39 protein-coding genes and 5 pseudogenes (2 of these 44 running past the window's edge) are annotated in these 57,671 nt (G+C 58.2%); 32 read left to right on the top strand and 12 right to left on the bottom strand.

The genetic code is table 11. The annotated features are described in order from the left end of the window. Positions 1–103 carry the 5' portion of a LysR family transcriptional regulator gene (locus tag ACS4RR_RS25670; RefSeq protein ID WP_456190201.1) on the bottom strand. 800 nt of this gene lie to the left of the window's left edge, so the window shows 103 of its 903 coding nt (coding positions 1–103); the start codon lies at positions 101–103; its stop codon lies beyond the left edge, outside the window. Between the two features lie 91 nt (positions 104–194). Here ACS4RR_RS25670 and ACS4RR_RS25665 point away from each other — a divergent pair, with 91 nt between their 5' ends. From ACS4RR_RS25665 to ACS4RR_RS25605, 13 genes are all read left to right on the top strand, one after another. Then, positions 195–1,211, top strand: a complete 1,017-nt coding sequence (locus ACS4RR_RS25665) for an NADP-dependent oxidoreductase (RefSeq protein ID WP_456190200.1) — start codon at positions 195–197, stop codon at positions 1,209–1,211. A 72-nt stretch (positions 1,212–1,283) separates the two neighbouring features. Then, entirely contained in the window at positions 1,284–1,586 is a 303-nt protein-coding gene (locus ACS4RR_RS25660) for a putative quinol monooxygenase (RefSeq protein ID WP_017967210.1), read from the top strand. A gap of 194 nt (positions 1,587–1,780) precedes the next feature. Further along, positions 1,781–2,485, top strand: a complete 705-nt coding sequence (locus ACS4RR_RS25655) for a carbonic anhydrase (protein WP_456190199.1) — start codon at positions 1,781–1,783, stop codon at positions 2,483–2,485. A 4-nt stretch (positions 2,486–2,489) separates the two neighbouring features. Further along, positions 2,490–4,016: a SulP family inorganic anion transporter gene (locus ACS4RR_RS25650; RefSeq protein WP_456190198.1), complete on the top strand. Its 1,527-nt coding sequence runs from the start codon at positions 2,490–2,492 to the stop codon at positions 4,014–4,016. Between the two features lie 169 nt (positions 4,017–4,185). Continuing rightward, positions 4,186–4,440 carry an FAD-dependent oxidoreductase gene (locus ACS4RR_RS25645; RefSeq protein ID WP_017967213.1) on the top strand — a complete coding sequence of 85 codons (255 nt, stop codon included), beginning with the start codon at positions 4,186–4,188 and terminating at the stop codon, positions 4,438–4,440. Between the two features lie 442 nt (positions 4,441–4,882). Beyond that, complete coding sequence (locus ACS4RR_RS25640) at positions 4,883–5,038, top strand: hypothetical protein (protein ID WP_017967214.1); 156 nt, start codon at positions 4,883–4,885, stop codon at positions 5,036–5,038. Continuing rightward, positions 5,035–5,376: a hypothetical protein gene (locus ACS4RR_RS25635; RefSeq protein WP_017967215.1), complete on the top strand. Its 342-nt coding sequence runs from the start codon at positions 5,035–5,037 to the stop codon at positions 5,374–5,376. The genes ACS4RR_RS25640 and ACS4RR_RS25635 overlap by 4 nt, the downstream gene beginning before the upstream one ends. A gap of 734 nt (positions 5,377–6,110) precedes the next feature. Then, on the top strand, positions 6,111–7,565 hold the full coding sequence (locus tag ACS4RR_RS25630; RefSeq protein ID WP_456190364.1) for a UbiA family prenyltransferase: 1,455 nt from the start codon (positions 6,111–6,113) through the stop codon (positions 7,563–7,565). A 10-nt stretch (positions 7,566–7,575) separates the two neighbouring features. Continuing rightward, positions 7,576–8,007, top strand: a complete 432-nt coding sequence (locus ACS4RR_RS25625) for a GtrA family protein (RefSeq protein WP_170282479.1) — start codon at positions 7,576–7,578, stop codon at positions 8,005–8,007. A gap of 7 nt (positions 8,008–8,014) precedes the next feature. Further along, positions 8,015–9,337: an FAD-binding oxidoreductase gene (locus ACS4RR_RS25620; RefSeq protein WP_456190197.1), complete on the top strand. Its 1,323-nt coding sequence runs from the start codon at positions 8,015–8,017 to the stop codon at positions 9,335–9,337. Continuing rightward, positions 9,334–10,083: an SDR family oxidoreductase gene (locus ACS4RR_RS25615; RefSeq protein ID WP_170258897.1), complete on the top strand. Its 750-nt coding sequence runs from the start codon at positions 9,334–9,336 to the stop codon at positions 10,081–10,083. Before ACS4RR_RS25620 ends, ACS4RR_RS25615 begins: the two co-directional genes overlap by 4 nt. A gap of 127 nt (positions 10,084–10,210) precedes the next feature. Continuing rightward, positions 10,211–11,770, top strand: coding sequence for a hypothetical protein (locus tag ACS4RR_RS25610; protein ID WP_456190196.1), 1,560 nt, complete (start codon positions 10,211–10,213; stop codon positions 11,768–11,770). A gap of 17 nt (positions 11,771–11,787) precedes the next feature. Next, positions 11,788–13,344, top strand: coding sequence for a hypothetical protein (locus ACS4RR_RS25605; RefSeq protein WP_456190195.1), 1,557 nt, complete (start codon positions 11,788–11,790; stop codon positions 13,342–13,344). On the opposite strand, the gene ACS4RR_RS25600 is transcribed toward ACS4RR_RS25605, so the two are convergent. Further along, positions 13,326–13,649 (bottom strand): hypothetical protein, encoded by a 324-nt coding sequence (locus tag ACS4RR_RS25600; RefSeq protein WP_456190194.1) that lies wholly within the window; start codon positions 13,647–13,649, stop codon positions 13,326–13,328. The two genes, ACS4RR_RS25605 and ACS4RR_RS25600, sit on opposite strands and share 19 nt — an antisense overlap. Before the next feature lie 154 nt (positions 13,650–13,803). Here ACS4RR_RS25600 and ACS4RR_RS25595 point away from each other — a divergent pair. The 3 genes and pseudogenes from ACS4RR_RS25595 to ACS4RR_RS25585 all read left to right on the top strand — a co-directional run bounded on the left by ACS4RR_RS25595 (position 13,804) and on the right by ACS4RR_RS25585 (position 15,601). Then, positions 13,804–14,783: pseudogene (locus tag ACS4RR_RS25595) on the top strand (NAD-dependent epimerase/dehydratase family protein). Positions 14,784–14,867: 84 nt separating this feature from the next. Further along, positions 14,868–15,096 (top strand): annotated as a pseudogene (locus tag ACS4RR_RS25590) (helix-turn-helix domain-containing protein); the annotation flags it as partial. 238 nt (positions 15,097–15,334) lie between these two features. Continuing rightward, positions 15,335–15,601, top strand: a complete 267-nt coding sequence (locus ACS4RR_RS25585) for a DUF2277 domain-containing protein (RefSeq protein ID WP_260111455.1) — start codon at positions 15,335–15,337, stop codon at positions 15,599–15,601. A 600-nt stretch (positions 15,602–16,201) separates the two neighbouring features. Here ACS4RR_RS25585 and fcl read toward each other — a convergent pair. The 6 genes from fcl to ACS4RR_RS25555 all read right to left on the bottom strand — a co-directional run bounded on the left by fcl (position 16,202) and on the right by ACS4RR_RS25555 (position 23,870). Then, the gene (fcl, locus tag ACS4RR_RS25580) at positions 16,202–17,293 is read right to left on the bottom strand and encodes a GDP-L-fucose synthase (protein WP_260111803.1); all 1,092 of its coding nucleotides are present in this window, start codon (positions 17,291–17,293) and stop codon (positions 16,202–16,204) included. Then, positions 17,286–18,389 (bottom strand): GDP-mannose 4,6-dehydratase, encoded by a 1,104-nt coding sequence (gmd, locus tag ACS4RR_RS25575; RefSeq protein WP_456190193.1) that lies wholly within the window; start codon positions 18,387–18,389, stop codon positions 17,286–17,288. The genes fcl and gmd overlap by 8 nt, the downstream gene beginning before the upstream one ends. 99 nt (positions 18,390–18,488) lie before the next feature. Then, complete coding sequence (locus ACS4RR_RS25570) at positions 18,489–20,690, bottom strand: GumC family protein (protein WP_456190192.1); 2,202 nt, start codon at positions 20,688–20,690, stop codon at positions 18,489–18,491. Then, positions 20,687–21,829 carry a glycosyltransferase family 4 protein gene (locus tag ACS4RR_RS25565; RefSeq protein WP_456190191.1) on the bottom strand — a complete coding sequence of 381 codons (1,143 nt, stop codon included), beginning with the start codon at positions 21,827–21,829 and terminating at the stop codon, positions 20,687–20,689. Before ACS4RR_RS25565 ends, ACS4RR_RS25570 begins: the two co-directional genes overlap by 4 nt. Beyond that, positions 21,823–22,923, bottom strand: a complete 1,101-nt coding sequence (locus ACS4RR_RS25560) for a glycosyltransferase family 4 protein (RefSeq protein ID WP_260111799.1) — start codon at positions 22,921–22,923, stop codon at positions 21,823–21,825. The genes ACS4RR_RS25565 and ACS4RR_RS25560 overlap by 7 nt, the downstream gene beginning before the upstream one ends. Next, positions 22,920–23,870, bottom strand: coding sequence for a glycosyltransferase family 2 protein (locus ACS4RR_RS25555; protein WP_456190190.1), 951 nt, complete (start codon positions 23,868–23,870; stop codon positions 22,920–22,922). The genes ACS4RR_RS25560 and ACS4RR_RS25555 overlap by 4 nt, the downstream gene beginning before the upstream one ends. A gap of 619 nt (positions 23,871–24,489) precedes the next feature. Between ACS4RR_RS25555 and ACS4RR_RS25550 the strand changes: the two genes are divergently transcribed. The 6 genes and pseudogenes from ACS4RR_RS25550 to ACS4RR_RS25525 all read left to right on the top strand — a co-directional run bounded on the left by ACS4RR_RS25550 (position 24,490) and on the right by ACS4RR_RS25525 (position 33,948). Next, positions 24,490–25,809 carry an O-antigen ligase family protein gene (locus ACS4RR_RS25550; RefSeq protein WP_456190189.1) on the top strand — a complete coding sequence of 440 codons (1,320 nt, stop codon included), beginning with the start codon at positions 24,490–24,492 and terminating at the stop codon, positions 25,807–25,809. Beyond that, positions 25,806–27,931: pseudogene (locus tag ACS4RR_RS25545) on the top strand (right-handed parallel beta-helix repeat-containing protein). The gene ACS4RR_RS25550 and the pseudogene ACS4RR_RS25545 overlap by 4 nt, the downstream one beginning before the upstream one ends. A 715-nt stretch (positions 27,932–28,646) precedes the next feature. After that, the gene (locus tag ACS4RR_RS25540; protein ID WP_456190188.1) at positions 28,647–29,513 is read left to right on the top strand and encodes a WecB/TagA/CpsF family glycosyltransferase; all 867 of its coding nucleotides are present in this window, start codon (positions 28,647–28,649) and stop codon (positions 29,511–29,513) included. A 7-nt stretch (positions 29,514–29,520) separates the two neighbouring features. Beyond that, a pseudogene (locus tag ACS4RR_RS25535) lies at positions 29,521–31,013 on the top strand (sugar transferase). Positions 31,014–31,058: 45 nt separating this feature from the next. Next, positions 31,059–32,102, top strand: coding sequence for a UDP-glucuronic acid decarboxylase family protein (locus ACS4RR_RS25530; protein WP_260111793.1), 1,044 nt, complete (start codon positions 31,059–31,061; stop codon positions 32,100–32,102). A gap of 4 nt (positions 32,103–32,106) precedes the next feature. Next, on the top strand, positions 32,107–33,948 hold the full coding sequence (locus ACS4RR_RS25525; protein ID WP_260111792.1) for a glycosyltransferase family protein: 1,842 nt from the start codon (positions 32,107–32,109) through the stop codon (positions 33,946–33,948). Positions 33,949–34,150: 202 nt separating this feature from the next. Here ACS4RR_RS25525 and ACS4RR_RS25520 read toward each other — a convergent pair whose 3' ends face one another. Continuing rightward, positions 34,151–34,930, bottom strand: a complete 780-nt coding sequence (locus ACS4RR_RS25520) for a response regulator transcription factor (RefSeq protein WP_260111791.1) — start codon at positions 34,928–34,930, stop codon at positions 34,151–34,153. A gap of 538 nt (positions 34,931–35,468) precedes the next feature. Between ACS4RR_RS25520 and ACS4RR_RS25515 the strand changes: the two genes are divergently transcribed. Genes ACS4RR_RS25515 through ACS4RR_RS25490 form a run of 6 tightly spaced genes read left to right on the top strand, consistent with a single transcriptional unit; the run spans position 35,469 to position 41,000 of the window. Continuing rightward, positions 35,469–35,975: an acyltransferase gene (locus ACS4RR_RS25515; RefSeq protein ID WP_222252531.1), complete on the top strand. Its 507-nt coding sequence runs from the start codon at positions 35,469–35,471 to the stop codon at positions 35,973–35,975. Beyond that, positions 35,972–37,009, top strand: a complete 1,038-nt coding sequence (locus tag ACS4RR_RS25510; RefSeq protein WP_164575420.1) for a Gfo/Idh/MocA family protein — start codon at positions 35,972–35,974, stop codon at positions 37,007–37,009. The genes ACS4RR_RS25515 and ACS4RR_RS25510 overlap by 4 nt, the downstream gene beginning before the upstream one ends. Continuing rightward, positions 37,006–38,109 (top strand): DegT/DnrJ/EryC1/StrS family aminotransferase, encoded by a 1,104-nt coding sequence (locus tag ACS4RR_RS25505; RefSeq protein ID WP_456190187.1) that lies wholly within the window; start codon positions 37,006–37,008, stop codon positions 38,107–38,109. Before ACS4RR_RS25510 ends, ACS4RR_RS25505 begins: the two co-directional genes overlap by 4 nt. Further along, entirely contained in the window at positions 38,099–38,818 is a 720-nt protein-coding gene (locus ACS4RR_RS25500) for an acyltransferase (protein ID WP_260111790.1), read from the top strand. The genes ACS4RR_RS25505 and ACS4RR_RS25500 overlap by 11 nt, the downstream gene beginning before the upstream one ends. Beyond that, positions 38,815–39,786, top strand: a complete 972-nt coding sequence (locus ACS4RR_RS25495; RefSeq protein ID WP_260111789.1) for an NAD-dependent epimerase/dehydratase family protein — start codon at positions 38,815–38,817, stop codon at positions 39,784–39,786. Before ACS4RR_RS25500 ends, ACS4RR_RS25495 begins: the two co-directional genes overlap by 4 nt. After that, positions 39,783–41,000 (top strand): DegT/DnrJ/EryC1/StrS family aminotransferase, encoded by a 1,218-nt coding sequence (locus tag ACS4RR_RS25490; RefSeq protein ID WP_456190186.1) that lies wholly within the window; start codon positions 39,783–39,785, stop codon positions 40,998–41,000. The genes ACS4RR_RS25495 and ACS4RR_RS25490 overlap by 4 nt, the downstream gene beginning before the upstream one ends. Positions 41,001–41,072: 72 nt before the next feature. On the opposite strand, the gene ACS4RR_RS25485 is transcribed toward ACS4RR_RS25490, so the two are convergent. Together ACS4RR_RS25485 and ACS4RR_RS25480 are read right to left on the bottom strand one after the other, a co-directional pair. Further along, complete coding sequence (locus ACS4RR_RS25485; RefSeq protein ID WP_456190185.1) at positions 41,073–42,566, bottom strand: O-antigen translocase; 1,494 nt, start codon at positions 42,564–42,566, stop codon at positions 41,073–41,075. A 148-nt stretch (positions 42,567–42,714) separates the two neighbouring features. After that, positions 42,715–44,025, bottom strand: coding sequence for a polysaccharide biosynthesis/export family protein (locus tag ACS4RR_RS25480; RefSeq protein ID WP_260111805.1), 1,311 nt, complete (start codon positions 44,023–44,025; stop codon positions 42,715–42,717). 645 nt (positions 44,026–44,670) lie between these two features. Between ACS4RR_RS25480 and ACS4RR_RS25475 the strand changes: the two genes are divergently transcribed. The 3 genes and pseudogenes from ACS4RR_RS25475 (at position 44,671) to ACS4RR_RS25465 (ending at position 54,057) form a co-directional block, all read left to right on the top strand. Then, on the top strand, positions 44,671–51,684 hold the full coding sequence (locus tag ACS4RR_RS25475) for a DUF4082 domain-containing protein (protein WP_456190184.1): 7,014 nt from the start codon (positions 44,671–44,673) through the stop codon (positions 51,682–51,684). A 102-nt stretch (positions 51,685–51,786) separates the two neighbouring features. Beyond that, a complete protein-coding gene (locus ACS4RR_RS25470) occupies positions 51,787–52,971 on the top strand; it encodes a GTP-binding protein (protein ID WP_260111786.1) in 1,185 nt (394 codons plus the stop codon). Positions 52,972–53,145: 174 nt separating this feature from the next. Further along, positions 53,146–54,057: pseudogene (locus tag ACS4RR_RS25465) on the top strand (IS481 family transposase). A gap of 356 nt (positions 54,058–54,413) precedes the next feature. Here ACS4RR_RS25465 and ACS4RR_RS25460 read toward each other — a convergent pair. Beyond that, the gene (locus ACS4RR_RS25460; RefSeq protein WP_260111785.1) at positions 54,414–54,614 is read right to left on the bottom strand and encodes a hypothetical protein; all 201 of its coding nucleotides are present in this window, start codon (positions 54,612–54,614) and stop codon (positions 54,414–54,416) included. A gap of 1 nt (position 54,615) precedes the next feature. On the opposite strand from ACS4RR_RS25460, the gene ACS4RR_RS25455 reads away from it, so the two are divergent. Next, positions 54,616–57,671, top strand: the 5' portion of a protein-coding gene (locus ACS4RR_RS25455) for a DUF4082 domain-containing protein (protein ID WP_456190183.1). It continues 1,882 nt past the right edge of the window; 3,056 of the gene's 4,938 nt are visible here — the first part of the coding sequence; the start codon lies at positions 54,616–54,618; the stop codon falls past the right edge of the window.

The following is a 57,671-nucleotide window of genomic DNA, read 5'->3' as shown; positions in this document are numbered from 1 at the left end:
AGATAGAGAGCGATCGAGCGGCCGCTGTGTAGCTTCCCAGAGACCCTGCTTTCGCGAACGCAATAAGGCCGGCCAGCCTCTCCAAACCCATTTGTTCCTTCATGGCACTATTAAAGCGAACAACACCGCAATTATCAACAGTATGGGGCGGGGCTATCTTCTGATCGAACAGTGAACATTAAAGTGAGGCTATGATGACCGAGGCGATGAAGGCAATTCAGCTGCACGAGTTTGGTGGCCCGGAAGTCTTGCGCTACCAGAATGCGCCGCGACCCACACCGGCAAGGGGTGAGGTCCTGGTTCGCGTTCATGCGGCAAGCCTCAATCCACCGGATCTCTACCTGCGTGACGGGTATCGCGCGCTGCCGCCAGAATGGCAGCCCGATCCAGTGTTTCCTCTGATCCTTGGCACCGATGTGTCGGGTGTCGTCGCGGCAGTTGGCGACGGTGTTTCGGAATTCAAAGTCGGCGATGAGGTCTTTGCGTTGGTGCGTTTCCCGGAAGACGTCATGAAAGGCAGCGGCGCCTATGCTGAGTATGTCCGCGTGTCCGCATCGGAAGTGGCAATCAAGCCGGCGGGCATCGAACACATCCAGGCAGCCGGTGCGCCGATGTCCCTGCTCACCACTTGGCAGTTTCTGGTCGAACTCGGTCACGATGCCCCGAACCCGTTCCAGTCGTTCCCTCATGCGCCCATCCCGCTCGACGGCAAGACCGTTGTGATCAACGGTGCCGGTGGCGGCGTCGGGCATCTGGCGGTTCAGGTCGCGAAGTGGAGAGGGGCGCGCGTGATCGCTGTCGCCTCCGACAAGCACGAGGCGCTTCTGCTCGAGCTGGGCGCTGATCAGTTCATCGACTACACCACGACGTCCGTTGAGGCGGCCGTACAGGATGTGGATCTCGTGATCGACGCTGTCGGCGGCCCTAACATGGAGCGTTTTTTGAGGGTCCTGAAGCGGGGCGGAGCACTGTATCTCGTCAACCCTCTGGGCTTTTCCGGTCATGAGGAAGCGGAAAGGCGCGAGATAACGGTGTCGTCGACACAGGTTCGCTCGAATGGCGCGCAACTGGCCGAGGCCGGTCGATTGCTCGACGACGGCACCATTCGCGTCGTGATCGACAGCGTCTATCCGTTAGCGGAAGCGTCAGATGCGCATCAGCGCGCGTCGCAAGGAAGAATTCAAGGAAAAATTGTGCTCTCGGTTGTTTAACGAACGCAAGTCCCGCCCGTCAAATCCACATCAGTCGGCTGTCGGAGGGCAGCGGCAGCAGAAGGAGGCGTCATGCTCATTATAGCCGGACACATACACGTCGATCCCGCTGACGTGGTGCAATTTCTCGCGGACCTAAAGCAGCTTGCGATTGCCACGCGAAAGCGTCCCGGCAACATTGCTTATGACGCCGCGGTGGACGATCTACAGGCCGGAAGGTTGCTCATATCGGAACGATGGGCAGACCAGACAGCGCTCAGCGCTCATCTCGATGCCGCCGATACCGTCTCGTTTGTTGGCCGGTGGCAGGGCCGCATGCATGGGGATGTCCGCAAGTTCGACGCTTCGAACGAACGCGGGCTAATGGACAGTTAAGCCTCGCTTCTATAGTCACCCTAGCGCGCGACCGGATCACTTCTCATTCAAAAATTGTTGCGGTGCAAAAATGGCAGAGCCTCTTTCATTGGGTTCTCGCCACATCTTATTGTGCGTGTGCGAACAGATCGCTTCTGCAACCCGCCGGATGAGAGATATTCCCTCCGACGTCCGGCCAGAAAGAGGATCCGAATATGGGTGATCTCCTGAAAGGTATCTCCAGTTTTCGCGGCGCCGTGTTCCCGACCCACTCGGCGCTCTACCGCAAACTGGCGCGCGAAGGTCAGCAGCCCCATGCCCTGATGATATCTTGCGCCGACAGCCGCGTGATGCCGGAAACGATAACGCAGTCCGGCCCCGGCGATCTCTTCGTCTGCCGCAATGCAGGCAACATCGTTCCCCCCTTCTCGACCCTCAATGGTGGGGTCTCTTCCGCGATCGAATACGCCATTCTGGCGCTCGGCGTCAGTGACATTGTCGTCTGCGGTCACTCTGATTGCGGAGCGATGAAAGGGCTGTGCCATCCGGAAATGCTTGAGCCGATGCCCAATGTCGCAGCCTGGCTGCGCCACAGCCACGCCGCCTATTCGGTCGTATGCCAAGCCTATCCCGACGACCTTTCCGACGCTGAGCGTGTGCGTGCAGTAGCGATGGAAAATGTTGTCGTACAGATTGACCACCTGAAGACCCATCCATCAGTGGCGGCAAAGCTCGCAACCAACGAAATCACACTCCACGGCTGGTTCTTCGACATCGAGACGGGTGAGGTCCAGGTCTATGACGGAGCGTTGGCAGCATTTACCGAGGTGAGGGAGAGTGAGCCGCTGCCAGTCGCTGTTACGGGGCGTGATCGCCCGCATGTCATGCCGCGCGTCGCGGCTGCGCTCTCCGGAGAATAGTGCCATGACAAACATCGGCTCTGTTTCACGCGACCTCGCTTCGTCTCTCGTGGTTTTCCTTGTTGCTATTCCACTTTGCCTCGGCATTGCGATCGCATCGGGGGTGCCCGCGGCCATGGGGCTGATCTCCGGTATCGTAGGTGGCGTCATTGTCGGCCTGCTCGCGGGGTCGCCTCTACAGGTCTCCGGACCTGCCGCCGGTCTTGCCGTGATCGTCTTCGGCTTCGTCGAACAGCATGGCATTGCCATGCTCGGTCCTGTGCTCCTCGTTGTCGGACTTCTGCAGATCGTGGCGGGTTTCCTGAGAATTGGCTCGTGGTTCAGAGCGATTTCTCCGGCGGTGGTTCATGGCATGCTCGCCGGCATCGGCATTTTGATCATCCTGGGACAGATCCATGTTCTCATGGATGCCAAACCCGCCGCAGGCGGCATAGAGAATGTCACCGCCATCGACGACAGCGTCAGCCGGTTAACGGGCACCAGTGTCACCAACGAGGCCATTGCACTGTTGGCCGGCCTTATCGCTCTCCTTGCGATGGTGTGCTGGGAGAAATTCCGCCCGAAATCACTGTCGCTGGTCCCGGGAGCTCTTGTCGGTGTCGCTGCTGCCACAGTCCTGACGATCGCCCTTGAACTCCCGATAGCTCGCGTGGACGTGCCCGCCTCTCTAGTTGACAGCATCTCGTTTCCGACGGCCGAGAATTTCGCCCAGCTTGTGCAGCCCGGCATTATTTTAGCGACGTTGATGATTGCCGTCATTGCAAGCGCCGAAACGCTTCTTTCCGCGGCCGCCGTCGACCGAATGCACGATGGAGAACGTACCCGCTTCAACAAGGTACTATTCGCCCAAGGCGTCGGTAATGGCCTTTGTGGATTGCTCGGGGCATTGCCGATCACGGGTGTCATTGTTCGATCATCGGCCAATATCCAGGCCGGAGCTCGCACGCGCACCTCGGCGATTTTACATGGACTTTGGATTCTGGCGTTGGTGGCGCTTTTGCCGGGCGTGCTGGGAATGGTGCCATTGACGGCGCTTGCCGCCGTACTCCTCGTCACTGGCTGGAGGCTGATCAGTCTCCACCATGTGCGTCACTTGTTCCAGCACCATGGTTTTGTACCGGTCGGAATCTGGGCAGTGACGGTGGCAATGGTTGTCCTTCAGGATTTGCTGGTTGGCGTGGCGCTCGGCCTTGCGCTGTCGATACTGGAAATTCTCCCCTATCTGCGCCGAAAGCTTGTAATCAGGCATGCTGAGATCGACGACGAAATTCATGTCCGTTTGCGCGGAGCGGTCACCTGCAAAGACGTGCCGGCGCTACTCAGCACGTTCGAAGGGCTACCCGACGGCCGCAAAGTCAATATCATCGGTAAACATCTGTTCTACATGGATCATACCAGCGCTGAGACGATTAGCGAATGGCTCCGGCGCGAGACGAAATCTGGACGAATCGTCGAGATCCACGCGCCTACGGCCGCCCGTCATCCCCGCCTTAAGCCGCTGTTTGACCGATTCTCAGCCGAAGCCGCCTGAACCTGAAAGGGAGAGCAGCTCCATTGCTCTCCCGTCGCTCGTCTCTAAACGCAGACGTCGTCAGCCGGACGAATTGGAGGGTAACTAGACGGTTGCTTGCAGCTGGAATGGCCACGAGCGTCTTTGCTCAGTCCTCGAATTCCCCTACCTCGTCCTCGAAGCATCAGCGGTGCTCGAAAAGGCCGTGCTCTATTCCGCGTTGGGGGTTCGGCCCCATTCGCGGCTCGCCCAGCGACTCGAAGTTGCACTCGAGGAGGACCGGCGGATCAAAGTCGATTCGCATCAGGGAACAAACATCGAAGGGGTGTACGCGGTTGGCGATGTTGTCACAGGGCTGAACCAGCTCGGTGTGTCGATGGCGCAAGGCGAAATCGCGGCCCTCGCCATTCACAATCGTCTGCGCGAACACAAGAACGACCGATGAGGCGTCAGCAACCTGAGGCGAACGGGCAAGTTTCGCTCATGAACAACTGTGACACCAGCTCATCAATCGGGTGGACCAATAGCGAGCGCCGACAAACCACCGCATGCGGGCTCCGAATTGGACTCGATATGTGTTGCCGAGTCTCGGAGCCGATCCGCGGAGGCCGCAACAGTCGAATTGGCCTCCGGAGCCGAAACAAGTGGAACCTTTGCCGAGCTTGAATGTTAGCGGCATCTGCACGGCAAGAGTGCTCCACTGCCGCCGGTTTGCCTCGCAGGCATCCTGATGTTGGCGGAGTGGATCGGAACGGCGATGTCACAGCACGCAAGCCAACGCAGCGCCCGTCATCCATGGGAGTGCTGTCACCCAGGTCTTGGCGGACAGGCGCCCAGCGAGCGGACGCTTTGAAAGCTTACAAGCAGTAGGAAGCGGAGAATCGACAATGGACCAAGGTTCACCCAGATGGCTGCTTTCGTCCTATGTGGCTGCTGTCTTCATTGTCGGCCTCATCATCACCGCGGGCTCGATCTCGATCTGGAGGTTGAGCGGGGGCGACGGCGCGGCACCAACTTCAAGCGAACTCGGAGAACCGCGATGATCAAGAAGGATGGCAAGACCGCTGCCGAAGTACGCGGTCGAATCCAATCAGGAGACAGTGGAGACATCAGATCGGGATTTGACCCTGCAGCCGCACCCCTGGAAACAGATGCTGAGGCCGCAGGTCAGCCGATGAGCCACGAAGAGATCGAGACGGCGCTGCATACTCAGAACTGGGGAGCGGCCGATCGCCAACGCAACTACGATGTCGCCATGCGTGAACCCGGGAGTGCAGGGACCATACCCCAGACGACGCGCTCTAACCCTTTGCGCATCTTCATCACCACGCTGGCTCTTGTTGCGCTGGCAGTGGCGATCGCCAGCTGGATCTACAGCTGACAACCTAGATGTATGATGTGCCAACGCACGTAGTCTCAAAGATGGCGCAGGCGACCCCACGGGCACCAAGCTTAACCACACAGTGGGCAAAGCTGGCTGCGCCAAGAGAAGCTTCCAGTAACCTAACAAGCGTTCAACTGTTTCGGCATTGCTACGCGACCAGAACGGCTCCCATAAGGATTGCGCAAACGAGTCCAAAGATGTTCAAGCCGAGAGTGACGAACTCGCTGATCCGCTGACGGTGGGGGTGACATTGCTCGACATTTCCGAAGACGGCAATAGCCCCGCCGACCATCCAGCAGGTCAGTGTCATTGTCCCAAGAACAAGTGCCAAGTTCATCGCTTCGTTCGTCCGGTCTTTGCGTGTAGGGCACCAAACCGGCACATCAGCGGTTTGTTCCTGCCGTCGAAACTCCGTCCGGCAGAGTACGTCGCTCAGCGCAACCAGGTCATGCCACGGCAACGAGCAGGTGCCAGGTTGAGCATTGATAATTCCTTTCGCGCAGGAAGATCCGCAGCCTGTATGAAACTGGAGGTGCAGGAACGTCGAGCACCGTCAGGACGCCAGCGTTTGGGGCGTCATGGAACTAAGTGGCGTGGCCGTTGTTCGGCGATTTCCACCGACCCGCAGTAAAAAGGGAAATCCTTTGAGCGAATTGCGCCAGGAGTTTGAGCTTCGAAGAGATTTTCTGCCGACGGGCCAGGAGAACGAGTGGATTGCACCTCGTCGAACGATATCATCGCTCGGCGGCTCGTCGACACCGCAAAATTCGGAGTCGTCGCGACCGCTGGTCATCGACCTCGATGGCACCTTGGTCCGATCCGACCTCCTGATTGAGACCGCGTTCTCTGAACTCAGGCGCCGCCCTTTTTCCATCGTTGACCTTTTCCTGGCAACGTGCCGGGGAAAGGCATGCCTCAAGCACCGTCTTTCCGCACCGGCGGATTTCGATCCGGCTATCCTGCCCTTTGATCTCGAGGTTCTGAACTTGATCCAGTCGGCGCGGGAAGAGGGACGTCAGGTCTATCTCGCGTCCGCGACGCACGAGCGCCTCGTCTCCCGCGTTTCCGACCATTTAGGTGTCTTCAACGGTTGGTTTGCAACGGACGAGATGACTAACTGCGCCGCCGAGGTGAAGGCGGAAAAGCTCGTTGCGGCCTTTGGCCATGGTGGCTTCGACTATGTTGGCAACGACGCCGCAGATCTGCCTGTATGGCGTCACGCTGGAAAATCATACGCGATTCGGACGTCGGCCAGGGTTGCTCGGCAACTATCGCGCCAATGCAACAATGTCGAGCATCTTGCGCACGACAAGCCGACCTGGCGGACTTGGGCGCGGTTGCTGCGGGTGCATCAATACGTCAAGAATGCGCTGGTCTTTATCCCGCTGCTGACAAATCAGCTCTTCGATGTTCATAGTCTCGCCAATGCCGCTCTAGCTTTTGCCGCCTTCTCGCTTTGCGCTTCGAGCGTCTATGTGCTGAATGACCTGGTCGACCTTCAGGACGATCGCGCACATCGCAGCAAATGCCGCAGGCCGCTGGGTTGCGGCGATATCCCGCTCTCACACGCGCTCGTGGTAATCCCCATTCTCCTTCTGTTGTCGTTTATGGTTGCCCTCACGATTTCACCCGCCTTCATTTTGGTGCTCGCCGGATACTTTGCGTTGACCACCGCCTATTCGTTCTTTCTGAAGCGAAAAATGATCCTCGACGTTGTGACCCTTGCAGCCCTTTATACAGCACGCGTGGTAGGAGGGTCGGCGGCGATTTCAGTTTGGCCCTCTCCTTGGCTGCTCGCCTTCATGATGAGCTGGTTCCTCTCGCTTGCACTCGTCAAGCGATATACGGAGCTCATTTCTCGCCGAGCCGCAGATCTACCCGACTCCAAGAGCCGCGATTACAAGAATGGAGACGTGGGCATGATCGGCGCATTGGCGGCCGGCGCCGGGATGAACGCGCTCACATTGTATGCTCTCTACGCTGCAAGCGACGGCGTGCAGGATCTCTACACCCGGCCAGGGATTTTATGGTTGGCGGGACCAATCCTGGCTTGCTGGATTGCGCGTATCCTGTTGCTGGCCCATCGGGGACTGATGCACGACGATCCGATCGTATTTGCGATCAAAGACAAAGTGAGTCTCGCAACCCTGGTCGTTGCCGGAGCCTTTGTGATCGCCGCGTTATGAGGTGAGCGAGATGCGTTCCCATTACGCGCGTGAAGGGATGTCGACCCGTATCGCAGTTCGCTACGTCGCGTTCGCGATCCTCTCGACTTTGACAAATTTTGCGGTGCAGGCGGCCGTCGTGAAGATATACCCGTCGCAGAGCCTGGTGCCGTCAATGCTGGCAGGCACCGCCGCTGGGTTCGGGCTCAAGTACTTCCTCGACAAAAGGTGGATCTTCTTTGACCGATACGAGTCGCATGGTGACGAATTGCTCAAGATCGTCCTCTACGGCCTGTTCAGCGTCGTGACGACGATCATATTCTGGGGGTTCGAAACTGCCTTCTGGACAGTCTGGAGAACGGATCTTGCGAAGTACGCAGGCGGGGCAATCGGCCTGGCGATTGGCTACGTCTCGAAATTCGCGCTCGACCGAAAATTCGTTTTCAAGTTGCAGGGGGCGTGACAGGCTGATGGAGGGATGGGGACGTTATCCGCGCCACGATATTGAAGTGCTTGATTGCAGGCTGCCGGAAGCTTTGCCTGGAACGGTGTCATCGTGCGCGGGTCTGATTGCTCGCGGCAGCGGCCGCTCGTATGGCGATGCCGCGATCGGTGAGCATCTCACTTTGAACTGCGGTTCATTGAGCCGGATGAAAAGCTTCGACGAGGTGAATGCCTCCCTGACGGTCGAAGGTGGCGTCATGCTGTCGGACATTCTCAGGTCGTTCATCCCCCGAGGCTATTTTCCCCCCGTGGTCCCAGGAACGAAGTTCGTCACTGTCGGGGGAATGATCGCCTCCGACGTGCACGGGAAGAACCATCATCGCGACGGTGGGTTCGGCGAACACGTTAGCGAAATCAAGCTGGTTATTGCCAGTGGTGAGATCCTCACCTGCAGCAGAAGCCAGAATTCTGAGCTTTTTTTCGCGACGCTCGGCGGTATGGGTCTGACGGGCATCATCGCTGAAGCTACTTTTAAGCTGAGGCACATCAGTACCGGGTGGATTGTTCAAAAGACCGTCGCTACAGAAAATCTCGGCGATACGCTAAAAGCCTTGAAGCAAACTGACGACGCGACCTATTCCGTTGCCTGGATTGATTGCCTCTCGCGGGGCCCTTCGCTCGGCCGCTCGCTGATTTTTGCCGGCGAGCACGCCAGTCCGAGTGACATTGCTCAAATGCCAAAAGCAGCGCTATTGCCTCCCTTCAAGGCGGCTCGTTTTTCAGTACCGGTCGACCTGCCTGGTTGGACGCTCAACCGAGCCAGCGTTTCTGCATTCAACCATCTTTACTATCGGGCGGGTGCCCGCAAAGCAGCCCGAACCTCGTTGGTCCACTGGGACAGCTACTTCTTCCCCCTTGACGGTCTTCTCGAATGGAACCGGCTCTACGGCAAGCGCGGCTTCCTGCAGCATCAATGCGTGGTGCCTGACGAAAACGCGCTCCCGGTTTTGAGCAGCATACTGGATCGTTTCGCTCGTTCTGGAAAAGCCTCATTCCTGGCCGTTCTGAAAAGGCTGAAGGGCGGCGCAGGCCTTCTGTCATTTCCGGCGCCAGGGTATACCCTCGCGCTCGACCTGCCGGTCGCGCCCGACGTGTTCCAGTTGTTAGACGAAATTGATAAGCTGGTTGTCGCGGCGGGAGGGCGGCTCTATCTCGCCAAAGATGCAAGGCAATCCCGTCATACGTTCGAAGCCGGTTACCCCCGACTACAGGCGTTCAAAGAGGTGCGGCGAACAACGGGAGCCGACGGTCACTTTAGTTCCCAGCTGGGAAAAAGGCTTGGCATATGAAAGCCATCGGCAAGACACTGCTCCTGATTGGCGCGACGTCGGATATTGGCCGTGCGACTGCCCTGGTCTATGCCGCGGCTGGGTGGGGCATTCATTTGGTCGGACGCAGGCGTGAGCTTGCCCAACGCGAAGCCGATGACATCGTCACGCGCACCGGCGCAGCCGTCGCAGTCCATGAGCTGGATATTCTTGATACCGGCCGCTTCGAAGAATTTCTGAGCACCGTGTCGCCATTGCCTGACACGGCCATTTGCGTCGTCGGCGAACTCGGCGAGCAGGCCCGCGCCGAAAGGGAACTCGAACACGCCGCCATGATAATGCGGACAAACTTCGAAGGACCGGCTTTGATGCTCGGCCTCCTGGCTAGCCGCTTTGCCGCGCGCGGGTCTGGCACCATCGTCGGCATAAGTTCGGTCGCCGGCGATCGCGGGAGAGGATCAAATTATGTCTATGGCGCCGCGAAAGCTGGCCTGACGGCGTTTTTGTCCGGCCTCAGAAACAGACTATCTAACGCCGGTGTTCGCGTCCTCACCGTTAAACCCGGCTTTGTCCGAACGCGAATGACTGACGGAATGAAGCTTCCGCCACTGCTGACCGCCGAGCCTGCAGAGGTCGCTGACAGGATTTTCGCCGTTGCCGAGGGCGGCAAGGGAGGGGACGTCGTCTATGTCAGGCGGATTTGGTATCCGCTCATGACGATAGTCCGAGGCATCCCGGAACCGATCTTCAAGAGGTTGCGGCTGTGATCGATACCTGGGGAATAAGAGCTAGAGATTGCCTTGTCCGTTTCGTCGGCATGTTCCATCTTGTTGATCGGCATTTTCCTCGCACCGATGCGTATCAAGACCTGTTCTGGGAAAGGGCGGAGTTTAGATGAGGCGCCGCCTTTTTTCTGCACAAGTTGCGCTCCTGGTGGTCGCGGCAATTTGTGCCGCCATGCTTGCCCTGCCTGGACGGACCATCAACACCGCCTTCATCAACGACGTCTTGATATTCATCGATGGAGCGCATCGTATCGCTGTCGGACAGGTGCCGAACCGTGATTTTCATACGGCGCTCGGACCGTTGGTCTTCTATATCCCTGCCCTGGGCTACTTCCTGTCCGGAAATTTCGGCGCCGCGATACCGATGGGAATGGCGCTCCTGATCGTCGCGTTCATGCCTGCAATGATACGTATCCTTCTTTCGCGCCTCAGCTCGCCGTTAGCCATCGCTTTGGGCATATTCCTGATCCTGATTCTGGCTGTCCCGATCAATCTCGGAAGTCCGGTACGGCTTCTTTCTTTCGCGATGTTCTACAATCGCATCGGGTGGGTCGCTCTCGGCCTCATCCTGGTGATGTACCTGGAGCCGAGATCGAAAGCCGCCCGCAACGACGTTGCAGACAGTCTGGCGACGGCCTTTCTTCTGCTTGTCCAATTCTATACGAAGGCGACCTATGGTCTCTGCGGCGTAATGTTTCTGATCTTCCTGTTGTTGGACCGGCAGCAGCGTTTCTGGATCCTGCTCAGCCTGCTTCTGACCGCGCTCGCAATGATCATCATCGAGTTCTTCTGGCGCGGCACGCTTCAGCACTTAGAGGATCTGCGGGCGGCCGCACGGGTCAGTGGTGATCATGACGTCTTCAGCGTACTGAAAAATATCCGTGAGAATTCCTCGGATCTGGTCGTCTTCATTGCCTTTTCATTGATTGCCTTGTGGCAGACCCGCAGTCTTCGAGACCTCCTCTACTATGGGTTTTGCGCGGTCGCAGGATTGGCAATTATCAACCAGAACGCCCACAGCTGGGGTATTATTACCCTTTATTGCGGAGCGGCCGTCCTGGCGGAAAAAGCACGGCGCTTCCGATCTGTCGACCAAAGCGCGAAGATGGAGCGGTCCGCTCGTCTTGCAGCTGCGCTGCCACTGCTTCTAATCTTCTTTCTGTTGCCGCCCATCGTCCATCACGGAGCGGCGATCGCTCTCCACACCGCACTTGCCGCGGAGAATGTGGGCAAACCTCTCGGTCCTCCGCAATTTGAGGACGTCCGGGAAATCGACCCGCCCGGTGGGGAGCCAGATTTTATTCGGCGCTACCTCGACAGTATCGAAAGCGGTGGGGCTTTACTTCAAGCCCTGCCAATTCCGCCCGAGCGGGTTTTCGTACTCGATTTCGTCAACCCCTTTTCCGCGGGACTCGGGATACGCCCTCCGACAGGTGACACCGCCTGGTTCCACTGGAACCGCAATATCAATGAGAAGGCCTATATTCCACCAGAAGCACTGTTCGCCGACGTGAAGATTGTGATGGTGCCGAAGACCGGCATCAATAGTCTGCCGTTACAGGAGCTGTATGGGCCGTTCATTTCTAAGAATTTCGACATGGTGCAGAAAACGCCGGAGTGGACGATTTATCAGCGACGCCAGGCCGCGTTGGAAAGCGAGGCGCGGTGACGCAGGCGGTGAGGTCGATGCCGGAGAAGGAACGCGCATCGCCAGGGGCGGGCTGCCAATACGTCTGGTGGACCGCCATCGTCCCATTTGCTCTGGTGCTTTCAGGTCTTCTCGCTCTGCCTAACCAGACGATCACCTCCAAATACGTCAACGATCTGTTTGTTTTTCTCGATGGTGCGCATCGCATCTGGTCGGGACAAGTTCCGAACGTGGATTTCCATACGTCGCTTGGAGCGCTCACCTTCTATATTCCCGCTGTCGGCTATGGCCTTTCGGGAAGTATGGGTGGTGCGATGCCAGTGGGAATGGCCATAGTCATCCTTCTGTTCGCGGCCGTTGCCGCGGCGATCCTCGGCAGCCGCATGCACAAGGCGCTCGGTTTGCCGTTGGCAGCTTTTCTGCTTTTGCTCGTCGCGGCTCCTGCCAATCCTGGAGAACGGATCGGCGATCTCACATTTGCGATGTTCTACAATCGGCTGGGCTGGGCTTCGCTCGGTCTTCTTTTGGTCATGTACCTGCCCCGCTTATCCAGCGCTGAGAGCAGGGCCATGGATGCCGCCTGTGCAAGCTTCCTCGTATTGTTCATGCTCTACACGAAGATCACCTATAGCGTTGTAGAGCTCGCATTTCTGGTCTTCCTGGCAACCGACCGACGTCAAATCGGGTGGACGGCGCTGGCGTTCGGGATGATCGCGATAAGCGTCCTGGCAATCGAACTTCTCTGGCGCGGCAGCCTCAATTACCTCGCCGATCTGCGCCTTGCGGGCGAGAATAGCGGCGGGCTGCCGGCCCCCGGCGCTCTGGGGTACGTTTTCCTGAACAATTTCGCTGGCCTCACTGTCTACGCGATTGCCGCCGGCATCTTTCTTGTCCTCGCACCAAGCTACCGCCATCTTTTTTTTATCGTTTTTTGCGTCTTAACCGGTGTGCTGCTGATTGAACAAAACTTTCAACGCGCGGGCATCCTGACGCTGGGGCCGAGCGCAGCTGTCATCACTCAATCTCTTCTGAAGGCCGAGCTTTCCCGACTGCACCGGAAGGCTCGCCTCGTCTTGCCGCTCCTGCTGGCCTTTCTGCTTGTGCCGGCGGCGATAAGCAATGCCGCGGCTGTCGCCATTCATGCCCGTTACGCCTTTGCCGGGCGCGGCGAGCCCATGCCGCTGCCGGCGTTTTCCAGGATTCGGCTTGTCGAGACGTGGAGTGTTGGTCAGTACGACTGTTTTGTGCGGTATAATCTCACTCTGGCTGAGGCATCGGACGTGCTGTCTCAGTTAAGCGCAGGCCAAGAGACTGTCGCCGTACTGGACTTCGTCAACCCGTTCTCGGCCGGCCTGGCGCTCCCACCGCCCGTTGGCGACAGCGCCTGGTATCACTGGGGACGGACTCTCGGTCCCGAATATCATCCACCCGCGGAGGAGATGTTTTCAGACATCGACCTGATCCTCGATCCCAAATGGCCGATAGAAATCTGGACGGCAAATGGCATGCGCGACGTTTTTGCTCACTATATCGCCCGCCATTACGAGAAGGTGCGGGAGACAACGAATTGGCGCATCTACCGCAGGAAAGCATGAGCAGCAGATTGCCTTTTCCGCTCAGCAGCGATCAGGCCGATGAGGAGCAGTACGAGGGCCCAGGCGTAGACCGAACCAGGCCCTAATTGCGCTAGACGGGGAGCACCGAAGTAACCAAGTATGACTGGGACGGGTATCACCAGAGCTGCGGCCGTCAGCCATGCCCACGGCCGCTGCCAATGATGCAAAAGAACCGGCAGGAGGAAGAGCGCATAGTGGATCCAGCCAAGCGGCGACGCCATTGCCCGGCTCTCGGAGGATTCGAGCGTGGCCACCGCCAAGATGCTTTCCTCATCGAACGCCATGCTGTAGCCGCAATTGCCAAGGATCGATAGCAGGACTATTCGCCTTGCCGCAAGTTTGTCGTACGAGTGCATCGTAGAATTTTGCAGCAATTACAGTCATGCGGGGACCGCTAATAAACAATTACCTTTCTTGATATCACGAGGGGCAATGCAAATGAAAACCGTATTGGTTTCCGGCGGAGCTGGTTTCATCGGATCGCATCTGTGCGACCGCCTTCTGCTCAGGACGGACATTCAGAAACTTGTCGTCGTCGATAGCCTCTGGACCGGACTTCTCGAGAATATCGAGCACATCAAGGACCCGCGTTTCCACTTCGTGAAATCGGATGTCGAAACGCTGCAGACCTCCGACAAATTCGATGAAATCTACCATCTTGCCTCTCCGCGTCGCCGCCCTGGTACATGAAGGAGCCGAAGCGGACGATTTCTGCCAATCTTCTCGGGGCAATGCGGCTTCTCGATCTCCTGAAGAAGGGCGGTCGTTTCGGGTTCACCTCGTCTTCAGAGGTTTATGGCGACCCGCTGGTCTCGCCGCAGCCGGAATCCTACAAAGGCCAGGTCGACTGTACCGGGCCACGCTCGTCCTACGACGAGAGCAAGCGCTGCACGGAATCGCTGTTGTTCGAAATGCAGCGCACCCTGGGACTGAACGTCAAGGTTGTCCGACCCTTCAATATATACGGCCCGCGAACGCGGCCCGACGATGGACGCGCCGTTTCCAACTTCGTCACCCAGGCGCTCTCGGGTCGCCCGATTACCGTATTCGGCGACGGCAAGCAGTCCCGCAGCTGGGGCTATGTCGATGACATCGTCGACGGTTTCGCGCGCTATTTCTGGATCAACGAAACCGACTACAAGGGCCCTCTGAACGTCGGCAATGATCGCGAGATTACCGTTCTCGAGGTCGCGCAATATGTCTCTAAGCTTGTCGGCGGCGTACCGATCGTCTTCGAGCCGTCACCACCGCAGGACCCCACCAACCGGCGGCCGGACCTGACCAATGCGCATTACGTCATGCCCGAGTGGTTGTGCAAGATCAGTTACGAACAGGGTGTGGCCCTAACGCTCGACTGGTTCAGGGACAAGCTGAAGACGGACAAGCAATCACCGCAACTGCGGACCGCGCGGCGCTGATTCGGGCAGCTTGGAGTCCGGTCGGGTCCTTTGCCGGAGCGCATCCTCAGATCGTCCCGGGTTTGATGACAGTGGCGATTGCGGATGGGACCGATAGCGATGAGCGAGCGCGACCTGCAACGGGATCGAGACTCGATAGAAGGTGATCGCCGGCCGCATGACGCTGGTGTCGGCGGCGCATGTGCTTGATCTCAGCGAGCGCCAAGCGCGACGGCCGTTTGAGCGGATCAGAACGGCCGGTGCGGCGTCGATCCGGCATAAGGCGATCGGCCGGCCCTCGAACAACCGAATCAGCGATGGTGTTCGGGATTATCAAAGGTAGCCGCTACGGCGACGGGTACCGTGAGGTGATTAATGCAACAAAGGTTGGCTTCATCCGGTCCGACAACGGCGGTAACGGTATCTTTGTTCACAACCGAGGTGGAGCGGCCTAGGATACGGTCTGATGGATGGCCAGAAGATCTTGCAAAGGACCGCAGCACCTGCGCTGCCCGGTGAGTGGGCAGGTCGTCTTAAGGTCGAAAGGAGATGAAGATGACTAGGAGCGAGTCATGTGCCGAAACATAAAGACGCTATTCAATTTCGATCCGCCGGCGACCGATCAGGAAATCCATGATGCCGCATTGCAGTTCGTAAGAAAGCTGAGTGGAACGACCAAACCTTCGAAACGCAATGAGGCAGCGTTCGAACACGCAATCGTTTCCATCGCGGCATGCGCGCGCGAACTGCTCAATTCGCTTGAGACTTCACATCCGCCGCACAGTCGCGAGGAAGAAGCTGCAAAAGCGCGCGCGAAAAACCTGGCCAGGTTCGCATGATTTGTAGGGCGTCGCGTCACTGAAACAGTTACCATAGCTTCAGAGAGTTATGATCTGCCGAAGACCGTACCTGATGTCGCCGCTTTGCCCGCCTTGGACAAGGTGTAGCGCGCTGAGGCGTCTCAAGGAGACGTCGACCCGTTCGACCGTCGGCAAGATTGGCTCGAGCACACGCATCTTGCTTTTCGCGCTTACCGTCAATTAGGTGTACCGCGTTCTTGAGGCTTTACCTGCCGACAGTCGGCATCAAGGCCGGGCGGACTGCGCCAGGAGGATAGATCGCTCAGCAGATTGAGCGGGTTCACCGCCTCGTCGATGACCCACGGGCACCAAAAGATCGGCGAGCAGAAACTGAATGCCTGCTTCAGGAAAGAGTGCCCGCCGCGGCTCGAAGGTAATCTCGCGGAGCCATCCGACATGGATTGGACTATCCGTGTAAGAACGCGACAAGCGATATCGGGATCTGGACTGTGAAAAAATCCATTGCCGCTCTGATAATCATCACCCACACGGTTATCGGAAAATTAGTGCTGCAACTTAATTTCAACTCGTTGCATTATTTGCTCCCCCCCATATGCGGCCCGCCGAGACAAAACCCGATTATCCCTCGTGCAAATTCGCTGTGCGCAAGGGATGATGTGCGACCGCGGACAGCGTGGGCGTGTGCAGCGCCGAAGTTTTGGCTCTTTCAAAATTGATATCGCTTTGACCGATCAAGTCGCCCGACAAAGCCTTGTTGCTGCGTTCGAGATAATGCCCATCCAGGAAGGAGCGGTAGGCGTCCGCGATACCCTCCTTCAGACCTATCTTAGGCGCCCAGCCGAGAGTGCGAAGCTTGTCGACGCTCAAGAGTTTACGTGGCGTGCCATCTGGCTTGGTGAGGTCGCGCGTGATCTTGCCTTCGAAACCTACGACCTTGGAGACGAGGTATCCCAAATCAAGGATGGTAATGTCTTCGCCCGAACCTACGTTCACATGATTTTCGGCGGAATAGGTCTTCATGAGATGGAGGCAGGCGTCGGCGCAATCGTCAACATGCAGGAATTCGCGCCGCGGCGTGCCAGTCCCCCAGATGCATATCTCTTGCTGCTGATTGATCTTGGCCTCATGCGCCTTGCGTATGAGCGCCGGCATGACATGGCTCGACCCGAGGTCAAAATTATCCCCTGGACCATAAAGATTGGTAGGCATGGCCGAGATGAAATCTCTACCGTGCTGTTTGCGGTAGGCATGGCAGAGCTTTAATCCGGCAATTTTGGCGATCGCATACCATTCGTTCGTGGGCTCAAGTGATCCAGTCAGAAGTGAGTCCTCGATGATCGGCTGATCGGCGAATTTCGGATAGATGCAGGACGAGCCCAGAAACATCAGTTTTTCGACGTGAGCTCTATGGGCCGCGTGTATGACGTTCGCTTGCAGAATCAAGTTGTCGTAAAGGAAGTCGGCTGGATAGGTAGCGTTCGCGAGAATACCACCGACCCTCGCAGCAGCTAGGAAGACAGCGTCGGGACGATTCCTAATCATCCAGGCCTCCACCTGGTCCTGCCGTCTGAGATCGACCTCGGCGCGAGTGGCCGTCAAAATCTCGCAGCCCTCGGAAGCGAGACGCCGCACGATCGCAGAGCCCACCATGCCGCGGTGGCCCGCAACATAGACCCTTTTTCCGGCAAGGCTGTAGATCACCTCAGGCATGGGCGAAACCTCTGGTTACACCGACCGACGGAACACTTCGTGCCATGACTTTCAGATCCTCGCGAACCATCTCCGCAACCAGCTGATCGAGACTGGTCTCATGTTTCCAGCCAAGCTTCGTGTGCGCCTTCGCCGGATCGCCAATCAGGAGATCAACTTCAGTCGGACGGAAGTAAGCTGGATCGATTTCCACCACACACTGACCGGATGTCTTATCGTATCCCTTTTCCTCAACCCCGTTCCCGCGCCAATCAATCGGCATGCCCACGTTGGCAAAGGCCTTGTCAACAAAGGAACGAACCGAGTGCGTTTCGCCGGTCGCAAGGACATAGTCCTCCGGTTCGTCCTGTTGCAGCATCAGCCACATGCCGCGGACATATTCTCGTGCATGTCCCCAGTCGCGCTTGGCATCCAAATTGCCGAGATAGAGCCTTTCCTGCAGCCCAAGATGGATCGCAGCCGCCGCCCGGGTGATTTTACGTGTCACGAATGTCTCGCCGCGGATCGGGCTTTCATGATTGAACAAAATGCCGTTCGAGGCGTGCATGCCATATGCCTCGCGATAATTGACCACAATCCAATAAGCGTAGAGCTTGGCCGCCGCATAGGGGGATCGGGGGTAGAACGGCGTCGTTTCGCTTTGCGGGACTTCCTGAACTTTGCCGTAGAGCTCTGAAGTGGAGGCTTGATAGAAGCGGGTCTTCCTGGTCAGCCCCAGGAGGCGAATTGCTTCAAGGAGCCGAAGGGTGCCGGTTCCATCGGCGTTAGCCGTATATTCCGGCGTTTCGAAAGAGACTTGAACGTGGCTCTGTGCGGCGAGATTGTAGATCTCGTCCGGCTGCGTTTCCTGAACGACGCGGATGAGGTTCGTTGAATCGGTCATGTCCCCGTAATGCAGAATAAAGCGAGGATTTTCGACATGGGGATCCTCGTATAGATGTTCGATGCGACTGGTGTTGAAGGATGATGAGCGTCGCTTGAGGCCGTGAACAATATAGCCCTTCTCCAGGAGCAATTCGGCCAAATACGCACCGTCCTGACCTGTTATACCCGTAATCAGCGCGACTTTTCCGTTCTTTGTCATTCCCGCATCCATGATTGCCCTCTAACTCGAATACTAATGCAGCAGTATATTCTCATGTTTAGTGCGTACAGATTCATAAACGTGACTTATTGCGGCTTATATGAGGTGTATCTACGATTTTAACTTGTAGTATTTCATCAAGGATTTCGAAAATAACTCCGAGTCACTGAAATTATACAGCGCATGCCTTTCCGGATTTACATTGTTGATCGCCACAACAATTTCCGAATTTCGCGAGGTTTTCATTTGCTGCAAGCTGAACTCGACCGCGCGGCGGCTCGTCTTTCCCCACCTGACAACTGCCAGTGTTCTTTCCGCCAGGGCAGTCAAATGTACGGTATCCGCCGAGGCGAGCACCGGCGCGCTGTCGAAGATGACAATCTGGCCGCCCGCGCTCGCCATCTCGATGATTTCTGACAGGCCGTTCGAACGGGTGCGCCGCTGGAGACTGAATTTTCCAGACGGAATGAAGTCGATACCGCTTGGATGGCGGTAGACGATGTCGCGGAGATCGGCGTGACCATTCAGGAATTCGTTCAGTCCGTGCATTAAACCCGACCTGAAAAACGAATTGAGTCTTCCCCGCCGAAGATCGCCATCGACCAGCAGCACCGGAATTGCGGCGGCGGCAAGTTCGATAGCCAGCGATCTCGCGACAAGCGACTTGCCTTCCCCGCTGTGGGCCGAGGTAACGACGATACTGTTCGGTAATTTGCCGCCATTGGACTGTTTGAGTGAAAGCACCACAGTACGGATTGCTTCGTCAAACATGGGGACCGGCATATGTTCGAACATCGTTTTCGAATTTTCCCACCGCGCCAGACGCGGGATAAGTCCAGCCGGGATCGTGCGCGCCATTGCAGCTATTTGGTCGAAACTCCGGACAGTCCGGTCCGACATTTCGATCACGAAAGCAGCCGTTACGGCTCCCGAGATTGCAGCCAGGAGCGCACCCATCAGATAGAAAAGCCGTCCACGTCCCTGTGACGCGATAGGCACTGAAGCAGGTGATAAAACTTCCAATTCCGCCCCTGGCAGCATGGCCTTGGCGGCAAGGTCACGGCGCTGATCCTCAAGCTTGTCCAGTGCCGCTTGTTCTAAGTCGGCGATATGCTGCAGTCGGGTCAATTCCGTCTGCACCACCGCATCGTGTGTGCGTTTTTCATGAGCTTCAGCCAAGATGGATTGTATTGAATTAGCTTCGTGATCAAGTGCGGCGAGCTTGGCGCGCATTGTTTGGAGATATTGTTTGGTCGCAAGGTTGAGATCGGCACGGGACTCCTTGATCTTCCCACGTAAATCCACCACGGCCTCGGCATTGCCATCATATGTCTGAAGAAGGCGGCCGAGATCTTGCTCCTGTGCGCGAAGATCGCGTTGCTTTGTGGCAATGTTGTCGGGGACGGCGATATTCTCCGCAGCGACCGAAGCGTTATCCGTTGCTTCCAACGTGGATATCGTGGCCTTGACTTCGAGGCGACTTTCTTCGATTTTCCCTTCACGGCCAGTGACTTCTATGATTGATTTGATCCGTTCATCCTGAGCATCTTCTTTCGAGACGACGTCCATCGATTCTTGATAATTGCGGGCAGCGTCGCGAGCAGCATCCGCGCGCGCCTGCTGTTCGGTAATGCGCTGTCGGATCCATTTTTGCGCTGAATCCAGGCGGCCACCGAGATTGTCCTTCCGTTCATCGAGGTAGAGGCTGATGATCCGGTTCGGGACCGCGGCTGCGAGTTCAGGATCATTCGACGTGAAGCTGATCTGGATAACGTCACTCTTGTCTTCGTGCCATACGCCGAGAGCCCTAAAATATTCCGGAATGATGGCGTCGATGTTGTCGCGTACAGGCGAGGTGGGTTTTTCTGTGTCGAGCAGGCCGCGCAATTTTGCCCGGATCCTCTCAATGAATGAGATGTCGCGCAGCGCTGGATTGAATTCCGGCCGCAGGTTGAACCGCAGTTCATGGACGACCCGCTCTGCGATGGTTCTGGATAGAAGCCGCTCAGTCTCCGATTTCGCGTCAAGTAGATCACTGTGGCTATCGTCGGCACCAAGTGATGTTGCGAGAGGCTGGTGGACAATTATTCGGGCCCAGGCCTGATAGGCGGGCTTCAACCCTGAGATAATAAGTACTGTGGGCGCCATCAAAAGCGCGGTTATCGCGATGATCATGATCATTCTTCGCCGGAGGAGACGGAAGGCGGCTGCCAAATCAAAGTTGTCTGCCTTGGTCTCCACCTGAAAGCGAGGATCGTAGCGCATCTGTGAAATGGGAAGGTTGCGGTCCGGCGGAACAGTGGAAATCGTCATCGGGCGCCAACCATTGCTTGGGGTTTCGCGGAAACGGTTTCGTAAAGTTTGTCGAGCGACCGCGTATAGGCCGTCATACTGAAATGGTTGAGATAGTGTGCGCGCCCCTGGACCGAAAGGCGGATGCAGATTTCTGGATCGGACACCAGCTTCGCCAAGGCTGCAGCCAAGGCATCCTGGTCTCCGACTGGGACGAAGATGCCGGTTTCACCATCGGTAATGACTTCGTCATGCGCCCCGACACGCGTGGTGACGACGGCGAGGCCGTGGGACAGCCCTTCGAGCACCGCCATGGCCAGACCTTCGGCGTGCGAAGGCAAGACCAGGATATCTGCACGCGCACACAGAGCTCGCGCCTCAACGGCGTCAAGCCAGCCGGGCATCTCTACAAGATTTGAAAGCGCCATGGAGTCAGCTTGGCTGCGATAATCCTCGACAGGCCCATCGCCTGCCAGCACGGCCCGCCATTGGAGTTGTTTCATGACCGGGTGGCTGAGGGCCAACAGAAGCTCCGTGACCCCCTTGCGTTCGCTCAACCGGCCAAGGAATACGATCAACGGTGTCTGACCGACACGAATATTGTGCGCCCCAGGATCGGGGACGCAATTATGGGCAACGACCGTGCGGCGCTCGTCTACAGCCAAAAGTGTCGTCAGCGTCATGCAATCACGCCGGCCGAGCGCCACAACGCGATCGGCATTCTGAAACATCCGACGTATGAGCCGTTGTTGGTGCGGCGAGCGTTTCGCAAAGTCGCCGGCGTAGTCGTAGTCGTGCAGGTGCAATATGTGGCAGCACCCGAACATTCGGGCAGCCTCGGTCAGGATCAGTTTTCGGTAGGTGCTGCCGCGGCCAGCGATATGGAAATGGTGAATGCGGGCTGGCGCGACAATCCGATCCTTTGCCATCGTCAGAATGGCGCCGAGCAGGCGTGCGGGTGACGTCACCTTGGACCATCGAGCCCCTCTGGTATCGGTGACGAAGTGTTTCGTGCCGGTCTCTTTCGCTGTCTCTGTTATATAGCCGACCAGCCTGCCAATGCCGCCGCCGTTCTCGCAGCCGCCCGGAACATAGTGGCGGACGCTGGCCGCGCTCCGTGCTGCCATTTGACTTCTGTCCGTGAGGGCCTCCGTCAGCATGACCCGACCACCTCCCGATAAACGGCCGCGGCCTGGGCGCCGACCCGTTCAGGCGAATTCGGTCCTTTGGCCCATTCGAGCGCATTGGCACCGAAATGTTTTCTAAGCTCGACGTTGTCTGCCAATGTCCTGATCGCCGCCGCGAGCTCGTTGGCATCTCCGGGAGGGACCACCATTCCCAACCCGTTGGGCTGAACGGTGCCCCGCAACTCGCCGACATCAGTAACGATAACAGGTTTGCCAAATGCGGCGGCAAGGTTGAGCACACCGCTTTGGGATGCTTCCATATAGGGAAGCACGACGATGTCGGTGTCCAGGAAAAGCTGGGCGACCTCTGCATCGGCGATAAAACGATTACGAATATCGTAGCGGCCCGCATCCCCCATGAGCGGCTGGAAGATGAGCGGATTGTCGCCGCGGCCTGCGACCGTGATGCGCAGGTTAGGAAGTACGTCCTTGAGCATGGCCTCGGCCCGGACCAGTTGTTCCAGGCCCTTATAGGCAAAAATCCGTCCGAAGAGCAGGACGCGTATGGTTCCATCCGCTCCGCGCGGCGCCATCTTCTGTCGCCGGGCGAGCTCCGCATAGCGAAGGATGGAGGGATGCGACAGGACATGGACACAGTCCGCCGATTTTGCATATCGATTTAGGACCAGCCGCTTCAGTCCCTCGCCATGGACGACCAGATGTCCGGATTGCTTCACCATCAATTCGGGGGCCCAGCCGGGCAGCGTACGCGTGTCGGAATCGCCGGGATGGATTTCCACGTCATGAATGGTCGTCACAAGCGGGATCGGGCGCCAGAACGGCACGGCGAGGTTCAGCCAAAGTGTAGAATTGCTGAGGAGATGAATGAGGTTCGGCCGTTCCCGCCGGATCAGACGCGTAAGCTGGTACAGAAACCAGGGATTGGAGAGAGAACGGTGTCTCGGCCAGTCCAGAAGGTGCAGATCGACAGCCGGATCGATGGAAGAGGCGAGATGTGCATAGCGCCGGCGTGGCACGGCAAGCACAACGTTCAGGTGTTGGGCAACGCCGCTGGCAAATGAGATGGTATAGTCTTCCAGTTCGGAAACCAATAACAGCGCCTTCATTTCGTTGCCTCCGACAAGCCGACGTCCAGACCGAGCCGCGACAGGCCGCGCGCCGAGCGCAAACTATCGCGCGTCCGCCTGAGCAGGTTCGGCTCGCCGGCAAAGAAGAGGCCTTCGAGGGCAAGCTTGAACCGGGTGCGTGCATCAGCTCCCTGCAGCTTTGCCGACGCGATGCGATAGGGATAGTGATCCGTCAGATGTAGTCTTGCCGGCAGCTTATGGGCTGAAAGAAACAGGTTCGTTGCTTCAACGGTTTGCTGCCAGTGTTTCATCCGCCTCCTTAGTGTGGTCGCATCCTCGGTCGCGCGATACCAGTTGTTATTGTGGATGCGGTAGAATCCAAGCGGATCCGGCATCGCAATGACGTCCCCCAGAAACGGATAGATCCCCACGAGCCAGGCGTCGGCTGATATGCGGAATTGTTCGGGAATGCTGCCCGCGGCATTCCACGCGCTACGTCGTACCGCGATGGCTGACGTCATCGGAAAAGGCCACCAACCAGCCGATCTGGTGAGTAGCGGCGACAAAGCGCCCGAACAAAGGCTTCGCGGGATCGGCTTGGAGGTCGGCCTGCCATCGACAAGCGTTGGCTGCAGTCGGTGATAGACGAGGGATGCTTGGGGGTTTGCGCGGAACGCTGCAGCCGTCGCCGACAGCTTGCTCGGCGCCCACCAGTCGTCGGCATCCAGAAAACAGAGGATCTCGCCCACGCTTGAACCCACAGCGGTGTTGATCGCAGCGGCCTGTCCTGCGTTCTCCTGAAAGATCACCTTCACTCGGCTGTTATACGCTTCCAGAACGGACGGCGACTGGTCAGTCGAGCCGTCATCGACGACGATTATCTCGACGTTGGGCGCGTCTTGGCTCAACACGCTGTCTATGGCCCGCCCGACGAAGCGAGCGTAGTTGTAATTATTGACGAGAACACTGAGGGCCGGCTGCTCCATGACGCGCTCTCAGGCGAGTTGCGGCGATGCACCGCTGTACAGCAGCGCAAAGTTGCTTAGGACGTCGACCTCTACGCAGCCATCGAGGTTCGGAGCCTCGGTGACGGCGATATCCAAAAGACCTTGTCGGCCAAACAGCATCTCACGCAGAGCCCATGAGATCGCCACGACAAGGAGAGCGCCCGTCGTCTTGCATAGAGAACTAGGATCGTGACGCAGAAACATAATAATCCTAAACCTTCCAGGCTTCGCCTGCAGAGAGAGCCTCTGTCAGAATTGTTGCCTCATTCCAGTGGAACCGCGGCTTACCCACCACGCTTCACAAGACACTCATCGCCACGGTAGCGGTGAACGGACATGCGCAACATCTGCTCTTATGGGCAATCGGCGGACATGAAGACCCGCCTTTTGGGTAAATACCGGCTGAAAGCTTACGCACAACACCGTCTTTAGGTGGAGCGAAGGTGCATTAGGCGTAGCCCGCCCTTCGCTAGGACAGGTTGACTGAGGATGTGGCCGGATGATTGCTTGAGAGCAGCGCAGCACGAAGGCCGACACCTGTTTTTTGATCTGCCGCGATCAACAGTCGCTTGTCTTTTCAAGTCAGTCGGAACGGATAATGAGAGTGGATAGCCTCGGAAGTGCCAGCGGACCTACTATCAGTTGGCGGGCCATAGAATGCTGGGGCGCCGGCATATCCCTTTTCATTCAGGCAGGCGCCTTTCTGCCACTGATCCTGGCCGATGCGGACGGAACGCTCAGCGAATCTGCCAAGTCTATACTGCGTCTTCCTTGCTTTCCTGTGTATGCATTTACAATCGTGATTCTGGTGCGCAATTTTCCGCAATTTTTAGTGGCGCTCAGGCGAAATCTGATTGTTCCCCTGATCCTTGTCCTGCCGTTCCTGTCTGCACTTTGGTCAATAGGACCTTCAACGACCTTGAGGCGGGCAACCGGCCTTTTGTTTTGCTTGCTTCTTTCCTATGTCCTGGCGATACGTTTCACGCCTAAGCAGCTGCTGTTCCTGCTGTTTGTAACCCTTGGAGCCTGTATCTCCCTCAGTGTGGTAATGTCAGTCGTGTCACCTAGCCTCGCCAGTATGCCGGATGGTGCAATGCGGGGCGTCTTCATTCACAAGAACGTCCTGGGCTGGTACGCGTCGTTGATGATCTTGGTGGCGACGGCCGTGCTGATCGACGGGACGCTCGGCCTGCGGCGAACAGCGTTCATCTTGTTGGCGGCGGGTGTGATCTGTCTTGCAAGCTCGGGATCGATGACTGCGATTATTGCAACATCAGTGGCATATTGCCTGATCGGTTTTTATTCCCTGCTGCAAAAAAGCAGCAGCATTGGCCGCGTCGTCATAGTCCTGTTTTTCGTTCAGCTGTCTCTCGGTATCCTAATTTCCCTTCACGAATTCCTGGTTCCGGCCCTTGAAGCGCTCGGAAAGGATGCGACTTTGACGGGGCGGGTGCCATTGTGGGAACTGGTTGATCGCGAAATATCCGACCGTTGGATGTTAGGCTATGGTTACCAGGCTTTTTGGACAGTCGCGAACCCAGAAGCGACTCATATCTGGTTAATGCTCGGATGGGCGGCGCCCCACGCGCACAATGGGTACCGCGATATCTTGTTGAGCTTTGGCATCATGGGAGTGGTTCCGTTCGTTATGATGCTTCCTTATGCAATCCGTCAGGGCGCGTTCCTTCAATGTCATGATCCGCAATACGGTTGGCTCTGGCTCAATGTCCTTACGATCATGGTTCTGGTGATGAACCTGACCGAAAGCATTTTTTTCGTTCAGAATGACGCCATCTTCATCCTGTTTACCGCAGCCATCATCATGTTTTCGCTGTACGCGCCCGTCGTTTCGCTCAGCCGTTCGCCACCTCGGCAGGCGCCCTCGCGTGGCCTTGGGAACGGGTTGCAGATATCATGAGGCGGCATTTTGGACTGATCCTGAGCATTTTGCCTGTCATGCTCTATCCGCAGTCCGGCAATCCGGCTCCAGTCGGGACAGAGATAGATGCGCCTGAGCGCTTGCAGATGCTCGTCAGGGAGGCGACTTGTGCGGAAGCTCCCGCGACTGTCTCAGCCAAGTTGAATGGGACTTCTTTAAGCGACATATTGAGCAGCAGCGCTGGGGCGCGGACGATATTCTACGTTTCTCCCGATGGCAAAGACACCTGGAGTGGCCTCCTTCCGACAGCAAATCAGCAGGGCGGCGACGGCCCTTTCGCCAGCATTGAAAGAGCCCGTGATGCTGCCCGTGAGAAGGGCGGCACCAACACAATCGCGCTGGGTGAAGGCGATTACTACCTTACTCAGCCAATCGTCTTTGACTCCCGCGATACAGGCTTGATGCTCACGGCAAGGTGCAATGAAGCGCCGATTTTGCACGGGGGGCTGCGCGTGCGTAACTGGGCGCAGCAGGCCGACGGTCGCTGGACGGCCCCGCTGAAATTGCCACCGGATGAAGGAATCGGCGACCTTTTCGTCAATGGGAAACGCCAAACTCGGGCACGATATCCCAACGCTCCTGCTGATGGCGATTCACGCAAGGGATGGTTGTTTGCCGCAAAGTGCGAGCCTGCCATCGACGTGTGGGAAGGAAACACGCGCTTTTGTTTCCATGCCAGCGATCTTCCGGCAATGGCTGATACAAGTGGGCTGGTCGTGGACATCGTCGGGGGTTTCAACCGGGAAGCCAGTGGGGCAATGACACGCTCCCAGTTGTATCCATCGATGGCGCAGGCCGGACTGTCCATACGAAAGGCACAGGCTATTTCTTTACCGCAGAAGGCAGCCGCTATTTCCTAACCGGAGCCAAGGCCTTGCTCGATACTCCCGGAGAGTGGTGGTACGACCTTGTCGCGGGCCAGCTTCAGTATATCCCTGTCGATCAGTCGTTACCCAATTCCGTCGTCGTTGCTGGCATTCTGCCGACATTCTTCAAATTGGATGGGGCCGATAGGATGGTCATATCAGGGGTCGAGTTTAGAGATGGAGCTCCTGAAGGCAGCGGCAAGTTCTATACGGAAACCAGAGGCTTTGGCGCCATACGGATTGAACACGCTGATGGCGTTAAGATTCTCGGCAACAGCATCGAAAATGTCGGCGTCGGGGTCCATGTGACGGAAAGCAAGGATTCGTTGATTGCCGGCAATGTGGTTGCCGACGTCGCTGGCAACGGGATTTACGTCGGCACAAATTATGGCACGTTCGGCAAGTCAAGCGGCTCCAGGATCCTTTCAAACCATATTCATGACATCGGAAAGGTTTACATTGAAACCGCAGGAATATGGTTCCAGGCGGCGGACAATGTCAGGATCGCCGACAACCTGATCGAAAACACGGCGCAGTTCGGAATCGCCGGCGGTTCGCTATGGGGTTCTAACGACGCCGTCTATAACGCTGTCATCGAGCATAACGAGATCCATAACGCCAATCAGCAGACCGCAGACGGCGGCGCCATCAAGATGATGGGCGAGCAGGCCGATCCTCTCAACAGCACCATCCGCTCCAATCTGGTGACCGGGACCGGTCATCTCATGAACAGGGTCGATGGGACGTTCTGGCCTCCCGGATATGAGAATACCAGTGAATGGCCGTCGCCTATCAGCTGGGCGATCTATACGGATGGGAAGGCGAGCGGGCTGCGTATCGAGGGAAATACGCTCTCGGGCAATGTCGCGGCGATCGGTATCAACGGCGGTTGGAGCAACTTGGTGGCAGGAAACGTCATCACACACGGATCGGGCTCGGCTTTTCGCGTTGATGACGGTACCGGCAGGGGTTGGCGTCCGCCATGGGCACGCCCTAATCGTATTGAGGAGAATGTTGTATCGGTTGACAGTGACAGCGGCGTTGTAGCGTATGTCAACGCTCCCGATCTTGGGCTTGGATTTGTGCAATTCGCGCGCAACCGCTACAGCGGCAACTTGAACGACAAGAGCTTCAGGGTACATCCGGAGATCATGGGTCCGGGAGAATTTGGCAGTCTAGCAGATCTTCAGAAGTCTGGGGAGGACACCGGAAGCGTAGTCACGCCGCCCGAGTAACAAAAGGCGCCGCGACGTGTTCTGCTGCGATAAGGTCCGCAGCTATGGCGACTCATAACGCCCTTCAATCATGGCGTACACGCGCTGCTGGTAACTGCCGCACGCGCGGATAGTGACGAGATGAGTGTGGCGCGCCGATTTCAAAGCGAAATTCCAACCCTTGCCCAACTCGCATCCTGCGCGAGGAGCCGAGCCGTCGGATGATCGATCGGGTCAAGGTGAAGGCCCTTTGAGCGTCCAGGTGAAGCCGCGGCCAGATCCGTTCGCAGATCCTGCCAGGCTCAGGCGTTTCACTTGCTCAGCCCTGATGACTATATGACACATAGCCGCTGGAACGTTCGTTCCGCAGGTGGTTGGTTCTGTCGGACATATGTGAACGCTCGCCAGCCGGGGCCTTCATCTCGCCTATTGGATCGGCCATGTCGATCTCCCCGGCTTTGTTCGCACTCAAACCTCACCAGCTTTGATCGCACTAGAATGAGTAGCTTCTGCGGCTCCTGCACTGGTCGAAGCGCCATTTCGGGCCAACGGTCATCAAAAAGAGCAACAGGGTAAGCTGTGGGGTACATAGACTTACTTCGAATATTGTACGTCATCGTGGCATAAGACGTAAATATGAAATCTCTTCTACGTCCAATAGCTGGAGATGCAAGTATGGAGGCAATCGGCCTGCGGGGATATTCTAATGACAGTTTCGATCGCGAAAGCGTAGGTCATGGGAAAGCAAACAGCAGGCATCAGCCAAACTTCAGCTCTTCATTCAAAGGGTCCCTTAGAATGGACGAATGTCCTTGGTGTTCGCATTTCGGCAGTCAATCTCAAAAGCGCGACTGGATTTATTCAAAAAGCGATCGAAGACGGCAGGAAGGAGTATGTGTGCGTTCGAGACGCACACGGCATCGTCCGCTGCCAAGATGATCCGGAGCTTCGGTCGATACATAACCGGGCTTTCCTCGTAACTCCCGACGGCATGCCGCTTGTTTGGGCATTGAAGCGTGCTGGTTATGCCGAAAGCGACAGGGTCTATGGACCGGATCTCATGTTATCCGTTTTCGATTCCGGCAGCTCCAGGGGCTTGCGCCACTTCCTCTATGGCGCAACGGCCGAAACGCTCGAACAACTGCAGGCTCGCCTTCTGGCAAAATTTCCGCAAGCACGGATCGTCGGCTCCTATGCACCGCCTTTTCGCAAACTGTCGACGCAGGAGGAAACGGATATTGCTGACCGGCTTAATCGGTCGGGCGCCGATATCATCTGGGTCGGGCTGAGCAGTCCCAAGCAGGAACTCTGGATGGCGCGCATGCGCGATAGTCTGGAAGCATCGATGCTCATCGGTGTCGGAGCCGCATTCGACTTCCACGCCGGGCTCAAGCGGCAGGCTCCAAGGTTCATTCAAAGAAGCGGCTTCGAATGGGCGTTTCGTCTTTTATGCGAGCCGCGACGGCTATGGCGGCGTTATGCGCTCGTCGTGCCGACCTTCATCTCACTGACGGCATTCCAGAGACTGGGGCTTCGGAAGTTTCCGATCGAAGACGGAGTTTCTGGATCAAGCGCGCCAAAAGCAGCAGCTGCAAAGGTGTAAAGCCATCATGTCCTTATTTGCGTCGCCAGCAATGAGACCGGGTCCGTCGAAGGCAGCCACATCGAATGACATGGCGGCGCGGGCGATTCCGGCAGGTTCCGTGCCACCCATAGCAGCTAAGCCCACCGATCCCTTTGTACGGGCAGGGCCGAATATGCCCGTCGCACTATGGCGCGGGGTTCCTCGGTTTGCAACCTCGTCCTTCCTGATCGGCGGCGACATCGCAAGCTATTTGATTGCCTATTTTGCTCTCCTGTCCTTTCTTCCTAGTGGTTCGCAGGGTGCGATAGTGGAGCGCACCTTCACGATCGCGGCACTTGCTGCGATTGTTCTCTACGCATCGGCCGGCCTCTATCCTGGATATCGGGTACATGATCACGAACATCTACGGCGGCGCACCATGGCTGCCGCCAAGGTGGCTGTTCTGGCGGCATTCGGAGCAATTGTCCTGCCCGAGGGGGAACGACTGCTGCTTGCCGTTATTGGGTTCCTCGCTCTCGGGCTGATTGTTCAGCCATTTGTGCATTGGCTGGCACGAGGCCTGTGCTGGAAACTTGGAATGTGGGGCGAGCGTGCGGTTGTCATGGGGGGTGCAACCTTACTCCCGCACTCGTGGCCCATTTCGAGAACCACTGGCAGTATGGCATCAGGCCGGAGCCCTTTTCCCCTGATACTTTGGAAGCATTGCCCGATGGCGCGCCATCCATTGCCGTGATTGCGGGTGACACAGGCTCGCTTGTACCCGACTTGGCGGCGCTGCGTCGGAAGTTCGCCGAAGTCATTTTGCTGTCCGACACGCCGAACCTCAAGGTAAGTGGATTGCGACCTGCGGATGTCGGCGGAGAGATCGGCATTCGCCTCACCACCGGTGGGAGTTGGGTCAACTCGGATCCGGTTCGCCGAATCCTCGACCTCGCAATCGCCATCCCTGCAATGATCGTGGTCGCGCCATTCATCGCTTTTGCAGCGGCCGCAATCTATGCCATCGATCCAGGTCCCGTCTTCTTCCGGCATACTAGGGAAGGGCGATCCGGCAAGCCGGTGCACGTTCTGAAATTGAGGACGATGTACCAAGATGCAGAACAGCGCCTAGAAGCACTGTTCCGAGACAATCCTACTATGCGCGCCGAGTGGTTGAGCCACTTCAAGCTCAAGGACGATCCGCGTATCCTTCCGGTTATAGGACATATGCTGCGCTCTTCGAGCATCGACGAGCTCCCGCAATTGGCAAACATCATTTCCGGGCAGATGGCCATTGTCGGGCCGCGTCCGTTCCCGGAATATCACCTCCTGGCTATGGACGGCGAATTTCGAAACAAGCGCCGTTCCGTCACGCCGGGGCTCACGGGCCTTTGGCAAATATCCGAACGAAGCAATGCGGATATCGAGCTGCAGCAGCAACTCGACGAGTTCTACATCGACAACCGGTCGCTGTGGTTTGACTGCCAAATTCTTCTCAGCACAATCCCTGCGGTTTTCAAGCGCAGGGGAGCCTACTGACCATCCTCGCTTTCGCGAGGCAACCGTCAACAACGGAGCACACCAATGCACGGACAAAAGCGAATTATGGTAACCGGCGGCACCGGCTTTCTGGGATCATTCCTGTGCGAAAGGCTTTTGCGCGAGGGCAATGACGTCCTCTGCGTGGACAATTACTACACCGGTTCGCGCGACAATGTGCTGCATCTTCTTGACGATCCTCGCTTTGAGGTGCTCCGCCATGACATTACCTTCCCGCTCTATGTGGAGGTCGACGAGATCTACAACCTCGCCTGTCCGGCGTCTCCGGTCCACTATCAGCACGACCCCGTACAGACCGTGAAGACCAATGTGCACGGAGCCATTAATATGCTCGGCTTGGCAAAACGCACCAGGGCGAAGATCTTCCAGGCGTCGACGAGTGAAGTTTATGGCGATCCGGCAGTCCACCCTCAGCCCGAGGAATATCGAGGCAGCGTCAATCCCATCGGGCCGCGGGCATGTTATGACGAAGGCAAGCGGTGTGCCGAAACATTGTTCTTCGATTACCATCGTCAATATGGCGTGGAAATCCGGGTAGCGCGTATCTTCAATACTTACGGGCCGCGCATGCAGGCCAATGACGGCCGCGTCGTCTCCAATTTCATCGTTCAGGCGCTTCAAAACGAGCCGATCACCATCTTCGGCAATGGCACGCAAACGCGCTCCTTCTGCTATGTAGACGATCTGATTGAGGGCTTCATCCGCCTAATGGGGGCGCCGGCTGGTGTTACGGGGCCGATCAATCTCGGTAATCCAGGAGAATTCCAGGTCCGGGAGCTTGCCGAAATGGTCGTCGAGATGACGGGATCGAAATCAAGCATCGTTTACAAGCCTCTGCCGATTGACGATCCGACGCAGCGCAAGCCCGATATCAGCCGCGCAAAGCACGACCTGGGCTGGCAGCCGAAGGTGAACCTTCGTGAGGGGCTTGAGAGAACGATTGCTTATTTCGAGTGGAAGCTTTCCGGCGGGGTAAAGAACAGGTTTAGCGTTAAGTCCTCGCAAGAGCCTTATCCGCATCTGGCGTCTGCCAACGTCGAGCTCACTGCTCCTGAAGCCATTCGATAGGGACATGAATAGCAACGTTGATCATCGAAAACCGCGGCTGGTTTTTTTTCAATGGGACCATCAGCCCAATGCGAACGCGGCCGGTTACCTGCTGCTGCATATGCAGCAGCAGGTCAAATGCCTCGCAACACAATTCGATGTCGTCGTCATTAACCGCGACTGCGATTATGCAGAGATATGCGGCAGGTACGAGCCGGATCTGACGCTGTTTGAAAGTGGTTATCGGTCGCACGGCTCACATCGGATAAAAATTACCAACACCAATACTCATATCGCCGTTCCAAAGCTTGGCCTTCATAACGCCGACCCATGGTGCGATCGACGCTCGGGCTTCCTTTCCGATATGGAACAGTGGGGCATCGAGACGTATTTCGCGATCGCAACTATGACTCCGGAATATATGCCAGCCGTGAAGGAGAATCTGTTCGTCTGGCCCAATTTCATCGATCCCGAAGTCTACCACGACCATGGTCAGCAAAAGGTCATCCCGGCCACGCTCACAGGTCAAGCCTACGGCCTTTATCCCTGGCGACAGACAGTCTTTCCGATCATCCGCGACCGTTACCCCTGCCTGGTCTCACCGCAACACGCCTATGAGAGCAAGCTAGCTTCCCAGCTCCTGTCTGGCGAGGCTTATGCGCGCGCACTCAACGCGAGCCTCGTCGTCCCCACATGCGGCACTATGGGCGGCGAGGTCGTACGCAAGCACTTCGAGATTCCGGGCGCAAAGGCCTGTCTCGTGACCGAACGCACGGCAGCAGTAGAAGCAGCCGGCTTTGTCGACATGGAGAACTGTGTCTTTGTTGACGGCCACAATGTGGTCGAGCGACTGGATTACCTTTTTGCCCATCCCGACGAAATAGAGCGTATTACGTCAGCCGGTTACAGTTTGATCCATTCGTGTCATACACTAAGCCACAGGCCGCAAATTTATCAGTGGTTTATGCTGAACAAGGACCTGCAGTTCGGCGAAAAGATCATCCAGTCCGGCCCCTTTGGGGATCTTACAAAGGTCAAGCGTATCTCCAAGCAAGAGAGCGTTCATATCGTGGGGGAAGCGAGCGATCGCGTTTTGCTGAAGCAGGGCGACTTGCTTCTCGAGCAGGGCAGGGTGAAGGAAGCCAAGCAGTGTTACGCCCGCTGCCTTGACTATGTATCCTACCTGCCCGAAGCGAAATTCCGCCTGGCCATCTGTGCGTTGCAGGAGGGCGACGCCGATCGCGCCTATGACCTTCTGGTGGGCTTGGTTAAGGTGACCATGACCGAATATGGGGCACTCAAACCGGATCCGGTGGAGTGGGCGTATTTTCTTCTCTCTTTGATCTGCAGAGGCCAGTTTGAGCGGGCGCGGAGGCTGCAAGATTTCTATCCATCTCTATCCCACGACGAATTCAGGCGCGCGCGCCTCGTCATCGCGCAACTCGGTCGCTCAGCCGATGGGGTCGTCTCGGGACGGTATAGCAGGGATCGAAAAAGCATTCACCAGATTCCCGATCGGAGCGATTCCGAGTGGCTTGCATGGTTCTCCGATATTCTTGAGCGGTGTCAGCAGCCAGATCTTGCAAATGTTCTTCGCCACGCTGTTGTTGGCGGGACCGCGACTGGCAAGAAAGTAGCATCTCCATATCTCAAATCTGATGCTGGTTGGCGCTTGCGACTTTATTCAGGCGTCGATGGCCTCATAGTCAAGCTGCGCCTGAATGGCCTGAGGCCGAATGTACCGCCTCTGCCGGAGTTTCAGTATCTCTGGCATCTTGCGCGGAGGCTGGTCCCCCATTCGCAGAGAGCCCCGTTGCGAAGGATCCGAATGGCGCTGTCCAGGCCTCCTGAGGGCAGCGGCAATTAGCTGTGGGGGTATTACACGTTTCAGACAGCCTCATCTGGAGAGGCGCGGATGACGAACATGCCAGCTGAGACTGAAGGTCTCCCACCGAAGGATTCTGGCGTCAAATTGCGGAATCGGTGGCGTATTTGCCGCGCCGCCACCGATGATGTTTAGAGCGATAATGTGCTCGTCATGGGATGCATGATTTGATCGGCGGAGCGTATCAGCAAAGGCTGTTCACCGCTGAGCCGCCCGAAAGAAAAAGATCGTTAAGCTTGAACACGACTTCCGTTCTGTTCGTCGCCTTGACCTTTTTCATTATATTGCGAACATGCACCTTTACCGTGCTTTCGCGCAGGTTGAGCTCATAAGCGATAATTTTATTCGCCTTTCCGCGACGGAGCGCCTCCACGACTTCGACCTGACGATCCGTGAATATCCCGGCGAGCGGGCGTGCGGTCGAATTGCTCGAGTCCAGCAAGTGACGCATGGCGAACAGGGCGCTTGCAGGCACAAAAATTCCTCCTGCCACTGACAGCGCGATCAGCTCCATACACACACTGACGCTGACTGAGGCGGGTATAAACCCTTTGGCGCCGTACTCAAGTGCCCTGACGATTTGGCCGAAATCGTCGCTATCGGCCAATACGATGAGTGGCGTTGATGCGAATTCCGACGAAAGCTTCCGGATTTGCTCTGAAACGGCCGGTTCATCGATCTTTTTGCCGCCGACGTTCAAGAGTATTGCCGAAAGCGGCGGATGTTCGTCGCGCTTCGGCTTCCACTCATCAATCGATCCAAATGCCAGTATCTGCAAATCCGCCTTTTGAGCAGCCATGCACTGCGCCAGGCATTGCCTATCGAGTTCACGATTGTCGAGAATGAGAAGCGAATGCGTTTGCCTTGCCGACAAGACAGGCGTGTGCGCGTTATTGTCTATCTTAAGGGGAAGAGAGATGTTTTCCTGCCTGCAGTCTAGATTCGGTATAAGTGCTGAATTCACAGCTTCACCCTCCCTTTAACACATTACGCCACTACGGCCCGAGTACCAACCCCTCTCAATACGGGGGTTTAGAAAACTCTAAAGTAGGAATCGATTACCACAATTCGACGGGCGTTGCAGTAGCTAATATAGGTTAAGTACTACACGACTTCTATAATTGGATAAGAAATTGAAGATAAGCCTGAGTATAGACCTAGGTCTTACTAGAACGATTGCGAGATAGTCTCTGTTGCTGCGCCGCCGTTTGGCAATGAACCCCTAAATGCATGGAAACAATCGCTGTCTCCGGCGTACGCCAGCCGACGAGTGCGAGAGGTGCCCCGCCACCAATGTTGGACAGGGGCATAAACCAGGGCGTAAGTCGTCGTAAGTAGATACGCCTTTCGGCGGATAAGCTTAAACGATTTGTTTCTTTACTCAGATGAAGAAAACAATTCTCTTTGGAATGGAGGGAAGTATTTGTCCTGGGTAACATTGGACGCAATCGACCTTTGTTTAACTGAAAATCGGGCCTGTTATGAGTTAGGAGTTTGCAGGGATGATTGCATCAAACGTCAAGCTGGGTGACGGCAGTGTCATTCACCATCGAGATCTTGTGAATCTCTACGGCTGCACGATCGGCGCAGGAACCCGCATCGGCACCTTCGTCGAGATTCAGAAGAATGTCATCGTCGGAGAAGACTGTAAGATCTCCAGCCATTCCTTCCTCTGTGAGGGCGTGACGCTGGAAGACGGCGTGTTCATAGGCCACGGGGTCATGTTTACGAACGACATGTACCCGCGCGCCGTCAATCCGGATGGCAGCCTGCAGACCGAAACCGACTGGGCGGTCATCCCTACTCTGGTCAAGCGCCACGCGTCGATTGGCAGCAACGCCACCATTCTGCCTGGCGTCATCATCGGAGAAGCCGCACAGGTCGGCGCCGGCTCGGTTGTAACCAAGGATGTGCCCGACGGCGCCATTGTTGTCGGCGTTCCGGCCAGGATCATCGGTCGCGTTCATGACCGATCAGTCAACATGCAAGCGTTGGGAGAAGTGCAATGATCGGTATCGCCGTTGTTGGGTATGGGTATTGGGGTCCGAATCTGGTTCGTAACATCTCGGAAGCGGCCGGCGCGCAGCTCATTTCAGTCTGTGATCTCAATGTCGAACGGTTGGCGGCTGTCAAAAGCCGCTACCCCGCAGTGACGATCACCGATGATTTCGAGGAAGTCCTGCGCGATCCGAGAGTGGATGCCATCGCTATCGCGACGCCGGTCTTCACCCATTTCAAGCTCGCTATGCAGGCTATGATGGCCGGAAAGCATGTCTTCGTCGAAAAGCCGATGGCTTCGACGACGGACGAAGCCTCGCGGATGGTCGAAGAAGCCGCGCGCAGACGCCTCGTGCTGGCCGTGGATCATACTTTCGTGCATACCGGCGCCGTCCGAAAGATGCGCGAACTAGTCGAAAGCGGCCTCGGCGACATGTATTACTACGATTCGGTTCGGGTCAATCTGGGGCTCTTCCAGCACGATGTCAGCGTCATCTGGGACCTCGCGGTGCATGATCTCTCCATCCTGGACCATGTTGTGCAGGAAAGGCCGGTCGCCGTTTCTGCGACGGGCATGAGCCATGTGCTCGGCGAGCCGGAGAACATCGCCTATCTGACGCTTTTCTTCGAGAGCAAGCTCATCGCACATATCCACGTCAATTGGCTGGCCCCGGTCAAGGTCCGCCGCACGCTGATCGGCGGCAGCAGCAAGATGATCGTCTATGACGATCTGGAGCCCAGCGAAAAGATCAAGGTCTATGACAAGGGCATCACCATGTGCCCCAATTCCGATGCATATGGCGAGAAGGTGCATCAGATGATGGTCGGCTACCGCAGCGGCGACATGTGGGCGCCCAAGCTCGATATGACCGAGGCGTTGAAACGCGAACTGGATCAGTTCGTCGATTGCATTGAGCAAAATTTGCGGCCCATTACGGATGGCCAAGCCGGGCTCCGTGTCGTTCGCATTCTGGAAGCCGCAAGCCGGTCGCTCGCCCAGCGCGGTCGTATCATCGAGCTCGAAGAGGCGAGGCGCATTGCATGATCCCGTTCCTGGACCTCAAAGCCCAATATCAATCGATCAAGAGCGAAATCGACGCAGCCGTGCTCGGTGTGCTCGCCTCGGGGCAATACATACTCGGCGAGGAAGTCGCCCGCCTCGAGCAGGAATTCGCGGATTATTGCAAAGTCAAACATGCGATAGCGGTCAATACCGGGACGAGTGCCCTGCATCTGTCGCTGCTCGCGGCAGGCGTCGGCCCCGGCGATGAAGTCATCACCGTGCCGTTTACCTTCGTCGCAACCGTATCGGCGATCTGCTACGCCGGTGCGCGACCGGTATTCGTCGATGTCGAGCCCGTGACGCTGACGATGGATCCGGCGAAACTCGAGGCAAAGATTACACCCCGAACCAAGGCCATTGTTCCCGTCCATCTCTACGGTCAGATGGCCGATATGGACGCGATCAAAGCGATTGCTGACCACTACCGGATACCGGTCATCGAGGACGCCTGCCAGGCGCACGGAGCGCAATACAAAGGCGCGCGCGCCGGCAGCATCGGCACATCCGGTTGCTTCAGCTTCTACCCCGGCAAAAATCTTGGCGCCTGCGGCGAGGGGGGTATCGTCGTCACGAACAGCGACGATCAGGCCAAGACGATGCGCATGTTGCGCGACTGGGGTCAGGAACAGCGTTATCACCATCTGCTGAAGGGCTTCAACTACCGCATGGATGCCATTCAGGGTGCGATCCTGAGCATCAAGCTCCGGCATCTCGAAGTCTGGACCGAAGCGCGGCGCGCCCACGGACGCCGCTACTCGTTGCTGCTTGGCGGTTCGGCAGATCTCAGGACGCCTGTCGAAATCGCCGACCGGCGCCACGTCTATCACGTCTATGCCATCAGAAGCCGCGATCGCGACCAGCTTCAGCGCGTACTGAGCGAAGAGGGCATTCAGTCCGGGCTGCACTATCCGATCCCAGTTCATCTGCAGAAGGCCCATGCCGACCTTGGTTACAAGACTGGCGATTTCCCAATATCGGAAGCTGCCGCACGGGAGGTCCTCTCGCTGCCGATCTATCCCGAGATGCCGGCGTGGCACGTCGACCAGGTGGCCGCCGCGCTGGAGAACACCTATGTCAGCTGATCGTGCGGGCGAGGCCCGGATCGTGCAAGCGGTCCATGGCCGTCATGAAAGGCCGGCGGACCCTGCCTACCAGGCCGGGCTGGCCGAAGAACTCAGGCAGTCATACGGGCGCGCTGGCCTGATCGAACTATACGGTCGTTTCGCGATCGGTGACGGTGCCATCGATACTCTGATGCGAAAAGCCATCTGGCAAGCCATCACGCGGAGTTGTGGCACAGGATTGCAGGTTGCAGGCGGCGCCGGCTTCAAACATCCCGAGACGTTCGACATCGGTAATGGGGTGTTCGTCGGGGCGCAGGCCTATATCCAGGGCCGCTTCGACGGCCGATGCAAGATCGGCGATAATGTCTGGATCGGACCGATGGCCTATTTCGACGCTCGCGATCTCGTGATCGAGGATTCTGTCGGGTGGGGACCTGGCGCCAAGGTGCTTGGCTCGACCCACACGGCACTGCCCTTGGATGTGCCGATCATTCGCACGGATCTTGAAATCAAGCCGGTACGAATCTGTGCAGAGGCCGATATCGGAACGAATGCGACCATTCTTCCCGGCGTGACCATCGGGAAGGGGGCGATCGTTGGAGCGGGGGCAGTCGTCGTTTCCGACGTCGAGCCTTTCTCGGTCGCCGCAGGTGTCCCTGCGAAATTCATACGTTGGCGTTCGGATAATGATCGGATGACGAACATGTCGCGTGAGGGAAGATCATGAGAGACAAACGGGTGCTCATTACCGGCGGTGCCGGTCTGATTGGCTCGCATATTGCCGATCTTGTCGCTTTGGAAAAACCTCGCGAGATCATCGTCCTCGACAATTTCGTGCGCGGGCGCCGGGACAATCTCAGCTCGGCGATATCAGGCGCGCCGCTTAAGATCATCGACGGAGATATCCGCGACAGAGCGCTTCTGGCAAAAGTCTTCGAAGGCGTCGACATCGTCTTTCATCAGGCCGCGATCCGCATCACGCAATGCGCCGAAGAGCCACGATTGGCTTTCGATGTCCTTGCGGAGGGCACGTTCAACGTTCTCGAAGCCGCCGTCACGGCGGGCGTATCGAAGGTAGTTGCTGCCTCTTCCGCCTCCGTTCTGGGGCTTGCCGAGAATTTTCCAACGACCGAAGAGCATCATCCGTACAATAACCGGACGATCTACGGCGCGGCGAAAACGTTCAATGAAGGGCTGATGCGTAGCTTTGCTGAGATGTACGGCCTGCGCTATGTCGCGCTTCGTTATTTCAACGTCTATGGGCCGCGCATGGACGTTTACGGCGCCTATACGGAAGTTCTGATCCGTTGGATGGAACGCCTGATGGCCGGGATGCCACCCCTCATCTATGGGGATGGTAGCCAGACGATGGATTTCGTCGATGCACGCGACATCGCCCGCGCAAACATTCTGGCCGCCAAAAGCGATGTGACGGACGAAGTGTTCAACGTCGCGAGCGGCAAGGAAATAAGCCTGCTGGAACTGGCGAAGATGCTGAGCGACATTATGGGCTCCTCACTCGAACCGCAGCACAAAGAGGCCCGCACGGTCAACGGTGTGACCCGTCGCCTTGCCGACATCAGCAAGGCCGAACGACTCCTTGGATTCAAGGCGGAGATCTCTATGGAGCAAGGGCTTCGTGATCTCGTTGCCTGGTGGCAAATGCAGACCAACGCAGGGGGGGCGGCTGCATGAGCTCATCTCAATTGACAATTCCGGTCGCCAAACCCGTCCTCGGGGAGGAGGAGGCTGAGGCTGCGCGCCGCGTCATTCTGTCGGGATGGGTGACGCAAGGGCCGGAAGTCGCAGCTTTCGAGCGTGAATTCGCTGCCTTTGTGGGCGCGGCGCATGCTTGCGCCATGTCCAATTGCACGACCGCGTTGCATCTGGCCCTGAAGGCTGTCGGCGTATCCGCCGGTGACGAAGTCGTTACGGTCAGCCATTCTTTCATCGCGACCGCAAACTCGGTTCGCTACTGCGACGCGGTGCCTGTTTTCGTCGATATTGAAGAATATGGTTACAACATCGACGCCAGTCTTATCGAAAGGGCAATCACGCCCCGCACCAAGGCAATTCTTTGCGTGCATCAACTCGGCATGCCCTGCGATCTCCGCGCCGTCGTGGAGATCGGCAAGCGCCACCGGATACCGGTCATCGAGGATGCAGCCTGTGCGACGGGAAGCGAAATCCAATGGGACGGCCGTTGGGAAAAGATCGGCAAAGCGCATGGTGACATTGCCTGCTTCTCCTTCCACCCCAGGAAGGTCGTCACGACAGGCGATGGCGGCATGTTGACGACGGCCAATCCCGAATATGACCGGAAGTTCCGGCTCTGGCGCCAGCATGGCATGAGCGTCACCGATGCCGTTCGTCACGGCTCGAAACAGGTCATCTTTGAAGACTATGACGAGTTGGGTTACAATTACCGGATGACCGATCTTCAGGCGGCCGTCGGACGCGAGCAGTTGCGGCGCCTGCCGGAGCTGGTTGCTCAGCGCAGGCTGCTTGCCGAGCAATATTGCGAACGTCTGTCGACGATTCCCGGATTGTCGCTGCCGGTCGAACCAGGTTGGGCTCGCAGCAACTGGCAGAGCTTCTGTGTGAGACTGGCCGATACGATCAACCAGCGCGCCGTCATGCAGACCCTGCTCGATCAGGGGATCTCGACCAGGCGCGGGGTGATGAACATTCATCTGGAGAAAGCCTATTCTGATGAGAGCTCCCACCGCGCTGCCACGAGCCTGATGCGAAGCGTATCTGCGCAGCAGCAAACGATAATCCTGCCGCTTTATGCCCAGATGACCGTGTCTGACATGGACCGGGTCGTCGAGGCACTTCGCGCCGCCCTTGCAGACGCAACCGCTGGAGCCTCCAGCGTGCAACGTGCCATGGATGTTGCTGTCGCCTGAACCCGCATTTGCCTGATGGAACAATCTGCATAACGAAACGATGCGCGTATCTCCGGATGCGCGCATTGTTCATCATGCTGATTTCGTGATCCATCCACGCATGGTTGCTTGCACGGACTCCGGAAGCAGGTCGATCAGCATGCGCAGCGAATAGAGCCCGCAGAGAGCGACGGCAGCGAGGCCAATCACAGTCGCCGGCCATAGCGGCAAAAGCAAAAAGACTGAGACGACCAATCCCGATGCAGGCAGGAACAGAAGTGCGTGCCTGCGATTGGCTGGCGACCAGCGAAAGCCAGTCAGTCGACGCACGATCACGTAAATCAGAATACTATGCCAGACGTAGAGGCCGAAGAATGCCATGCCGGCCCCTGGCGTGCCGAATTCCGATACTAAGAGCCAAGCCAGCCCCACATGCACCAGCGTTGCTGCGACCTCCGTCCAAAAGAAGATCGTCTGGGCACCCTTCGCCAGGATGATGAAACCCATCGGCCAGGCGACGATCCTGAGCATCATTCCAAGGCAGATCCAGCGCAGAAGCTCCACGGCCCCGTGAAACTCCGCCGAATAGAACAAACTCATCACGAGCGGTGCCAGGGTCAGAGTGGCGAGCAGACCAGGGCCGGCCAGCAACAAGCTGATTTCCGCCTGCTCATTGACCAGTCGGTTGCACTCGGCATTATTGTGCGCAATTGCAGTCAAGCGCGGATAGAAGTCCGTTCCCATCGCCTGCAGGATGAAGCCGGCGTAGAGACCGCCAAGCGCCCAGGCCGCCTGATACAATCCCGCCGCTACGACGCCTCCTTCATTCAGCACGATAATGCGAATGGCATAGGCCGCGCCGAAGGTCAGGAGTCCGCTTGCCATAAAAGCAACACCGAGCCTGAACAGGGATTTCGCTTCCCGGCCGAACTGGCGCGCCGACATTGGCGGTGGGCGCGTGGGTATCTGTTTGCTGTACCACCACGTGGGAAGGACTGAGACGGCCGCGATCGCCACGAGAGAGGGTACAATCGCCTGCTCGCCGAACAGATAGATGAGCGGGATGCTGACTATCGTGCCGAAGAGCCCTGAAAGCACATTGATGCGGGCAAGATTTGCGATGCCCCGCAAGCCCTGGATCAAGGCAGCTTGTCCGGCAGACACGAGCCGAAAGAATACGGCTAGGGAGAGCAGCACAATGCCACCGGCGTGCTGGTAGTCGCCGAAGGTGAATTTTGAGACCGGAAACGCCAGGGCCGCAAGCAAAAGCCCGCCAAGCAACCCGAGCACCAGCGAGATGCGTCTGAGCGCTGTCGCCGACCGCGCGATCCTCTCTCCGTCGCCGGCGCCCGCCGCCTCAGCGACCCGGCGCACAGCGCTGCTGCTGACGCCAAGACCAGCTATCGCTTGTGCGATATCGAGAATTGCCCCGTAAAGGCCGAGAAGCCCCACGCCTTCGGGACCGAGCAGAAGGGCGAGCGCCTTATTGCGAATGATGCTAAGGGCGACATTTACCAGCGAGGAGCCGCCCATCAGCATCGTCGACTTCAGGATTTGGGTATAAGTCTGACCGCTGGGTGGGATCATACGCAAAGTCTCAGCGCGACCCTAGCCGTCAGGCTGGTTTGTGGGCGGTCCAGATCAAAAGCGATTTCTTCCAGGCAGGCGGCCTTAGCGCCTTGGTGGCGCTCAAACGTCCGCTCCAGCTGTGCTGAGAATAGGTGCACGTTGCGGGTCACTGGTCGGCTCCATCTGCGAGCGTTTGGGCCTCGAAAGATCGGCCTGAGTCGGTCTGAAGCGAACTATCCAAAACGCGAGGCTGAACCACTCTCACCACATCGCCCGGCTCCAGCGTCGTCGTTTCCGAGGCTTGAAACTGATCGATTTTTCCTCCACTCCGACGGGTCACGCTATAGGTAAGCGGGAGGTCCTCGGCGAGGCTTTTGATGCCGTCGTTGCTCCCAAGGTCTTCGATGAGGAGTTTCTGTGTTGTCTCGCGCTTCATCTTCATTTGATCGAGACTTGCCCGTTCGGACTGCGCTTCGGTCGCCACTTCGCTCCGGCGTGCGTCGTACAGTCCCTCAAGGTTGCGCGTCGTCTCACTGATCGCCTGACGGCCCCGCATGACGGCGGTGACAAGGTCGAGCTTGTCGGAGCGGTAAGTCGTGAGCAACCGTTCTAGATCCATCTGCCTTGAAGAGATCGTGAGGCCTTTCTGGACCAGGGACTTGACGCTGACCAATTGGTCATTAACGGATTTGATATTGTCGTCTGCGCCCGTCAGTTTTTCTTCCAACGTCGATATCTCAGTGGTCAAAAGATCGCGTAATTCGGTGAACGCCCTTGCCTGCCTCTCCAACGCATTGGCGCGAGCCCGAAAGATAATCCTTTCCTCATTGTATATCCCGGCAGCAAATTGCTGATCGGCGCCGGTCATCTGATCGAAGGTAATCTCCTTTGCTCCATCCATCTCCGCCTGGAGCCGCGCCAATCTCGCGGTGCTGCGCAGAATCGAGTGATTGATTTCGCGCAATTCTCCTACCAATTGGGTCGAATGCGTTTGCTGCTGGTCTTTGGCGCGCCGCGGCCCGCCGCTCATTGCCAGGGATTGCAGGACGGTCACTCCGGGGCGGAAACTGTATTGTCCAGGCGTGGTTACGTCTCCCACGACATAGATTGGTGGGTATTCGAGAACTTCGATGGTCACCGCAGGTGTCTGGGCCAAACCCATCTTTGCCTGAAGGCGCTTGGCAATCTCGTTGGTGAGGCTCGTATTATCCAGACTTCCAACAGACTGCGACCCCATAAAGGGTAAGGAGACTTCACCTGCATCTGAAACCGTATATTCGCCGCCAATCGCATCCCATCTCTCAAACTGGCCCTTGGACGGCATCCATTGGACGACCGTCAGGCGGATTTTCGTATGTGGGGCCAATGGGGCGCTATCGGCGAGAGCCGGCGACACGGCTCCGGCAAGAAAAACGAGTGCGCTGATCACAAACGTGGCGCGAAAGAACAGGTGAGGGGCACGGTGCGATAGTTTCATATACATGTCTCGCCTTCAAAACATCCTTCAACGGACGCTGGTCCAATGCCTAAGCGCTGTTCAAACGCCGGACGCCAAGCCCCAAACCAGATTGTTAGTGTGCAGTCCGACGAAGCCTTGAGGAAGGTGGAGGCGGGTTACTTTGCCTAATCACAATTGATGAGGTGGGGAGAGTGTTTAAGCCCTAAATCGAGCAAAAACACATATCTTCGGCTCTTAGGCACGACACATAGGCATCGCCGGGCGCGCTTGCCTCGAAGAACCGCAATCGCCCGTGGCAGAGCCTTTTTGCTCGCCTCGCCAATTTTGCCAAATGACGATATTGATCGGCGGCGTCGCCTGTCATTCGACAGCTCGACGCAGCGCGAGCGGTGCCGCACAATGCTGTTCTCGGGCCACATCTTGACTACGGGAGATGCCGCCATCTCAGCCGCCTATGCGTCGTCAAGCCTTGCACAGCAAGCGGCGCATCTTCGCGCGTCTCACTCATCACGTGAGCGTGCAGCACGGCTGATTGCCCAAAGGATGCCGCCTGTAGAGCGAAAGGCGTAGCATATACTCACTCATTTTTCGACTACAATTCAGGGCCGCCCATTGAGCGGTTCTCATAGATTCGATCTTGATAATTCGCGGGAGGTGCCTGCCATGTATCGCAACGCTCGTCGGTGGACCTCGCGCTCACTTCTGTTGGATTCGCTGATTCCCGGGTGGCTGACCATCGGTGGCAAGGGAAGGCAGCGCAAGCCTGACGAAATGCACGAGGACAGTGCTCAACTCGCGGCATCGGTGCAAATCGCGGACGGGTTCAAGTATGGTACGCTTGTCGACAATCCAGACAAGAACGGGCCGCTCATCGAACGTGATTCTGAACATAGAGTGAGCGTGATCGACGACCCGGACGGTCGAGCCAATATTACTCGCGAATCGCCGCCGTTGCTCGAAGCTTTGGCAACAAGTCGCCAGGCGGGGCGGCGAAACGATGATACTGCCGCGTCTGTGTTGCCCGCCCACACGCCCGGTTTTGCAAGCTTCCAGCGGAACGCGAAAGGAATTGCGTTCGGGGCTCAATCGTCCCTCAATCGCACCTACGCTGGAATGAGCCTCATCGGCGATGATCCTTTGGCTCCGTATCTGCCGCAAAGCCCTGCACCGACAACTTCGGGGCAAGGTTCTGCTGCGGTGGCGGCTGAGCGCACGCCCTCGGGCAAAGTCGTCATTCTCGAATCGACGCCGTCGGCGCAGTCGACCGGGCAGCATGCTGGAGCAAATGCGCTGGCGGTTGGCATGCCCTTTGGTGTGTGCGGGTGCGGCTATTATACGTCCCCCACACGGATTCTCGATTGGGCCCATGGCGGTGCCTTGCTTCAGCAAGATGGTCAGTTGCCGGGAACAAGGCTGACTGAAGGGCCGGATTATGTGGCGACGATCAAGAAGGCCATCGGCGCCTCGATCAGCGACCCGCTTGTCGATCGCGACTTGTCCCCGCTCTCGGGCTGGCGCGGGACCGCAACGTGGACAGATTCGACAATCTTGAACGGATCGTTGCCCGGCGGCGGCGAAACTGGAAAGGGCACCACCACCAAGGGTGTCGGCATCCTTTCCGGCGCGGTGACGACGCCGCCTCAACCTTCTGCCCAGCGCTCGTTGACCACGCAAAATCTGGCGGCCGCTGCGGCGGCCAGCAACGCGATCGTGCTGGAAAACCAGAAGCAGGGCAATCCGGAGAGCGAGTGGGGCATCGACGGTGCCGGCAGCACCAACATCGAAGGGTTTGCGACCGACATCAGCGTCGACAACGGCAACACGGTGAGCTTCAAAATCAACACGAATTCCACCAACTACCGGATCGATATCTATCGGCTCGGCTATTATGGCGGCATGGGCGCGCGCAAGGTCGCGACAATGCAGCATACCGGATTGCAGACCCAGCCCAACCCGTTGCGCAACGCTACCACCGGCACGGTTGATGCTGGCAACTGGGCGGTCTCGGCTTCGTGGACCGTACCTGATGATGCCGTCTCAGGCGTCTATATTGCCAAGCTCGTGCGTCAGGATGGCACCGCTGGCGAAAATCAAATCCCGTTCATCGTGCGCGACGATGCCAGCCACAGCGACGTCGTCTTCCAGACCGCAGACGAGACTTGGCAAGCTTACAACGGCTGGGGTGGCGCAAACTTCTATGGCGGCAACGGCCCCGCGACGGGCCAGGGCGCTGGTCGCGCTTATGCGGTCAGTTACAACAGGCCAATTGCGACCCGCGGTGGGGTCGGCACCTATGCCGGACCGCAGGACTATCTGTTCGGCGCCGAATATGCAGGCATCTACTGGCTGGAACAGAACGGTTATGACGTCTCCTATATGTCGGGCGTCGACGCCGACCGCTATGGCAGTCTACTGCTCAATCACAAGACCTATATCGATGCCGGCCACGACGAATACTGGTCGGGACAGCAGAGGACCAATGTCGAAGCCGCACGCGATGCGGGCGTCAACCTTATGTTCTGGAGTGGCAACGAGGTCTACTGGCGTACCCGTTGGGGTAATGCATACAGCGCCGACGGAACGCCATATCGCACCCTGATCTCCTACAAGGAGACATGGGGACCGCCCGGTACGAGCCTTGATCCTTCCAACGAATGGACAGGCACCTTTCGCGACCCGCGCCTCAGCCCGCCTGCTATCGGCGGCGGCAACCCTGAGAACTCGCTGACCGGCCAGCTCTTCAAGGTCGACGATGTCGGCGGCAATCTTGGCGCGATCACGGTCGGCTATGATGATGCCAACCTGCGCTTCTGGCGGAATACGACTGTCGCAAACCTCCAGCCAGGCCAGACGGCAACGCTCACCAAGAATTATCTTGGTTACGAATGGGATGAAGCGCCCGACAATGGCTTCGACCCGGCCGGGCTGGTAAAACTCTCGTCGACGACCCTGCCAGTCAGCACTTACTTGCTAGACTACGGAAATACGACCGGCGATGCGACCGCGACCCACAATCTGACCCTCTATCGCGCGCCCAGCGGTGCTCTGGTTTTCGGCGCCGGCACGGTTTATTGGACATGGGGTCTGAGCAACAATCACGATAACGAGGCGACCCCCACCGATCCTCGCGTGCAGCAGGCAATGGTCAATCTGCTTGCCGACATGGGCGTTCAGCCAGGCACGCTGCAATCCGGGCTTACCGCCGCGACTGCTTCGTCGGACCATACTGCGCCGACCTCCGTCATCACGGTACCCGCTACGGTGGCCGCGAATTCAACCGTGACGATTTCAGGCACCGCTGCCGATACGGGCGGCGGGGTCATCGCCAGCGTCGAGGTTTCGACCGACAATGGTGCGAGCTGGCATCCGGCCACGGGCGATGAGAACTGGACCTACACCTGGACGCCGTCGATCGCCGGCACCTATACGATCCGGTCGCGGGCAGTGGATGACAACATCAACCTCGAGACACCCTCGGCGGGGCGCACTGTCACCGTCACCGGGCCGACTTTTACATCACTCTTTGGTGGCGCGACGCCCGCGGTCGTCAACACCAACGATACTGCAGCCGTCGAACTCGGGGTCAAATTCCAATCCTCCGCGGCGGGCACGGTGAGCGGTATCCGGTTTTACAAGAGCAGCCTGGATACGGGCACACATACCGGGTCACTTTGGTCGAGCACAGGTACGCGACTTGCGACCCTCACCTTCTCCAACGAGACTGCCAGCGGCTGGCAGTCCGCTTCTTTCTCGAGCCCGGTGACGTTGACACCCGGACAGACCTATACCGCATCTTATCATACGAATGTCGGCAACTATTCGACGACCGCCAACTACTTCCTCTCCAATGTGACGAGTGGCCCGCTGACGGCGCCGGCAAGCGGCAACGGCGTCTATAACTATGGCGCAAGCGTATTCCCGGCGAGCAGCTTCGACCAGACAAACTATTGGGTCGATGTGATGTTCAACCCCTCGAATGCGAACAACACGACGCCGACGGCGGTTGCCGATACGGGGGATGCGACGGAGAAGGGCGGGGTGGCCAATGGTTCGGGTGGCGTGGTTGCCAGCGGCAACGTGCTGACCAACGACACCGATCCGGACGCCGGTGACACCAAGACCGTCACGGCAGTGGTCTTCGGTGCGACATCAGGAACGCTCGGCTCGGCGCTGAACGGCACCTATGGCAGTCTCGTTCTCAATGCATCTGGCGCCTATAGCTATGCGATCAACGAGAGCAATGCGGCCGTCCAGGGGCTGCGGCAGTCGACCAATACGCTGAGCGATGTCTTCAGCTATACGATGCGCGATAGCGCCGGCGCGACGGCCACGGCAAACCTGACGGTCACCATCCACGGCGCCAACGATGCGCCGGTGCTCGCCGTCCAGACGACGACCCAGAACGCCACCACCGGCTCCGCCTTCTCCTTCGTGCTGCCGACGACGACCTTTACCGATGTCGACAGCGGCGAAACGCTGACCTACGCGGCAACCGCTGCCGATGGCACGGCGCTGCCTTCCTGGCTGAGCTTCAACGCCTCGACACGCACATTCTCCGGCACGCCTACGACAGGCGGCACCTACGGTGTCAAGGTGACGGCAACCGATCTCGGCGGCCTTGCCGCCAACGAGAGCTTCAACATTGCCGTATCGGTTCCCGGAAACACGACGCCGACGGCGGTTGCCGATACGGGGGATGCGACGGAGAAGGGCGGGGTGGCCAATGGTTCGGGTGGCGTGGTTGCCAGCGGCAACGTGCTGACCAACGACACCGATCCGGATGCCGGTGATACCAAGACGGTCACGGCAGTGGTCTTTGGTGCGACATCAGGCACGCTCGGCTCGGCGCTGAACGGCACCTATGGCAGTCTCGTTCTCAATGCATCTGGCGCCTATAGCTATGCGATCAACGAGAGCAATACCGCCGTCCAGGGACTGCGGCAGTCGACCAACACGCTGAGCGATGTCTTCAGCTACACGATGCGCGATAGCGCCGGCGCCACGGCCACGGCAAACCTGACGGTCACCATCCATGGCGCCAACGATGCGCCGGTGCTCGCCGTCCAGACGGCGACCCAGAATGCCACCACCGGCTCCGCCTTCTCCTTCGTGCTGCCGACGACGACCTTTACCGATGTCGACAGCGGCGAAACGCTGACTTACGCGGCAACGGCAGCCGACGGCACGGCACTGCCTTCCTGGCTGAGCTTCAACGCCTCGACGAGGACCTTCTCCGGCACGCCGACGACAGCAGGAACCTATGGTGTCAAGGTGACGGCAACCGATCTCGGCGGCCTTGCCGCCAACGAGACCTTCAACATTGCTGCCGCAGCAGGGGCAACGACCTACAGCCTGTTCTCCGCCTCCAGCACGCCGGCCCAGACGAACCTCAATGACGGTCAGCAGCTCGAGCTTGGCGTCAAGTTCACGTCGAACGTCGCCGGCGACATTACCGGCATCAGGTTCTACCGCAGCGCCAACGACAATGGCCAGAACGTCGTCGACCTGTGGAATTCCACGGGCACCAAACTTGCCACCGCAACCTTCACCAACACCACGGCAAGCGGTTGGCAGACGGCGAACTTCACAACACCCTTCACCATCGCCGCCAATACCACCTATGTCGCGTCCTATCACACGACCGGCGCCTACGTGGCGACCGGCAATTTCTATACGACCGCCGTCACCAACGGTCCGCTGACAGCGCCAGCCACCGGCAACGGCGTCTACCGCTATGGGGGCTCTGCCACCGCCGGCATTTTCCCAAATGCCACTTTCGGTGCTGCCAATTATTGGGCCGATGTGGTCTTCCGCCCCTCGAATGCGAACAACACGACGCCGACGGCGGTTGCCGATACGGGGGATGCGACGGAGAAGGGCGGGGTGGCCAATGGTTCGGGTGGCGTGGTTGCCAGCGGCAACGTGCTGACCAACGACACCGATCCGGACGCCGGTGACACCAAGACCGTCACGGCAGTGGTCTTCGGTGCGACATCAGGAACGCTCGGCTCGGCGCTGAACGGCACCTATGGCAGTCTCGTTCTCAATGCATCTGGCGCCTATAGCTATGCGATCAACGAGAGCAATGCGGCCGTCCAGGGGCTGCGGCAGTCGACCAATACGCTGAGCGATGTCTTCAGCTATACGATGCGCGATAGCGCCGGCGCGACGGCCACGGCAAACCTGACGGTCACCATCCACGGCGCCAACGATGCGCCGGTGCTCGCCGTCCAGACGACGACCCAGAACGCCACCACCGGCTCCGCCTTCTCCTTCGTGCTGCCGACGACGACCTTTACCGATGTCGACAGCGGCGAAACGCTGACCTACGCGGCAACCGCTGCCGATGGCACGGCGCTGCCTTCCTGGCTGAGCTTCAACGCCTCGACACGCACATTCTCCGGCACGCCTACGACAGGCGGCACCTACGGTGTCAAGGTGACGGCAACCGATCTCGGCGGCCTTGCCGCCAACGAGAGCTTCAACATTGCCGTATCGGTTCCCGGAAACACGACGCCGACGGCGGTTGCCGATACGGGGGATGCGACGGAGAAGGGCGGGGTGGCCAATGGTTCGGGTGGCGTGGTTGCCAGCGGCAACGTGCTGACCAACGACACCGATCCGGATGCCGGTGATACCAAGACGGTCACGGCAGTGGTCTTTGGTGCGACATCAGGCACGCTCGGCTCGGCGCTGAACGGCACCTATGGCAGTCTCGTTCTCAATGCATCTGGCGCCTATAGCTATGCGATCAACGAGAGCAATACCGCCGTCCAGGGACTGCGGCAGTCGACCAACACGCTGAGCGATGTCTTCAGCTACACGATGCGCGATAGCGCCGGCGCCACGGCCACGGCAAACCTGACGGTCACCATCCATGGCGCCAACGATGCGCCGGTGCTCGCCGTCCAGACGGCGACCCAGAATGCCACCACCGGCTCCGCCTTCTCCTTCGTGCTGCCGACGACGACCTTTACCGATGTCGACAGCGGCGAAACGCTGACTTACGCGGCAACGGCAGCCGACGGCACGGCACTGCCTTCCTGGCTGAGCTTCAACGCCTCGACGAGGACCTTCTCCGGCACGCCGACGACAGCAGGAACCTATGGTGTCAAGGTGACGGCAACCGATCTCGGCGGCCTTGCCGCCAACGAGACCTTCAACATTGCTGCCGCAGCAGGGGCAACGACCTACAGCCTGTTTTCCGCCTCCAGCACGCCGGCGCAGACCAACCTCAACGACGGCCAGCAGCTCGAACTCGGCGTCAAGTTCACGTCGAACGTCGCCGGCGACATTACCGGCATCAGGTTCTACCGCAGCGCCAACGACAATGGCCAGAACGTCGTCGACCTGTGGAATTCCACGGGCACCAAACTTGCCACCGCAACCTTCACCAACACCACGGCAAGCGGTTGGCAGACGGCGAACTTCACAACACCCTTCACCATCGCCGCCAATACCACCTATGTCGCGTCCTATCACACGACCGGCGCCTACGTGGCGACCGGCAATTTCTATACGACCGCCGTCACCAACGGTCCGCTGACAGCGCCAGCCACCGGCAACGGCGTCTTTGCCTATGGAGGTTCCGCCACCACAGGTCTTTTCCCGACCAACACCTTCAATTCAACCAATTACTACGCTGACGTCGTCTTCCGGCCGCAGCTCGTCGCGTGACGCAAAGTATAAGGTTAGGGATCGATTTCGAATGAGGCTTATACGACACAAATGCTGGTCGCGGCGAAGGGCGCTTCGACCGCCCGCATTCAAGGAATGCCGATGAACAGGATCGAGCGGCTCCCGGTAACCGTGCTGGCTGGCTTCCTCGGCGCTGGCAAGACGACGCTCCTCAGCCACGTCTTGAATAACCGTCAGGGCCTGCGGGTCGCCGTCATTGTCAACGATATGAGCGAAGTGAACATAGACGCCAGTCTCATTCGAGAGGGCGGTTACAACCTGTCGCATACGACGGAGACATTGATCGAACTCAGCAATGGCTGCATATGCTGCACCCTGCGCAACGACCTCCTGACGGAAGTGCGGCGACTGGCCGAAGAGCGGCGATACGACTATCTGTTGATCGAAGGTACCGGTATTGCCGAGCCACGCCCCATTGCGGCAACCTTTTCCTTCCGCGATGAGAATGGTGTTTCGCTCTCAGACTTTGCTAGGCTCGACACAATGGTCACCGTGGTCGACGCTGCAAACCTGTTAGCCGACTACAGCAGTGCCGATCTGCTTGCCGACCGCGGCCTGCAACGCGACGGTGAGGACCGGCGCACACTCATCGACCTGCTGGTGGATCAGATCGAGTTTGCCGATGTTGTCGTGATCAACAAGATCTCGGACGCTACCGAAGAGATCCGCGCGGATGTCCGCAAGATAGTTGCTGCGCTCAATCCGGATGCGCGCCAGGTGGAGACGGATTTCGGCAAGATTTCTCTTTCAGCTGTCCTCAATACGGGCCTCTTCGATGAAGCAAAGGCCGCGGCGCATCCCCTGTGGCACAAGGAATTGTACAGCCCGGATGAGCATGTTCCGGAAACGGAGGAATACGGGGTATCGAGCTTTGTCTATCGCACCAGGCGCCCCTTCGACCCCATGCGGTTTCGATCATTCCTGGACGAGCCCTGGCCGGGGGTAATCCGCGCCAAAGGCCATTTCTGGATTGCCACGCGCCCGCGTCATGTGGGCCTGATGTCGGCTGCCGGCATCCAAAGGCGCTGTGAGCCCATGGGGCTTTGGTGGGCGGCCGTTCCTCGACAAGACTGGCCGAGCCATCAGCAATTTCGTCAGCAGCTCGAGAGCCGATGGGATAACGCTTGGGGCGATCGTCGGCAGGAACTCGTCTTTATCGGCGTGGACATGGACGAGGCAGGTGTGCGGACCGCACTGGACGGATGCCTCGCCAGCGCCGATCCGGGCGACTGGGCCACCCTCGAAGATCCGTTTCCGGGGTGGTAGCACGGGGCGGCGCAGGGCAACCCTCGCGTCAACCGGCTCGACCAGCCAGACCGGACCTAAATTCCTTTTCTACCAGCGTCAGCCACTTAGATCGCCGCGCGTCTTTCAGACGCTAAAGTGTTTAGTCCCGGCATTTGATGGTGCATTATTTTCCTTAGAATGGAGGGAAGCACTATGGGCCAGGTTTTACATGGGAGCGCCACGACGACAGAGGCAGTCCGTCGAGCAACACAAAATAGTGAAGAGAGCCTGAGAGCGCTTTCGAAGCGGTATGGGATCAACCAGAAGACGGTCGCCAAATGGAAAAAGCGGACGTCATGGACCCACACTCGACAATCCTTTCCTAAGAGGCTGTTATTGTCGCCTTTCGCAGGCATACATTGCTGCCTCTTGATGACTGCCTCTATGCCCTTCAACCGACGATCCCGCATCTGACGCGTTCGTCCGTGCACAGATGTCTGCAGCGCCACGGCATTTCACGCCTGCCGGAAGTGGAAGGCGACAAAGAACCGAAGAAAAAGTTCAAAAGCTACCCGATCGGCTACTTCCACGTCGATATTACCGAGGTGCAGACGGCTGAGGGCAAGCTTTATCTCTTCGTGGCAATTGACCGCACTTCCAAGTTCGCTTTCGCTGAGCTCTATGCCAAAGCTGGCAAGATGAATGCTGCCCAGTTCCTGCGCAACCTGATCGCGGCGGTGCCCTACACCATCCATACTATCCTGACCGATAACGGCATCCAGTTCACCAACCGGGCGTGTGACCAAAATGCTTTCCAGCACATCTTCGACCGGGTCTGTGAGGAATACGAGATCGAGCATCGCCTGACAAAGGTTAAGCACCCATGGACCAATGGGCAGGTCGAGCGGATGAACCGAACGATCAAGGAAGCTACTGTCAAGCGCTCCCACTACGACGATCACGCACAACTGGAAAAGCATCTCGCCGACTTCATCGACGCCTACAATTTTGGGCGCAGGCTCAAGACATTAAAGGGACTCACCCCCTACGAGTTCATCTGCCAAAGGTGGACTTCCGAGCCAGATCATCGATCCTATCCATCAAATGCCGGGACTAAACAGCTAAGGACGCTCCAACACCATGCGCTGGCAGTAGCCGTAGGCAGCTTTGGGGCTCCTTGGGTGGTTGCGCTTAGGGTCATCATATCGGCGTATGAGGGTACCACCCATATACCCCGGATTGCTGACGTACACTCGCGTAGTAAAGGTGCCAGAATGAAGCTCTTGCTAATGCGGTCGAGGGCCGGCCGATGGGAAGGGGGCGCCGCTGATGCGGAGAATTCATGTCAGTAATCGTGAGTATCTGAGTACATTTGGTGGAGCGTTGAGTATCTGTCGAGTATCCTCTGCATGGAGCGCAGTCCTTGGATCCGCGACGGTCGCATCTTCGACGAGTACCGATGGTTCCCCAAGCTTTGCCAATCAGAGCAGCGCAACCATCCAATCCTCCTTCACCGGCCCGGTCACATCTTCCTTGATGTCATCAGGCGACATGCAATCGTCCCCTGCATCGTCAACCGCGATGCCGGCGCCTGCGGCCGATGGCGGCGCGCAGGACACGTCCACGAAGACGGCGTCGGCTGCGATGGTTTTGCAGACACCTTCATCGACATCGCAACGCACCGTGCTTGGTCCAGATCCGTCCGAGGAGGCTGCGACACTGCCTGCCGCTCCCACGCTTACGGGTGTTACCAGCGACGCCGATGCCGGCAGCGCCAAGACGGCGGCGGCGGCCAGCTCTTCCAGCAGTCTCGATACGGCTTCGTTGCGCCTTCAGCCATCGATAGCATCGATCTCGCTGGAGCCGAGCCAGGACGGCTCGGCTGAGACGGCTGCGGCCCCGACGGCGCTGACGGCACCGGTGACGGCGGTTACGGCTGCGGCGACGCCCAACAAGATCGCGGTCGAGAATATGAAGCAGGGCAACCCGATCAGCGAGTGGGGTCTGCAGGGCGACGGCGGCGGCACCATCCAGGGCTTCGCTACCGAAATCAGCACCAATATAGGCCAGACGGTCGATTTCAAGATCGCCACGGATTCCACCCATTACCGCATCGATATCTACCGTATGGGCTATTATGGCGGGGCCGGCGCGCGCAAGGTCGACTCGATTGAGAAATCGCTGACCACGGCGCAGATCCAGCCGCATCCGATCGTCGACATGTCGCTCGGTCTCATCGATTGCGGCAATTGGTCGGTGTCGGCCAGCTGGCAGATCCCTGCTGACGCCGTCTCGGGCGTCTATTTCGCCAAGCTGGTGCGCGAAGACGGCACCGAGGATGCAAGCATCGTCCCCTTCGTCGTGCGCGACGACGCCTCGACCAGCAATATCGTCTTCCAGACGTCGGATACGACCTGGCAGGCCTATAATGCCTGGGGCGGCGCCAGCCTCTATTACGGCGAAGTGCCGGTCGATCCCGCAAACATGATCGGCTACCTGCCGCCAAACTGCAGCTGCGGCCTGCAGGCCATCGGCCGGGCCTCGGCGGTCAGCTATAACCGCCCGATCATCACCAATACGAGCCCGGTCGGCGGTTCGCACGATTACATCTTCGGCGTCGAATCCTCCGCCATCTCGTGGCTGGAGCAGAACGGCTACGACGTTTCCTATATTTCCGGAGTCGATGCGACGCGCAGCGGCGCGCTGCTGCTCAACCACGATGCCTATCTCTCCGTCGGCCATGACGAATACTGGTCAGCCGAACAGCGCGCCAATGTCGAGGCGGCGCGCGATGCCGGCGTCAACCTCGCCTTCTGGAGCGGCAACGAGTGCTACTGGAAGGTGCGCTGGGAAAGCAGCATCGACGGCAGCGGCCAGGCCTACCGCACTATGGTCTGCTACAAGGAGACCTGGGGCACGAGCACGGACCCGAGCAATGTCGGCACCGGCACATGGCGCGATCCGCGTTATGCCGATCCGGGCCAGCAGCCGGAAAATGCGCTGACGGGCACGATGTTCCAGGTGGACAGCTACCGCCAGGACACGATCTCCATCCCCTACGACTATTCGCAACTGCGCTTCTGGCGCAACACGGATGTCTCGCAGACCCAGGAGGGCGGCACCTACAATCTGGTGCAGAACTTGCTCGGCTACGAATGGGATTCCGATGTCGAGAACGGCTTCCGCCCGGATGGTCTCATCGACCTATCGCTCTCCTCGATCTCGGTCGATACCTATCTGCGCGATTACGGAGCAACGATTGGTTCGGCCGCCGCCACCCATAGTCTCACCATGTATCGGGCCGAAAGCGGCGCGCTCGTCTTCGGCGCCGGCACCGTCTTCTGGTCCTGGGGCCTGAGCGACAACCATCTTGGCCCCGCGACCTCAACCGATCGCAACGTGCAGCAGGCGATGGTCAACATGTTCGCGGACATGGGTATCCAGCCGAACACGCTCGATGCCAGCCTGATCCTCGCGACCAAATCGACCGACATACTGAAGCCGACCTCGTCGATCACATCGCCAATCATTGGAGCAAGCTTCTTCGAAGGCCAGCACGTGACGATCACGGGTACGGCGCAGGATTTCGGCGGCGGCATCATTGCCGGCGTGGAAGTCTCGACCGATGGCGGCCAGCACTGGTTCAAGGCCACCGGCCGCGAGAGCTGGAGCTATAACTGGGTTGTCCAGGCGAGCGGAACCTACACGATCACGTCACGGGCCGTCGACGACAGCGTCAATATGGAGGCGCCATCAACGGGCAAGCAGGTGACCGTCACCCTGCCGGGCACAACAGGCCTCTGGACGCTGGCGGAAAAGCCGGCGACCGAAGTGGCGATCGATCGCGATCCGGTCGAGCTCGGCCTGCGCTTCCAGGCGACCACCGCAGGCTCCGTGGAGGGCATCCGCTTCTACAAGGGCTTCTATAACATCGGCGACCATGTCGTCAGCCTCTGGAAGGCCGACGGAACGTTGCTGGCGACCGGCGTGTCGGTCGGCGAGTCGCTCTCCGGCTGGCAGACGGTGATGTTCTCCAGCCCGATCCAGATCGCGGCGGGCACGACCTATGTGGCCTCCTATCACAGCAGCGGTTTCTACTCGGTGACGAACAATTATTTCACCGGCGGCACCTATGCCAGCGGCGCGGTAAAGGCTGTCGATGGCGGCGGTGTCTTCGCCTACGGCACCGCTGCCGGGACGTTCCCCGGCCAAAGCCCCGGCACCGGCACCAATTACTGGGTCGACGTGGTCTTCGATGCCGGCCTGAACAGCGCCCCCGTTGCGACCGATGATACGGGGCTAACGATCACCAGCAACGATACCGTCGTCATCTCGATCGCCTCGCTTGTCGGAAACGATACGGACCCCAATGGCGACGCGCTGACGATTTCGGCCGTCGGCAATGCCGTCAACGGTACGGTGAGCCTGAATAGGCAAAACGGCACCGTCATCTTCACGCCGACCCACAACTATTCGGGGCCGGCAAGCTTCACCTATACGCTGTCGGACGGGCGCGGCGGCACGGATCAGGGCAGCGTCAGCCTCACCGTAAATCCGGGTCCCGCCGGGGAAACGCTTTTTACATCGAGCGAAGGGCCGACGGGCGCAAGCTTCAACGACGGCCAGTCGATGGAACTCGGCATAAAGTTCGTCGCTTCGTCCGGCGGCATGATTACAGGTATCCGCTACTACAAGGCGGCCGGCGATACCGGCGCCCATACCGGCTCCCTGTGGACGGC

The sequence above is a fragment of the Rhizobium zaerense genome, assembly GCF_051810725.1.
In the GTDB taxonomy this organism is placed as follows: Bacteria; Pseudomonadota; Alphaproteobacteria; order Rhizobiales; family Rhizobiaceae; genus Rhizobium; species Rhizobium leguminosarum_I.
This window is presented reverse-complemented; position numbering and strand designations above follow the sequence as displayed.

What these genes read in the sequence shown, in the direction of transcription:
- ACS4RR_RS25480 (WP_260111805.1), bottom strand. Translation starts at nt 44,025, where the DNA reads ATGAAACTATCGCACCGTGCCCCTCACCTGTTCTTTCGCGCCACGTTT.
- ACS4RR_RS25585 (WP_260111455.1), top strand. Translation starts at nt 15,335, where the DNA reads ATGTGCCGAAACATAAAGACGCTATTCAATTTCGATCCGCCGGCGACC.
- ACS4RR_RS25495 (WP_260111789.1), top strand. Translation starts at nt 38,815, where the DNA reads ATGAGAGACAAACGGGTGCTCATTACCGGCGGTGCCGGTCTGATTGGC.
- ACS4RR_RS25560 (WP_260111799.1), bottom strand. Translation starts at nt 22,923, where the DNA reads ATGAAGGCGCTGTTATTGGTTTCCGAACTGGAAGACTATACCATCTCA.
- ACS4RR_RS25490 (WP_456190186.1), top strand. Translation starts at nt 39,783, where the DNA reads ATGAGCTCATCTCAATTGACAATTCCGGTCGCCAAACCCGTCCTCGGG.
- ACS4RR_RS25635 (WP_017967215.1), top strand. Translation starts at nt 5,035, where the DNA reads ATGATCAAGAAGGATGGCAAGACCGCTGCCGAAGTACGCGGTCGAATC.
- ACS4RR_RS25655 (WP_456190199.1), top strand. Translation starts at nt 1,781, where the DNA reads ATGGGTGATCTCCTGAAAGGTATCTCCAGTTTTCGCGGCGCCGTGTTC.
- ACS4RR_RS25620 (WP_456190197.1), top strand. Translation starts at nt 8,015, where the DNA reads ATGGAGGGATGGGGACGTTATCCGCGCCACGATATTGAAGTGCTTGAT.
- ACS4RR_RS25530 (WP_260111793.1), top strand. Translation starts at nt 31,059, where the DNA reads ATGCACGGACAAAAGCGAATTATGGTAACCGGCGGCACCGGCTTTCTG.
- gmd (WP_456190193.1), bottom strand. Translation starts at nt 18,389, where the DNA reads ATGGATGCGGGAATGACAAAGAACGGAAAAGTCGCGCTGATTACGGGT.
- ACS4RR_RS25475 (WP_456190184.1), top strand. Translation starts at nt 44,671, where the DNA reads ATGTATCGCAACGCTCGTCGGTGGACCTCGCGCTCACTTCTGTTGGAT.
- ACS4RR_RS25510 (WP_164575420.1), top strand. Translation starts at nt 35,972, where the DNA reads ATGATCGGTATCGCCGTTGTTGGGTATGGGTATTGGGGTCCGAATCTG.
- ACS4RR_RS25485 (WP_456190185.1), bottom strand. Translation starts at nt 42,566, where the DNA reads ATGATCCCACCCAGCGGTCAGACTTATACCCAAATCCTGAAGTCGACG.
- ACS4RR_RS25470 (WP_260111786.1), top strand. Translation starts at nt 51,787, where the DNA reads ATGAACAGGATCGAGCGGCTCCCGGTAACCGTGCTGGCTGGCTTCCTC.
- ACS4RR_RS25515 (WP_222252531.1), top strand. Translation starts at nt 35,469, where the DNA reads ATGATTGCATCAAACGTCAAGCTGGGTGACGGCAGTGTCATTCACCAT.
- ACS4RR_RS25505 (WP_456190187.1), top strand. Translation starts at nt 37,006, where the DNA reads ATGATCCCGTTCCTGGACCTCAAAGCCCAATATCAATCGATCAAGAGC.
- ACS4RR_RS25605 (WP_456190195.1), top strand. Translation starts at nt 11,788, where the DNA reads ATGCCGGAGAAGGAACGCGCATCGCCAGGGGCGGGCTGCCAATACGTC.
- ACS4RR_RS25500 (WP_260111790.1), top strand. Translation starts at nt 38,099, where the DNA reads ATGTCAGCTGATCGTGCGGGCGAGGCCCGGATCGTGCAAGCGGTCCAT.
- ACS4RR_RS25600 (WP_456190194.1), bottom strand. Translation starts at nt 13,649, where the DNA reads ATGGCGTTCGATGAGGAAAGCATCTTGGCGGTGGCCACGCTCGAATCC.
- ACS4RR_RS25525 (WP_260111792.1), top strand. Translation starts at nt 32,107, where the DNA reads ATGAATAGCAACGTTGATCATCGAAAACCGCGGCTGGTTTTTTTTCAA.
- ACS4RR_RS25610 (WP_456190196.1), top strand. Translation starts at nt 10,211, where the DNA reads ATGAGGCGCCGCCTTTTTTCTGCACAAGTTGCGCTCCTGGTGGTCGCG.
- ACS4RR_RS25555 (WP_456190190.1), bottom strand. Translation starts at nt 23,870, where the DNA reads ATGGAGCAGCCGGCCCTCAGTGTTCTCGTCAATAATTACAACTACGCT.
- ACS4RR_RS25660 (WP_017967210.1), top strand. Translation starts at nt 1,284, where the DNA reads ATGCTCATTATAGCCGGACACATACACGTCGATCCCGCTGACGTGGTG.
- ACS4RR_RS25550 (WP_456190189.1), top strand. Translation starts at nt 24,490, where the DNA reads ATGAGAGTGGATAGCCTCGGAAGTGCCAGCGGACCTACTATCAGTTGG.
- ACS4RR_RS25640 (WP_017967214.1), top strand. Translation starts at nt 4,883, where the DNA reads ATGGACCAAGGTTCACCCAGATGGCTGCTTTCGTCCTATGTGGCTGCT.
- ACS4RR_RS25565 (WP_456190191.1), bottom strand. Translation starts at nt 21,829, where the DNA reads ATGCTGACGGAGGCCCTCACGGACAGAAGTCAAATGGCAGCACGGAGC.
- ACS4RR_RS25650 (WP_456190198.1), top strand. Translation starts at nt 2,490, where the DNA reads ATGACAAACATCGGCTCTGTTTCACGCGACCTCGCTTCGTCTCTCGTG.
- fcl (WP_260111803.1), bottom strand. Translation starts at nt 17,293, where the DNA reads ATGCCTGAGGTGATCTACAGCCTTGCCGGAAAAAGGGTCTATGTTGCG.
- ACS4RR_RS25625 (WP_170282479.1), top strand. Translation starts at nt 7,576, where the DNA reads ATGCGTTCCCATTACGCGCGTGAAGGGATGTCGACCCGTATCGCAGTT.
- ACS4RR_RS25540 (WP_456190188.1), top strand. Translation starts at nt 28,647, where the DNA reads ATGGGAAAGCAAACAGCAGGCATCAGCCAAACTTCAGCTCTTCATTCA.
- ACS4RR_RS25665 (WP_456190200.1), top strand. Translation starts at nt 195, where the DNA reads ATGACCGAGGCGATGAAGGCAATTCAGCTGCACGAGTTTGGTGGCCCG.
- ACS4RR_RS25615 (WP_170258897.1), top strand. Translation starts at nt 9,334, where the DNA reads ATGAAAGCCATCGGCAAGACACTGCTCCTGATTGGCGCGACGTCGGAT.
- ACS4RR_RS25570 (WP_456190192.1), bottom strand. Translation starts at nt 20,690, where the DNA reads ATGACGATTTCCACTGTTCCGCCGGACCGCAACCTTCCCATTTCACAG.